Here is a 57,671-nt window from a genome sequence, read left to right on the forward strand (position 1 = left end):
CGCCCGGCCTGGAGCTGACGCGCGCCACCGCTGCCGCGAAAGCGCTTGGCCAGGGATTCATGCGCCTCCAGCCGGTTCTCGGTGAGGCGTTCGCCGCGCTCATAGCCGTAGTAGTAATACTCGCCAGCGTAATCGTAGACCTCGGTGTCGGGCAGGTTGCCCTGATCACTCAGGGTATCGAGGCCGGTGCGCTTGGTCAGTGACGGCTGCTTGTAGTCGAAGGTGCCGACGCTGACGCGGGTGGGTTGCTGGCTGCGCACGCCCCCCCACTGAGTCAGCGCGTCTTCGGTCTCGGTGGCATCCTGGCGGTGGAAGCGGATCGCCTGGGGGCTGACCGGCTGGGTGGTGTCGACGTCGTCTGTGATGACGATGCGGTGGCCGTCGAAATCATCACCATTATCGCTGTCTGTGCTATCGGCAAATTCGGCATACCAAAAAATGCCTTCCTCTTCGCAGAGCCGACTGACAAAGTTGAAATCGCTCTCGCGGTACTGCACGCAGTAGCTGCGGGCGGGATACTCTCGGCGCAGGTCGAAGCGGTAGCGGCCCTTGGCCAGCGCATGGCCGTCGAACACCTGGGTCAGCACCTCGACCACCGAGCGGTCTTGGAAGATCCGGCTGTCGCGGCCGAGCTTTAGCATCGCCAGCCACGGCACCAGCGTGAGCTGGTAATAGGTCACGCCACCGTCTTCGCCCAGCAGCGCGGCCTCGGAAACCAAGCCGTGCAGGCGGCGATAGCTGCCGTCGGCCTGCAGAATCGACAGGTTGGCCGGCTGCGCCATCAACGTCTTGAGTTCGATGTCACCCTGCTGGGAGATGCAGTCGAGTGTGTAGGTGAACGGTTCGCTCACCCGCTCCTCACCCACCAGCCGATGCGGCAGCAACGAAGCCCCGGCGATCTCCAGCGTCAGCAGTCGCTGGGACTGCGACAGCCCGATATCGAAGGTGTCGAGCAAACTATCCAGTATCGTCTCTGCCATCTTGGCCTCTCCGCCATCCCACCACCCGCTGCTTGTACCGCCACGGTGTCGATGGCTAAATTAACGCTCGTTGATGAGTCCGCTTGGCCGGGCTCGACCTCTCACACTTGCCAGGAAGCCCGGATCGATGAAAGGCATCGTTGTACTCGGTGACGCCACCAGCCACGGCGGCAAAGTCATTACCGCGCAGAGCAATTACCTGATCGACGGCAAACCGGTTGCCTGTGTTGGCGACAAGGTCACCTGCCCAAAGGACGGTCACGGCAGCACCAATGCCATCGTCGAAGGTCATCCGACCATGAAAATCAACGGCAAGCCGGTGGCGCTGCATGGCCACAAGACCGCTTGCGGCGCCTCGCTGATCTCGTCACACAACGGCGACAGCGGTCACGAGTGATTGCCTGACTGCGCGGCCAAGGCCGCGCAGGATTGTAAGCGCCAGGCCGTCGAACGGGTTTCGCCTTCCGCACTGAGAACCAACGCGCTTTCCACTGGCGATAGCGGTTCGATCGCCAGCGCCAAGGCCAGCGCCGTCACCGCCTCGCCCGGCCATCCACAGAATTGATCGATGCCGATGCCGTCATCGATCATGTCGATCTCGGGCCAACGCTCGATCAGCGCACTACCGATTTCCACCGCTCTGCCGGGTAGCCCCATCGCATCGATGACGACCCGTGCCGGCAAAGTGCCTGCGCCGACCTCGTCGGCAGAAGCATCCGATGTTTCGGCATCACCGAACCCAGCTGCCGAAGTCGTCGCGACCAAGGGCCAGGCGTCCGATAACAGCTCGAGCAAGGCCTGGCGTTTGGCATGATCGCGACGCATCGCCCGGGCCGGATGATCGTGGGTCACGCCTTTCTCGATGTACCAACCGGTGTCGAAGCCATCGTCTTCGGGCAGTAATCGCTGTACCAGGAGCGCAACGACAGCCTCTCCCACATACAGGCCTGCGCTATTCGAGGAGCGCCCCAGTAGGCGGCGATGCTGCATCGACGCGACGTCTTCGTCGTTGAGCAGCGAATCCGCGCTGATCCACAGCACGTACGGCATCCCACCGCTATCGCCGACGCCCAACACGGTATGCGGGTCGCCATCTTGCGAGGTGTGATGAATCTCCCCCAGCGCCGAAGCGTATTGTGTTTCGACGATGGCGGCCCGCAGGTGCTCGACGACGATGGCAGCCGCCTCCGGCGAGCGCATTGGCGCAGTCAGCACGACATCAAAGGCGGTATCTTCCGGCAGCGACTCGAGCATCATCAGCGCTTCGATCACGAGGGTCTGCACCAGCTCATGGAGCCTCAATGCCTTGGCTTCGAAACGCCCCAGCCGTGGTTCCCTAACCGGCATGACATCAGCGACCCGATGAACCAGCAGCCGAAAACCATCCGGACCATGGAGGGAAGAAGAGAGTGCCGGCGATTGCGCCTCCGGTACGGCGCCAGCGCCGACGAAACCAGACGCGGTCAACGCCACGCCATCGAGGAGTCGGAGCCTATCGGCGTCATAATCGCTCCGCGCCGAACTCGGCGCTTCGGCTGGCTCGATGGGCTGCTGGCGCTGATGAAGCAGATCAAAAATCGAGGCGCGAGACATGGTCAGTAGTCGTCATCCTTGGACTGCGTGCCCAGCGTGTCGCGAATGTTATCGATGACACCGTTATCCTTGATCACATCCTTGAGCCACTCTTCCAGCGGCATGCGGCCCCACTTCACGGCACGCTCGATAAGATACGGCACCGGACTGTGAGGCTCGCGCTCCTTGAAGTAGCGTGCCACACCATTGAGCATTTCGAAGGCTTCGTCGCGGCTCTTGGGTTTGGTCCGCAGCTGACCGCCAGGCTCGACGGCGGGCGCTATAAAACTGGGCTCGACACGTCCCGGCGCTTCGGCTTCTGCCTCAGCGATCGCCGCCGCCTCTTCTTCCACCGCGACATCGGCACCACGCTCACGCAATAGCTTTTCGGTGAGATCGCGGCACTGGACCAATACTTTTTTGAGAGATGAAAAGCTCGGGGCATCGCGGTCGAAACGCTGGTCGCTGATCTCATCCAGCTGCGCCAGCGAGACCAGTGACGCAGCGATAGCAGCGTGTCGCTCCTGTAGAAATGCCGTACTGCTGAGAACGACGGAACGCTGAAAGATCTCGTCGTTGATCTTGCCCTCGCCCAGCGCCCGATCCATCGCATCCGGGTCGTTACGAGCCTGGTTCTCTACCTGACGAGATTCGTCGTAGTCGGCCAGGCTATAGCCGTCGCCGGCGACCAGCGGCAGTGTGCGCACAACGTTGACCAGGGTATCGACCAGCCATCCCAGCCGCGCGGCGCGCTCATCGAGATCATCTTCGTCGATTTCGGGATAGAGCGATTCCCAGTACTCGTCGAGAAGACGTGTTGTCAGGGCCAAGCCAAACCGGATCCCATCGAAGCCTTCTCGATGTACCAGTCCTTCGCAAAGCCAGCCGGCCAGTTGCAGGTCCTTGCTCTGCTCCGCTAACGCCTCGCTGGTCAGATTAACCACCTGGCCCCAGTCAGACTGTTTGAGCTCCGTCTGCCACTCGCCTTGGGGCAGGTAGGTCGGGTCGGCTCGACGTGCCTCCTTGATCTGATCGAACAGTATCGAAAATGTCAGATCCTCCCCGCTACCACCATGGCTACCGCCCTCGATGGGCGCGAGAAGCGCATCGATGGAAAGCTCGCCGAGTTGCTCCATATCTTCGACCTCACACGCATTGAAGGCCGTGGCGGACTACGGCGTCGTCCGACCACCGGCGGCATTGATTCACGCAGAAAAGCAGCAGCCAAACGGGACACGCATCGGTTCCTGCCGGAGCGCTGTGACATGGGCCCGAAAGCCCCTGCGGCCTGCCTGGGTCAATCAACGATGGCCATTCATCGAGCTCCCTACCTGCACGGCAGGACGAATAGCAAAACCGATCAAGAACATGCTCACCGTTCGCCGCCATGACCGGTGAGCATGTCGATAGCCGCTCCGAAGAGCGGCAAAGCAACTTAGGCGTAAACCTTGTTGCGAGTGCGATCCCAACCGCCTGCGACGTTGCCGCCGCCCTGGCCATCGGAACGCTTCTGCTGGGTGTAAGTGATCTTGATCCGCGCGTAGTTGAACTTGACGGTTTCGTACGGCAGATCGTGGCGGTCTTCGCTATCGTTCTGCTCGAAACCGGTAGAAGTAGAAGTCCCTTCCATTTCCGTAGAGGAAACGATGACTTCTTCCAGCTTCACTTCCATGTAACGCACCTTGTCACCACCGGCGCGGTTGACGTGGAGCACGACTTCCTTGATGTGCTGACCTTTACAGCAGGATTCGAACAACTTGGCAGAAGCCTTGTCGACGAACTTCTGAATTCGGAATTCGCTCAGATTGACACGTTCGGCAGAGGCGCCCCCTGAGGAACTGGCCGTTGCGGAAGTTGCTTGGCTAGCACCAAAGTCGAAGCTCTTAAGTTCGATCCAATCCGTGTGCTTGTCATCCAGACTCTCACCGGGAATGCCATCGATTTTGAGGTAAGCATCAAAAGCCATTTTCTCAGTTCTCCTAGTTTCCTACCTACGGGATGACGCCCTCATGAATGGAATCAGCCTGAGCCCGACCCCATGAGCAGCATCTCTTTGCCAACCTGACATCACCATTCATCGGCGATGAAAACGTAGCGGTCAAACAAACAGTTGTTTTTTAAAAGTAAAAAACAGCATCACCCAAATAACAATCGCCCATTACAGCGAAATAACGTCATCCAGAACGTCGGATGTTAGGAAATTGGCTATGCCATATATATCCAATTTCCTACACAACCTGAATTGTTTCAAAATGACATCACCGTGTGCAGTTTTTCACAAACCCTCACTTAGCCCAGATTATATAGGCCCATTTTTACTTTTAAAGTCGATTAACACACTTAACTACATTTTATATATTTTGTTACAATTTGCGATTTATCGTTAACCCATCGCCTATTCATTCCTGCTTCCTGACCTCGATCTCTACCCGCCGATTGGGCGCCAGACAATCGATCAACGCCGCACGCGATTGACCGCGATCACAGGTCACCAGCGGGCGTTCGCTACCAGCTCCTTTCGCCTCGATCAACCCTGCAGGCACGCCCTTACCGATGAGGTACTGACGGATGGTCATGGCACGCTGGAGCGAGAGCTGCTGGTTGGCCCGCTCATTACCAATCGGGTCGGCATGACCGGTGATCAGAATCTGGCCGAGATCCTGGGTATTGAGCAGGCGCTCGGCCAGTTCATCCAGTTCCTTCTGCCCGGCTGCCTGCAGACCCGAGTAGTCGCCGCGCCCGAAGGCGAAGAGCGTATCGGACTCCAGCACGATAGTTTCCGAGCTGGTGAGGGTCTGCTCCAGAAGGCTGTCGATATAATTGCGGCTGCTGGAGACCAGGAAGGCATTGGCAGAGAGTCTCGGGACATCGGCTTCCTGCACCTGGGCGCTGTAGAAATCGATCTGACGACCCGCATAGCGATAGTCGGATTGATTCTCGTCGATCGTGGTATCAGTCTGACGCTGAATAGCGGGATACCAGAAAGCCGGAAGCTGGGCGCGCAGTACGTCGGAATCGATGTCGCCGCGATCGAGATCGGACATCATCAGGTAGGTATCCAGCGTGGAACGCCCGAATTTGGCCAGCGAGTCCGCGCTATTGTCGCGAGGACGCGCGTACGGAGCGACCGTGTCCGGCCCTTCGACGGCATGCAGTTCATCGCTGTTCCGGCGGTAGACATCGATGGTGGTCAGCGTAAACAGCGAACGGGTCAGGTTCTGCTCGACCGGCTCCAACATCACCGGTTGCAGCTGATCGAAATAGCGCTCGCGGATTGCCGGTTCGATTCTGTCTCCCTGATAGAGCCCCCATCCCATCGACCACGGCACGCCATCGCCCTGCCGACGCCGATAGTATTGGCTTCCCCAATCCCGTAGCGCATCCAGGCTCGACCAGCGGGCATACCGTTCGGGATGCTGGTCATCCTGTTCTACGGCATCGGCAAAGGTCCCTGACATGGCGGCAATCTCGCCATGATTTTGCACTGCGGAGGTAATCCAGAGCGCGCAGCAGATGGCGCCGAAAAGGCCTGCCGCCAGCGTCCAGCGCAGCTTGCGACGCCGACCTCGCACGTCGCTCGAGTAGAGACCGGCGAGATGCTGGTCGGCAATGATGACCTGACGAAACAGGTTGGCGATAAAGAACGGATGATTGGTGCGCTCGCCAGTCAATGATTCCGGCTTGGCCAGAGAGAAATGACGACCGATGCGGCCGGCGTGCTCCCCTTCGATGGCGTCGCCTTCCTGAAGTGCGCTGACGAAATAGAAACCTCGGAGCAACGGCGCGCTCTGGTAGGGATTGGCGTTGGTCAATGCTTCGACGAAGCGAGTCAACGGTTCACGCAGGGCAGCCAGTTCGAGCGGGAAACGAAAGGCAGCGACCTCTCGACGCGTATCGACGACATCGCGCTGCACGATCTCGTCATCACCCATCTGTAGCCAATGCTGGCAGAGCTTCTCCAGTGCGGTATCGAACTGTTGGCTCCAGTTCACATCGCCCGGTTGCCGGTGCGCAAAGGTGTGCCCGAGCACATCGCTTTGGCGCTGCGGGTCGAGACGTTCGAAGAAAGTGGTGAAGCCCTCGATCAGGTCGCACTTGGTGAAGACCAGATAGATCGGCAAGCGCGCCTCCAGATGCTCGCGAGCCTCCTGAATCCGCTCACGCAGACGCCGTGCCAGATTGTTGCGCTGAGTGTCACTGGCCTGGACTACATCACTGATATTGACCGCGACGATCAAGCCGTTGAGCGGACAGTCTCGCCGATGCTGCTTGAGCAAAGACAGAAAGCCCTTCCACTTACCGGCCTCCTCTTCGCTGTTCATGTATCGACCCGCCGTATCCAGCAGGATCGCGTCCGAGCTGAAAAACCAGTCGCAGTGACGCGTACCGCCCATTCCGGCGACCCGAGCGTTTTCTCTCTCGGCGAAAGGAAAATTGAGACCGGACTGGTAAACCATGGTGCTCTTGCCAGCCGCCGGCTGGCCGACGATCATGTACCACGGCAGCGCGTAGAGCGCGTCCCTGCCCCGCTTTCCCTTACCCTTGCCGCTTTTTTTCAAGCGTTCGATCGTCGTCAACAGCCGCTCGCGGAGCAGGCTGATCTCTTCACGATCCTGAGGGCTGGCCTCAAGAACTGCTGCATCGGCATCGTCCATCAGCAAATGCTCGAGGTTGCGCTTTTGCCCTACGCCCCGGTAGAGCAGCAGCACATAGAGTGCCGAGGCGAGCAGGAATGCAACGATGCCGGTCAGCAAGCTGGCAAGCGACGAAAAGCCGAGCGCCACCCCGAGCCGCCATATCAGAAAAATGGCCGCGAAGAACAACAACCCCAGAATGTAGGGCTGATACTTGAAGAAAGCGTATTTCAGATAAGCGAATTTCAAACGTTTCATCAGTCCATCTGCTCACTGTTGCCCATTCACGACGCCTGACGGCTGCGCGGAAATTGGGTCATGAAATCGGCCAGGCTCAGTCGGGTATCGGGTAACGACAAGGTCCCGGGATGCGGCTCGCCATCAGCGAACGGCGCCAACACGTCGATACAAAGCCGGCGGTCACCGGGATTCGACAGCACTTCAAAAAACGCCTCGGCGCTGCGCCACACCGGCATCAGCAACAAACAAGGGCGCATGAAATCATCGATCAACAAGCTCATGACCGGAGCACCGCCCTGGCAGGCACCGCCGAGCCACTGCTGCCACAGGTCGGCAACCGGCCTCTTCAAGCCTCGCTCCGCCGGCAGTGGAAGCAGCACCGCGAGCGTGCTGCCGGCCCGCCAACTTTCCAGGGCGTAGTGCAAGCGGTGCAAACTGGCGCTGGCGATGAACTCCGGCCAGCCCCATTCGAGCGACCTGGCGATATCGTCGAAGCTGTAATCCTGTAGGAAGCGCTCGTGTATACGCTGGTACAGCATCAAATCCTGATCGGTCCAACGTCGCAGATCCTCGATCGCCACGGTCGGGTCAATCGGCGCCGAGCCGTGGACGGAATCCGTCAGGATGTCTCGAGCCTGGCCGGCAAAGATTTCGCCCAGCGTATGCAGGTAAGGCAGCACCGACTGCCGCCCTTCCGTTTTCAACATCTGGAAAATGAAGAACGGATAGCGGCGACCGGAGGCATCGCCCGAGCTGATCATCGCGCCCATCACGTCGCTGCCGTTGCGGGCGTGATAATGGAAGAAGCAGACCGGGAGCGCGTCGAATCGATGCATCCAGTCCTCATGATCAAGAAATTGAACCAGCGCACTTTGCAGCCACTGATCGAGCTCCTGAATCACTGCACCGGCAGCGTTAACGCCCACGAAATCGGCTTTCGCGGGGATCTTGCCAAAGCAGCCGATCATGCAGACTTCCTTCTCATCGCCTATCCCGTTGCATCGTTACCGACCCGTTCCTGCATCGCGGGCCTATGGCTTTCTCGCTACCTTCAACGCCCTGTTGCTACCGTCATCGGCCCATCGTCGGAATGCTCAACGACTTGATTCGGCGTAGATCCGATATTTTCACCCCGCCGAAGTTGCGCACATCGAAGCTCACCGTGCCCATATAGGTTCGCCAGCTGAATCGCTGCCGGGCACTGTCGATCGGGGTGATACCCGCGCTTTCGATCATGCGCAGAAACCCCCAGCGATTGGGATAATCGAACACGGTATGCCGGCGCCCATCGCGGTTGATAATGTCCATACGCGCGCCAAATGACTCGCCGCTGCCAGGCCAGGTCAGACGCTCCCAAGACTGGGTGTTGTTGCGGTAGTGCAGACGCTGACCGTCGATGGTCAGAATGATGTCGGTCAGCCCCGCGGTCGGATTCACCTGCAGCTCGAAGCCGTTGCGTAGATCGGAGAGGCTATCGATAACCTGTCCAAGCGCAGTGGCGTCATCGATGCTGTCGAGCATGCGCGGGTCGACCATCGGCGAGCGTTGCCCGCTCCCGGAGCCGGCAAGGTCGCCGATCTCATCCTGACGGAACTGAGATAGCGCTCCCTGATCCGGGTCGATGAAATACTCCAGATCGCGAACAGAGGCCTCGTTGACCGAATCACTGACCGGATAGCGCCCGGCGACCATCTGGTCCCACGGCGTGACGATCTTGTCATCCCAGGCAGCGTTGAGCTGGTTCCTGGCGGGCTCGTTGAGCGCCTGCCAGGTGTCCTCCACAGGGACTCGGAACAACGGCTCGAGCGCCTTGACCAGCGGCGCACGGGAAGTATCCACACGGGACGCAACAAAGTTGCGCAGCCCGTTGATCTCGGTCGGTTGACCCGAAAGCGTCGCCATGATCAAAGACTTGCTGCTGCGGCCGACATCCTGCGCGCTACGGACGTTATCGACGCGCACCTTGAGCTGACGCAGGTCGAGCAGATACTGATTGAGCACAGAATTGTCACTGCCGGTGGCCTCATCCGCAGAGAGCATCCGCGTCACCGGCAGAAAGTGGCGAGTCAGCGCCCCATCGTTGATCTTCGGCAATGTCGCCAGATCCACCGCAGCGCCGCCATCGCCACTGTCGAAGACGCTCATGGCGCGCCCCCAGAAGCTCTTGTCCTGCGCTTTACCACTGGCGTGCCCGTCCCCATCATCGGCCTGCGGATCGTCCCAACCGGTGTTGGCCTTGACCGCTTCCAGCACCTGACGCAGCGGCGAACCCTGCAGATCGCTCAGTTCCGCCAGTCGTACGCTGGCCTGATCGAGGGTGTCGAAATTGGAGACGTGAGTGTTACCGAGGAAGCGTTCCCAAGCGATCGCGTAGTCGCGCTTGTAACGCGCCATCAACTGGCTGACGAAGCGCGCCTTGGATTGCACGGCATCATCGACGTCCTCGTCGTCCAGCACCCAGTCGGATTCGCGCTGCAGATCGCCGGATACCGTTTCGATGATCGCCGGCCGCAGATACTCGTCCCATACCTGTCGGGTGTAGAAAGCGGGTACGGCCCGACTGGTATAGAACAGCCGGCCAGGCATGTCGGGCGCCATTCTGGATAGCGTCAACGGATCGTAGCGCTCCTCGACGTCGAGCTGATAACGCAGGTATTCGCGATCGACCAGACTGCTATCGATCAAGAAGGCATTGAGCCGGTCGCGGCTGTCGGCGACCAGATTTTCATCCCGCTCGAGCGATGGCGCTGCGCCCTGCTGCAGGTAGTGAACGTAGAGCGCGGCGTTATCCACGATGCTGTCACGTGACCGGGAGAGTCCTCGCCGGCGAACCGAATCCTGCCACAACCGCGGCAGCGCGGAGGCGACGAAATCGCCCTGATCCTGATGTGAAGCCGGATCGGTGAGGACGAGATAAAGCTTGAGCGAGGAGTAGCTTCCGATCAGTTGCTCGACATCCTCCTGACTCAGTTGAGTCAGCATTTCTTCGGAGAGCGACGGGCCCTGCTCACCGGACAGCGTCAGTGTCGACTCGTCACCATTGCTGTCGCCGACGACGCTGCCCAGCTCACTGGTCCGGTTGCGCAGGCCTTCTTCGAGCTCGGTCTCGGCATTGCTGCGCGCCGAGTACCAAGCATCACGAGCACTGTCGGTGGTTCTCGAACGCAACTCACTTCGAGCACGGCTACTCAACTCTGACGCACTCGTCGGCACGCTGCCCAACGTCGGGCGCGACGTCGAGCGCTCCTGCAGACGATCCAACGCGCCCTGGCCGATAGCCTGACCGCTGTTTCCCACTGCCTGAGCGCCGTCACCGACGGCGGCAGAGCCACCACTCGGTGAACGCGACGGGGCATCGTCGCCCGCCGCGTCAGTGTCGATCTCCCCGCCCGCCGTCACAAAGCTGCCCAGAGAACGCAACTGACGTGCCAACCGGTTCGCCAGCGGTGCCAGGACGTCTTCCCGCATCAGTGTGGCCCATGCCTGTTTGAGCGGATCATGCAGCGCCTCACCCTGATAGAGCCCCAGGTCCAGCTTGAGCGGCACGCCGTTCTCCCGATGCCGTTCGATGGCCGCCAACTGCTGCTCCAGGTCATCGAGCAGCGCCCGGCGCTCGTGCGGTTTGAGCCTGCCGGTACTGTTGCCCGCCGTGACGCTGTCGAGGTTCTGTTGAATATGGTCGACCCAAAGCTTGTTGTTGTAGGCGGACCAGCCCTGGGCCGCGATCGCCGCGACACCGAGCACGCCAACAGCACCGATCATTAACGTGGGCAGCGCGCGTCGATCGCCGCGCTGAGAGTAGTAAAGACTCAGGTTGCGGTCGGGAAAAACCACGTTGCGGAAGGTGTCGGTGATGAAATAGCTCTTCTCGCCGGTTCGGTTCGTCGGCGCCGAAATCGGGCCCGGTTCGAGAGCGAACTCGGAACGTGTCTGTTCATCCAGCAACGGAGGCAGTGTCGGACCGGTCTGCAACGCACTGGTGAAATACATGCCGCGCAAGACTGGCGCCTGCTCACCTTGCTGCTGAATGTCGAACTGTTCGAGAAAATCGCTGAGCACGCCGGAGAGTTCAGCGAAATAATCCGGGAAGCGCAGCAGCTCGCTGTCGGCGTCACTCCCCTCCTCGATCATGCGCCGATCAACACGTTGACGAAGCGCAGCCACCAGTGTCGGAAACCGCTGCTGAAATGCCCCCGTCACACCGTTACGACGCAACTCATCCAACGAGAACGTCAGGCCCCAGGGCTGCTGCCGTTCGGTGGCATCCAGCGCCTCGAAGGTCCGTGTGAATCCGGGCAGCAGATCGGCCTTGCTGAAGAATAGATAGACCGGCGGATTGATACCCAGGCATTGGCGATATTCAGACACGCGGGCCACCAGCTGCTCGGCCAACGCATGCGCCTCCTGGCGCGACTGTTCGAGCAGTTCAGGCAAACTCACGACCAGCACCAGGCCGTTGATGGCGGGCTTGCGGCGCTGTTTTCGCAGCGTCTTGAGAAAGTCCGCAAACTCGCTAGCGGGCCGATCTTCAACCAGATAACGTCCGGCAGTATCGACCATCACCGCCTCGCGACTGAAGTACCAGTCGCAGTGCTGCGTGCCGCTGATAGATGACAGGTTGCTGCCGCCCGCCATGGTCGCGGAAAGCGAGGAGCGCGTCAGCAGTGACGTCTTGCCGGAGGCGGCCATGCCGATGACCAGATACCACGGCAGTTCGTAAAGAGAGGCCTTGCCGCCGTCGACTGAGCGTGCCGCCCGCTGCATCGCCATCGCATGCTTGAGACGCTCGCTCAGCACCTGGTAGTCACCGGACTCGCTTTCGGCCGCCTCGCGATGGACTTCCAGCTCCACCAGGTTCTCGATATTTCTTTCCGCACGGATACGGTGGTACTGCCGCATCACCACGACCAGCAGCCAGACCGCCGTGACCAGCGCCATGGCGATGAAAACCAGCTCGCGCTCCTGGGTTACCAAGGGAAGCAACACGACGCACAACGCCAACCCCATCAACCACAATAAGATGGAGAGCGGCCAGAAGCCTTTCAGCGAGCGCAGGAATCGAAGAAAACGCATCGTTGGGCTCGCTCGTCAGCGGGTGGAATGGAAAAGCTGCTGGATCTGTTCGATCAGCGAATCGGTCTCGCTACCCAGCCACCAGCGCAGCCCGCCGTAGACGATCAGACAGATCACCACGATGCCGAGCAGATAGACCCACAGCGGAATCTCGTAGCGCAACAGTTGTCCGACCTGGTCCGGCAGTTTCCAGCTCTCGCTGCGCTCGGCGCTCTGCTGGCGATAACGCGCGATATCCTGTCCCAGGGTGTTGGCGATATAGCGCAACTGGTCGCGATTCTCGAGGCTGTATTTGCCTTCGAAGCCAAGCGCCAGACACAGGTGATACACCTCCAGCACATCCAGATTGGCGCGCACATCCGAACGCAGACTGTCTAGCCGATCGTAGAAGCCTTCCCCGGCAAGATGCACACCGAAATAACGGTACTGGAAGGGATGGAGCTCGACGTGCTCGCGGATATTGCCAATGCCGCCTTTGAGCACGCTCTCGTCGAGGAAAGCACACAGCGCGTACTGCGCATCCTTCACGGCTGCGGCGCTGTAGTTCTCTGCCCTGGCCTTCTCCTCGAATTCGCGCAACCACTGATCGACCCGTTCGAGAAAGCGCTCGACACTCTCGGCCTGCTGACCGCGACGTACCATCAGCACCATGGAGATGAAATCGCGGGACAGCGTCTTGAGCGTGCGCGGCTCTGCGATATCGGAGGGATGAGCTAGGGCTTCGGTCATTTCATTACCGCCATCAATTCAATGCTGAGATTCTTGAATCCGCTGGGGACGTAAAAGGCGATCGCTTGCGCGTCCATCATTCGTTCGTATACGGCGCCGTGAGGCTCGAGCGCGAAGTAATGATTATCCAGGCGTACCGGGATTGCGCTGGGCATGCGAGACGCATGGCTCAAGGTGCCGCCGGGCATGGCGGTGTTCACCACCACTTCGATGTCTTCCGGCGAACCGACCTTGAACGCACGCGGTACCAGTTCGAGGATCTGTGCACCCGGCATATCGGCGTGAACACTGATATAGAAATCGGCGTCCTTGAGGCGAGCATCGTTGAGCCGCCCCACATAGTAGGAAGGACGCGTCTGCTCGAGTGGAATCGGGATGTATTGGTTGGGCACGACGATCTCGAGCAGTTCGCGGACGATCCCTTCCAATCTCAGCAACCCCGGCGCCGGATCCCGATGATCGTATTCGGGGATATCTCCCAGTTTGTGGGACATCGAGAACGTCATCAGGCTGGCGGCAAGCTCGGCGAGGAAGCGATAAAGCATCTCGGGATGCAGCCGCGGATTGGCTAACAGGTGCGCCAATTGCGGGTAAGCACGATTGATGGTGTAAAGCAGCCAGAACAGTGTCACGTCACTGGAGCCGAACTCCGCCACCTGATCAGCGCGTTCGCGACGGCGGCCGGAAAGCGCCTCGCTGCGCGCCTGCAGCATGCCGATCAGCCGATTGGCGATATCGAATGGCAAAGAGACGGAATCGATGTGCAGCACCGGAGGCATGAACCGCTCGCCGTCGAGACTGAAGCCCCCGGCGGCATTGCGCTTGAGCAAGGCAATCGGGCAGTGCGTGAAACCATCGAGACTATCCCCCTCCATCAGCAAGGTGGCATTGAATTCGAGTGTTCCCAGCTCGTTTTCCAGCGACCCTTCATTGAGGTCGGGACGCGTCTCGAAGCGCTGAACGAAGCGACGGCCACCGTGGCGAGGTGCATCCTGGTCGAGATAGCTGGGCGACCAGGGCTCCAGCGTACGCAGGGCTGCGTAAATCTTGACCTCTCCATTGCGTGCCAGCTCTTCCAGACTGCGGCCCGGCGGCAACGGATCATGCTGAGGGGCATCGAACAGAGAGCCATCCGGAAACACCAGCTTCAGCCGGGTCAGGCGCAACGTACCCTGTTCCAGCGCCCCTTCGTCGAAGCTGATCTCCTGCACCCCCCACTGAAACGGGTGCTGCGCCTGACGTGTTTCGGCTAGATGGCGCTGGTGAAACTCATCTTGATACTGAAAATGCTGGGGCAGAAGGAACATGCCCTCCGACCACATGATGCGGTTTTGTTTACTCACGTCCCTGTCCCCTACCTCTGAATACTGCTGCCCGCGATGATCGATGGCTGGTGGCCGCCATCTCGTGATGGTCTATGGCCGAATCCACCGCCGGAAGAGTCAATTGCCGAGCAGATCGTGGCCACGTACCACTTCGACGCGATCTCCAACGAGGTGCAGCTTGACCCCCTCGGAAGCACTCAGAAGTCCATCGTTTCTCAGCTCTTCGGCGTCGAAGATCACATGCCAGTCATCGCTGACGGTGTTGCGGAAGAAAGCAGCGACACCGACATACTGCGCACTAGGCTTCAGCGTTGCCGTATCGACTTTCTCCTCGCCCGGCAGCAACGTCACCTCGCGCTGCGCCAACAGACTGTTGCCGAGAATGGACTCCCCGTCGCTCCACAACTGACGCGGCGAAGCGGTGGCAAACGAAGACTGCTCGGTCAACTGGTAAATCCTGACGACGACCGACAACGGCTTGCCGTCGGCATCCGGATTGACTGATTCATCGCTATCGATGGTGACGCGCACTCGTTCCTGATTGCCGAGCAGATCGCCCGCCCAGGTATCCCCCAAGCGATTACCGACGCGATCTGCCACACCGCAACCGGCCAGCAACGCGACCAACAAACCCATTCCCAAAATGCGTACGGACGCCATCATTGCCGTCTCATCACTCTTTTATTTAGTCACAAGGAAACCGCGGAGATGAAATCACCGAAAGAAGAGGCGGGATTAAATTATCTCACGCGACGCACACCCTACCAGATTTAGTGGCTATAATAAGCGACAGATTTAACATTAGCTTACTCAGAAACATTTATTTACAAAAAGCTTGAGAATGACACATGAAAGCACAGCTCGTTAAATGGATTCCGCTGGCGACTTGCCTACTTTTGAGCGCTTGCGCTTCCGGACCCAATACACAGGTCAACTACATCAAGGCGACCGAGCGCTTCGAGGGAACGCTCCCCTGCAGCGGCTGCAACGGCGTCGATACCGACCTGGTACTGCAGCGCGACGCCATCACCGGCGCCCCCGGCGGGTTCTACCTGCATGAGATCAAAATCGATGCGCCGGGTGGTGAACGCGTCAACACAAGCTGGGGGAATTGGCATAAAAATCAAAATATTAATGATTTAAAAAATCAACTTTACGTGCTTAGCCCCGAAGTTGGCGAGACCCGCGTCTATCTCAAGCTGGACAATGGCGATCTACAACCGCTGAACGAACAGGGCATGCCAGCGATCGACGAAGATGGTGAGAGCGTCGCACTGCAATTGCTCACGCCGAACCTGTCGACACCAACGGACGCCGACGAGAACAATTGAACCATCAGCCGTGCTAGAGTAATGGAAACGCATCTTTACAATAAATGTAAGAGATCGCTTACAGCGCGAATGGCAAATCGCTTAACCATATTATAACGACTCTCCGATACAATACTTTTCAGTTTATGTTATGGCTCTGGCAAGCCGAACGTTAATGTGTTGAGTCTTTTGTCGAGCACGGCACAATGAGCTTCGAACCACAATAAGCCTCGAATAACGAGCCGCGAGCTGGCATGGACCAGAATAGACCGACGTTAGTCGAACCAAGCTTCGACGACGTGAAGTCGCACCGGGAATCGATCATGACGCAGTCCTTCGACGTTGATAGCTTCATTCGCTCGCGCAAGCAGACGCGAGTGGTATCGGATTTGCTCAAGGCACAGGCGGCAGACTACCTGACGACCTTGGCACCACTGGTGCGACCCCAACCGTTGTTCGGCGAGTACCTGCAGGGTGCGCCTCGCGGCAGTGGCCGCGAAACCCAGCACCACTTCAAGGAGTTCCGCACGCTGTTCGACAAGCACGCGGCGCTACGCCCCTTCAACCTGATGAACGAGCTGGAAGTGCCGCTCAACATCATCAATTCGACGCCCGAGCTGTTCCCGCTGGAGTACGACCATGCCCTTCCCGGTGGCAATACCGTACGCGTAACCAGCCCGGCACGCTGGGTGGTGGGCTATTCGTCATTCGATCTGAGCCGCTTTCGCCAGGTGATTCGCGATCCCAATCGCAGCGGCTCGGAGCTTCATCGCTTCGTCGTGCACTATCTAATGCTGTTTCACTGCTTCAGCCGAGCCGGCGGTCTGGGCCGCCTATTCCAAGGACTTCGATTCCCGGTCGGATTTCAGCAGCTCGACGATTTCGGTGAACTCCCCTTCTGCGTGATCAGTTCCCCCGTTGCATCGACCTTGCCATCCGACGAGGTCATTCGGCATAGCACCGAGATTTCAGGCAGCCGTAGCTTCGAGGAGCTGATCTCCGAAGACGCAATCAATGCCATGCAGGACGACCTGCGCGAGCAACTGATCAAGGCGGTCAACGCATCGCCATCCGCCTGAACACGTATGAGAACTTAGAAACCACAACGCACTCGCCATCTCGAGAGAGGACATTGTCATGGCCAAGAACGAAAGTACTCAACACAAGCTGTCGCGTGTTCGTGCGCCCCGTGTGCATCTGACCTACGACGTCGAGATCGGCGATAGCATCGAGAAGAAAGAGCTGCCGTTCGTCGTCGGCGTCATGGGCGACTATGCGGGTAACCCGCTCGAGCCACTGCCCCGCCTGAAGGATCGCAAGTTCGTCAACGTCGATCGCGACAACTTCGACAGCGTGATGAAAGGCGTCAAGCCACGTCTTAGCTATCGCGTCGACAACACGCTGGCCAACGACGGTTCTCAGCTGCCGGTGGAGCTCAACTTCAAACGCATGGAAGACTTCGAGCCACAGGAAGTCGTGCGTCAGATCGAGCCGCTGCGCAAGCTGCTCGAAGTGCGCAACAAGCTGGCCGACCTGCGCAACAAGATGGGTGGCAACGACAAGCTCGAAGAGCTGCTGATGGACGTATTGCAGAATACCGACAAGCTTCAGGCGCTGGGCGAAGAGCTGGGACGCGAAGCCGCTGCCAAACCGCAGCAAGACAAGGAATAACAGGAGTCTCCCATGGCCGAGAATCAGACCGACAACACCTCGCAGAGCGAAACGCAGGAAGTCTTCGCCCCAGAGACCTCGCTGCTGGACAGCATCATCTCCGAAAGCCGTGTGGCTCGCTCGGAGACCGAGCGCACTCGCACTCGCGATCTGATCGACGAACTGGTCAACCAGGTCCTCGAAGGCGAAGTCACTCCCAGCAAAGACCTGATCGCGGTGCTCGATTCGCGCATCGCCGAGATCGACTCGCTGCTCTCGGATCAGTTGAACGAGGTCATGCATGCCAGCGAATTCCAGCAGCTGGAAGCCTCGTGGCGCGGCCTCAAGTATCTGACCGACCAGTCAGAGACCAGCACCAACATGAAGATCCACATGCTGAACGCGTCCAAAAAGGACCTGGTCAAGGATCTGAAGTCCGCTTCCGAGTTCGATCAGAGCGCGCTGTTCAAGAAGGTCTACGAGGAAGAGTACGGTACCTTCGGTGGCGCCCCCTTCGGCATGATGATCGGCGACTACGAATTCGGCCGTCATCCGCAGGACATGTATCTACTCGAGCAGGTATCTCACGTCGCCGCCGCCGCGCACGCACCGTTTATCTCCTCCGCATCGCCGGAGCTGTTCGGTTGGGATTCGTTCACCGACATGACCGGGCCGCGCGATCTCTCCAAGATTTTCGATACCGTCGAGTACGCCAAGTGGAAGTCCTTCCGCAACTCGGAAGATGCCCGCTACGTTGGCCTGACCCTGCCCCACGTGCTGGGTCGTCTGCCCTATGGCGAAGAGACCACGCCGGTGGAGGAGTTCAACTTCACCGAGAGCGTCGACGGTCGCGATCACAACAAGTATCTGTGGATGAATGCCGCCTACACCATGGGCGCCCGCGTGACTGACGCGTTCTCCAAATACGGCTGGTGCGTGGCGATCCGCGGCGTCGAAGGTGGCGGGCTGGTCGAAGACCTGCCGACGCACACCTTCCAGACCGACGACGGCGAAGTGGCACTCAAGTGCCCGACTGAAATCTCGATCACCGATCGCCGCGAGAAAGAGCTATCGGATCTAGGCTTCATTCCGCTGGTGCACTGCAAGGGCACCGACTATGCGGCGTTCTTCGGCACCCAGTCTTCGCAGCTGCCGAAGCAATACAACACCGACGTGGCTAACGCCAACGCGCGCCTGTCGTCGCAGTTGCAATACATCTTTGCCACCTCGCGTATCGCTCACTTCATGAAAGCGATCATGCGCGACAAGGTGGGTAGCTTCGCCTCCCGCCAGAACGTCGAGGATTACCTCAACGAGTGGCTGTCACAGTACGTGCTGTTGGACGACAACGCCGGTCAGGAAGCCAAGGCCAAGTATCCGCTGCGCGAAGCGCGCGTCGAAGTCGCGGAAGTGCCCGGCAAGCCCGGTGCCTACAAGGCAGTGACGTTCCTGCGTCCGCATTACCAGCTCGACGAGCTGACTGCATCGCTGCGTCTGGTCTCCGAGTTGCCGCAGTCGACACGCGGCTCCTGATCCAGACGACCTCGTCCCAGGCACCGGCCCGACGGCGGGTGCCTGCGTCGTCGTGACGCCAGCCCTGGCCAAGGCAGCGGATGCCGCCCCCGATGCTTCTGCGGATAGTTATGAAGTGTCAACGAATGTCGAGGTGCGAAATGAGTGAAACGCTGCAAATGGTACCCACGCTGTTCGATCGTCTACTCGACGACGAACCGCAGCACTCGACCGAGGCTCAGCCCGGCCATCGCTGCTCCCTGGCGGTCTACAAGGCCTCCGTGGTGAGAGATCTCGAGCTGCTGGTCAATACCCGCCGCGAACTGGTCGCCGGCGAACTGGACGGCTGGCCGACGTTGCAGGGAACACTGCTCGACTATGGCCTACCGGACTTCGTCAGCCGTGGCATTCGCAGCACGGAAGATCGTCGGCTGATACAGCGTCAGCTGGAGCGCACCATCGAACAGGGCGACAAGCGATTCAGCAGCGTGCGCGTGCAACTGCTCAACCAGGATAGTCATGACCGCATACTCCAGTTTCGCATCGAAGCGGTGCTATCGCTGAGTGAAGCCAGCCAGCGCGTGGCCTTCGATGCCGTACTGCAAGTCAATACCCGCCAATACAAGGTGCAGAACCTGATCTAATGCTCGACGACCTGCTGCCCTACTACGAGAAGGAACTCTCGCACCTGCGCTTTTTGGGCCAGGAGTTCGCTCAGCGCTATCCCAAGATTGCCTCGCGGCTATTGCTCGAGGGGGATTACTGTGAGGATCCGCACGCCGAGCGCATGATCGAGTCGTTCGCCTTTCTCAGTGCTCGCGTGCACAAGAAACTCGACGACGATTTCCCCGAGATCGTCGAGGCGTTTCTCGACGTGCTCTATCCGCACTATCTGCGCCCGACACCGGCGCTCTCCATTGTTCAGTTCGACCCCGGCGCGCAGACCTCCTTGACCGGGGCCTATTACCTGCCGCGCCATACCGCGCTGCATTCGCGCCCGGTGGAGGACTCCTTCTGTCGCTTTCGTACCTGCTACCCGGTGGAGGTCTGGCCGGTAGCGTTGAGCGGCGCCGAGCTGACACGACTCGAGCGCTCCTCGTTCAACACCCACGGCAACGACAACGTCGCCAAACTGACACTGTCATTGGAAAGCCTCGGCAATACCGATTTCGGCAAGCTGGGGATGGACCGCCTGCGCTTGTTTCTCGATGGTGAAGGCAGTTTGATGCACCCGTTGTACGAGCTGCTGTTCAACAATGTAGCAAGGATTTCGGTGAGCTTCGTCGACGCCGGCCAGCGAAGAGAAATCGGGCTGGCACCGGACGCCATCACGCCGGTCGGCTTCGGTCATGACGAAGGGTTGATCGACTACTCCGAGCGCTCGTTTTTGGGTTACCGGCTGCTGCACGAGTACTTCACCTTTCCTGAAAAATTTCTATTCTTCGACCTGAACGGCCTGGCCCGGCCGCTCGCCGACAAACCCGTAACGCAGATTCAGATTCATTTTCTGTTCCGCGACTACGACCAGCACGAACGGCTGGCGCGACTGGCGCAGACCGTCGGTCGTCATAACTTCCGGCTCGGCTGCACCCCGGTGGTCAACTTGTTCCCGCAACAGGCCGAGCCGATCAAGCTGAGCCACACCCGGCACGAGTACCCGGTAGTACCCGACGTACGTCACTCTCGTTCGACCGAGATCGTCTCGATCGACGAGGTGACTCGGGTCATCCGTACCGCGACCCAGGACGAAGTCGCGCCCTGCCTGCCCTTCTTCGAACCCCGGGATAGCGAGAAGCAGGCACGCCAGAGTTACTGGATAGCACGGCGGGTGGCGTCCGAGAATGCCCGCGACCCCGGCACAGAGATGCGCCTGCGCGTAGTCGACCGCGAGCTCGAAATGCTGGATGGCAGCAGCGACACGCTCAGTCTCAAGCTCACCTGCAGCAACCGCGACCTGCCTCAGCTGATGACCTTCGGCCATCCACAGGGCGACTTTACGCTTGAGCGCGAGCAGGTCGTGCAACAGATCCGCTGCCTGCGCAAGCCAACCGCGCCGGTTCGGCCGCCGATGGGCAAGGGCCTGATCTGGCGACTGGTGTCACACCTCTCGCTCAACCATCTCTCGCTGGTTTCGGACGGCCGCGAAGCGCTGATGGAGCTGCTGACGCTTTATAACTATCGCCAGGCCTCGGCAATCCGAAAGCAGATCAACGGCATCACCTCGATCGCCAGCGAACCGGTGATGACCCGCATCGGTCATCCGCGCCCGGCATTCGTGCGCGGTACCGGGATCACGCTGGAACTCGACGAAAGCCAGTTCACCGGTAGCGGCATCTATCTGTTCGGTATGGTTCTGGATCACTTCTTCGGCCAGTACTGCAGTCTCAACAGTTTCACTCAACTCACCCTGCGCTCTCGTCAGCGCGAACAGCGAGTCGCCCAATGGCAGCCGAGAACCGGTACTCAGCCCCTGGTCTGATCGACCAGGCGCGAGCGGAGCCCTGGCGATTCGGGTTCTTCCAGCTCGTACGACTGCTGCGGCTGCACTATAGCCGCACCGGGCGCATCGATCCGGAGAATCGACCGCACCAGGACCCGCTGCGCTTTCGCTCGCTGCTGTCGCTCAATTTTCCGCCCAGCGAGATCAGCGATCTCAACTTCGAGAGCGACAAGGCACGCTCTGCCAGCGGCGATCCGCTGAGCGAGATTCAGGTGACCTTCATGGGGTTGGTGGGGCCTTCCGGCGTGCTGCCACGCCCCTACACCGAGCTGCTGATCAACCGTCATATCGAGAAACGTGACGACGCCGCTCACGCCTTCATGGACTTTTTTTCCCACCGCATGACGGCGCTGTTCTACGAAGCATGGCAGAAGTATCGGTTTCATATCGAATACGAGCGCAAGGGCAGCGCCGATTTCGAAGACTGGCTGCTGCATCTGGTCGGCTTTACTCCGACCACTCTGGAGAAGACGCTGGACCAGCCGGAAGACCCGGCATCGTTGCGACGCGATCTGTTCAGCTGGTTTTCCGGGCTGTGGTCACAGCGGCCGCGCAACCCCGGCAATCTGCAGTCGATTCTGGAATACACCTTTCAGCTGCCTTGTCGCGTGATTCCTTTCACCGGCCGCTGGGTGCGGCTGGCACCGGAGCAATACACCCGACTTGGCCAGGCCAACGCCCGGCTGGGCCAGAGCGCGGTCGCCGGCACGCGAGTGCGCGATTACCAATCGGCGTTTCGAATCGCCTTCGGCCCACTCAGCCTGGAAGCATACCGCTCGTTGGTGCCGGACACCGCAGCCCATCAGAAGCTGGTGAAACTCGTACGTTTTTACGCCGGTATCGAACTCGATTTCGAGATCGAGCTGATCCTCGACAAACACAGCATTCCCGCGCCGCAGCTGGGCGCGGGTGGCAGTCTCAAACTGGGGCGGCTGGGCTGGCTGAAACCTACCGACCGACCGGCCGATTCCCACGGCCATGCACTCTTCGACATCCCTTTTGATGGAGCCACGGCGTGAGTCTCAAATCTCTCTTCGACAAACTCAACGATCCCTGCCGCGAAGCCACCGAAGGCGCCGCGGCACTGTGCCTGGCCGAGCGCCAGTACGATGTCGACATCGAGCATCTGCTGCTCAAGCTGCTCGACAGCGACGACAACGACCTGCTGCGTATCGCCCGCCATTACGACGTGTCGCTCGACCGCCTGGCCTCGCAACTCGAAGAGACTGTCTCGACCTTCAAGACCGGCAATACCCGCACACCTGCGCTCTCGCCTCGAATCACCAAATTGATCGAGCGCGCCTGGGTCATCGCCTCGATCGATCAGGGCGAAGCGCAGATTCGAGGTGGCCATCTGCTGCTGGCGCTGCTTAAAGACGAGGAACTGCGACGCGTGGTCATCGACGGCGCCCGCGAACTCGAGCACATCAACGTCGACGATCTTCAGGCCCACATCAATGACCTGATCGGCGGCAGCAGTGAGGATCAACATGTTCGAGCGCTGGAAGAAGGCGCCGGCGGCGAAGGCCAGACCGCACAGCAACCGGCCAACGGCCAGGCGGGCGGCGAGCGCCGGGGCAAGTCGAAGACACCCGCTCTGGATCAATACACCATCGATCTGACCGGCAACGCCCGTGCCGGGCGCATCGATCCGGTGCTCGGTCGTGAAGAAGAAGTCCGCCAGATGGTGGATATTCTGACCCGCCGACGTCAGAACAACCCGATCCTCACCGGCGAGGCCGGCGTCGGCAAGACCGCGGTGGTCGAGGGCCTGGCCCTGCGAATCGTCAACGGCGACGTGCCGCCGCCGCTTCAGAACGTCGAACTGCGAACGCTGGACCTGGGGCTGCTGCAGGCCGGTGCCGGGGTCAAGGGCGAGTTCGAAAGCCGGCTCAAGAACGTGATCGAAGAAACCAAGCGTAGCCTCCATCCGATCATTCTATTCATCGATGAAGCGCACACGTTGATCGGCAGTGGCGGCCAGGCTGGCCAGGGCGACGCCGCCAACCTGCTCAAGCCCGCACTGGCCCGCGGCGAACTGCGTACCATCGCCGCCACCACGTGGGCGGAATACAAGAAATACTTCGAGAAGGACGCGGCGCTGGCACGGCGCTTCCAGGTGGTCAAGGTCGAAGAGCCGGCCGAGCCGGTCGCGATCAATATGCTGCGCGGCTTGAACGAGCGCATGCAGGACCACCATAAGGTCACCATTCTCGACGACGCCATCGTCCAGGCCGTGCGTCTGTCGCACCGCTATATCACCGGGCGACAGCTACCGGACAAGGCGGTCAGCGTACTTGATACTGCCTGCGCGCGAGTCGCACTTGCCCAGTCGTCACAACCGGCAGCGCTGGAAGACGCCCACCGCCGCATTGACAACTTTCAAAGCGAGATCGCGGTGCTCGAGCGCGAGCAGCGCGAGGGCAGCGATCATGCCGAGACGCTGGCCTCGCTCAACGAGCAGCTCGGGACCACCCAGGCCGAGATCGACGACCTGAGCGCCCGTTGGGAGCGCGAACAGGAAATCGTCACCCGGCTCAAGTCTCTGGAGGCAGAACGAGAAACGGTCGAGACCGGCAGACAGGATGGCGACGCTGACGCACTGAGCTGGCAGATCGGCGAGGTTCGCCGCGAGCTGGCTGACGTTCAGGGTGAGCACTCGCTGGTCCATGGCCATGTCGATGGCAACGTGATCGCGGAAGTGATCTCCAACTGGACCGGCATTCCGCTGGGCAAGATGATGCGTGACGAGATCGCCACGGTGCAGCGGCTGCCCGAGCTGCTGGGCGAGCGCGTACTCGGTCAGGATCACGCCCTGGCGGAGATCGGTAAGCGCATCGCCATCTCTCGGGCACGCATGGAAGATCCCAACAAGCCGATCGGCGTCTTCCTCCTGCTGGGGCCAAGCGGTGTCGGCAAGACCGAAACCGCGCTCTCGCTGGCCGACACGCTTTACGGCGGCGAGCGCAATGTCATCACCATCAACATGTCCGAATATCAGGAAGCGCACACCGTCTCCAGCCTCAAGGGCTCGCCCCCCGGCTACGTCGGCTACGGCGAAGGCGGCGTGCTGACCGAAGCGGTGCGCCGCAAGCCTTACAGCGTGGTGCTGCTGGATGAAGTCGAGAAAGCCCACCCGGACGTGCTGGAGCTATTCTTCCAGGTCTTCGACAAGGGCGTACTGGACGACGGTGAAGGCCGCGAGATCAACTTCCGCAACACCGTGATCCTGCTCACTTCCAACGTGGGCACTGACGACATCATGCAGCAGTGCCTGGGCGTCGATACGCTGCCCGCCCCGGATGCCATTGTCGAGAGCCTGCGCGATCAGCTCAATACGGTCTTCAAACCAGCCTTCCTGGGTCGCTTGAACATCATTCCCTACTATCCGGTGCAGAAGGAAATTTTGCACAACATCGTTCGGCTTAAGCTCGATCGAATCAAGCACCGCTTCGAGTACAACCATCGCGCCGAGTTCGAGTACGACCCGGCGATCGTCGAGGCGGTTGCCAACCGCTGCACCGACAGCGACAGCGGCGCGCGCAATATCGACAACATCCTTTCCGGCAGCCTGATGCCGACCATCGCCGCCCAGGTACTAGACAAGATGGCCAACGGTGAAGCGATCGAGAAGCTCGCCGTCAGCCTCGATGACCAGGGTGACTTTGCCTACGCGTTGAGTTGAGTCAGTAGCGCAGTGAGATAAGAGCATCCCCGGTGGCCGAGCGTGCTATCGGGGACGTTGACCATTTGGCACGCCCTCCCGGTTATCCACCAAAGTCGTATTCAGCGAAACCGAAGCCCCCCGCCACAAAAGACAGATTTCCTCTGACGCCGAGTCCGGCCATGCTGGCTAAACCCTCCGCGACTGGTGGATCGCCTCATGTCAGATTATGTGCCCGATAGCATTCCCGACGACACGCTCAAGCAGTGGATCGGCAACCGCGAACAGAGCACGGATCACCTCGATACCGCGCTGGTGGCGCGGGTCGCGGCGACTTTCAGCAAATCCTGCCCAAAACCGGGTGAGCCCCTGCCCCCCTTGTGGCATTGGGCGTTTTTCCAGAATCCGCTCCCTGGCGCACAGCTCGGCGGCGACGGCCACCCGACTCGCGGCGGCTTCCTGCCGCCGGCAGATGACCGCAATCGCATGTGGGCCGGTGGACGTGTCGAGTTTCTGACACCGCTTAGAGTGGGCATCGAAGCAGAACGCGTCTCCATGGTTGTCGATATTCAGGAAAAGCATGGCCGTACCGGCTCTCTGCTGTTCGTAACGGTGCAGCACGATTATCACCAGGCTGGCGAGCTCGCCATTCGCGAAGCCCAAGACATCGTCTACCGCCAACCCGCGCCGTCCAAGCTGTCGCTCGATGATCCGATGCCGGAAGCCGACTGGTCGCAGACCTTCGAGCCGGATCCGGTGTTGCTGTTCCGCTATTCGGCTGTGACCTTCAATGGCCACAGGATTCATTACGACTGGCCGTACGTCACCGAAACCGAGGGTTATCCGGGGTTGGTGGTGCATGGGCCGCTGATCGCGACGCTGCAACTGCAGGCGTTCTGCGAGGCCAATCCCCGTGCCCAACCCACGCGCATGGAGTACCGCGGCCTGCGTCCGCTGATCGCCAACAAGGCGTTTCAGACGACTGGACAGGTCACCGATACCGGCAAGGCCGAGTTGACGGCCGGCAACGCCGACGGACCGGCCCATCGCGCCACGGTTGAATTCAATAACACTGAAGATCAGGAGTCTCGATCATGAGTCTCGACCCTATCGGCCAAGCCCCTTTCGACCAAGAGGCGCTGGAAGCCATCCGCGACGGCGTTCGTAGCCTATGCCAGCAATATGACGGTGAATATTGGCGCGATATCGACAAGGCGCAGGGCTTCCCCGAAAAGTTCGTCACCGAACTGACCGAAGCCGGGTGGCTCGGTGCGATGATCCCCGAGGAATTCGGTGGCTCGGGGCTGGGACTGATCGAGGCCAGCGTGATTCTCGAGGAGGTCAACCGCTGCGGCGGCAATGCCGGCTTCGTCCATGGTCAGATGTACAACATGGCAACGCTGCTCAAGCATGGCAGCAAGACGCAGAAAGCCGCCATCCTGCCCAGGCTCGCCAGTGGCGAACTCCGACTGCAATCGATGGGTGTCACCGAGCCTACCACCGGCACCGACACCACCAAGATCAAGACCACGGCGGTAAAACGCGGCGACAAGTATGTGATCAACGGCCAGAAGGTGTGGATCTCGCGAATCCAGCATTCTGACTTGATGATCCTGCTGGCGCGCACCACGCCGTTGGCCGAGGTCAAGCGCAAGTCCGAGGGCATGTCGATCTTCCTGGTCGATCTGCATCAGGCGATTGGTAACGGTATGACGGTTCAGCCCATCGCCAACATGGTTGGCCACGAAACCAACGAGCTGTTCTTCGACAACCTCGAACTGCCGGCGGATAGCCTGATCGGCGAGGAAGGTAAAGGCTTCCGATATATTCTCGACGGTCTCAATGCCGAGCGCACCTTGATCGCGGCCGAATGCATCGGCGACGGTCGCTGGTTCATCGACAAGGCCAGCCGCTACGCCAACGAGCGCATCGTCTTCGACCGACCGATCGGCAAGAACCAGGGTGTGCAGTTCCCGATCGCCGAAGCGCATATCGAGGTAGAAGCCGCCGATCTGATGCGCTGGCGTGCCTGTCAGGAGTTCGATGCCGGCGTCCCGGCCGGCGCCAGCGCCAACATGGCCAAGTACCTGGCAGCCAAGGCCTCCTGGGAAGCCGCCAATGTCTGCCTGCAGACCCACGGCGGGTTCGGCTTCGCCACCGAGTACGACGTCGAACGCAAGTTCCGCGAGACGCGCCTATACCAAGTCGCTCCGATCTCCACCAACCTGATTCTCTCCTACGTGGCCGAGCACTTGCTCGACCTGCCACGCTCGTTCTGAGGTTACCCATGAAGATCTCACAGCTGGATCATCTGGTGCTGACGGTCGCCGATATCGATGCGACCTGCGATTTCTACGGTCGTGCACTGGGGATGGAACGGATCGTCTTCGGCAACGGGCGCAGGGCGCTCGTCTTTGGCCAGCAGAAGATCAACCTGCACCGCCACGGCCAGGAATTCGAACCCAAGGCGCACCGCCCCGCGCCGGGTTCGGCGGATCTCTGCTTCCTCAGCGACACACCACTGGAGCAGGTGATCACCCACCTTGAGACCGAAGAGATCACGATCATCGAAGGTCCGGTGGATCGGACCGGCGCCACCGGCCCGATCCGATCCGTCTACGTTCGCGACCCTGACGGCAATCTGATCGAGATCGCCAATCGACTCGAGGAGCGTTTGCCATGAATGAACTGGTCCATGATCAAACCCGTGATCGAACACGTGAACTGGCAAGTTTTCTGGCCGAACTCCGTTATGCCGATATCCCGCAACACGTCGTTGAGCGCTGCCAGGCGCTCTATCTCGATTGGCTGGGCTCCGCGCTGGCCGGCAAGGATCATGCGCCGATCCCGCTATTCGATCATTACAGCAAGCTGATGGGTCCCCATGATGGTGGCTGCCAGCAACTGACCGACCGTCGCATGACCTCGCCCCACTTCGCGGCTTTCGTCAACGCGGCCGCCTCGCATGTGGTCGAGCAGGATGATCTGCACAACAGTTCCGTGCTTCACCCGGCAACCGTGGTCTTTCCTGCCGCACTGGCAACCGCCCAGGACCTGGGCAGCAGCGGTGAGGCGCTGATCACTGCCGCCGTAGCCGGTTACGAGGCGGGGATTCGGATCGGCGAATTCCTCGGCCGCTCGCACTATCGCATCTTCCACACCACCGGCACCGCCGGCACGCTGGCCGCTGCCGTGGCCGCTGGCAAGCTGATGGAACTCGACACCGACGGTTTCGTGAATCTGCTCGGCAACGCCGGCACCCAGGCTGCGGGGCTGTGGGAATTTCTGCGCGACGCCGCCGACTCCAAACAGCTGCATACCGCCAAGGCGGCCTCCGACGGTCTTCTCGCCGCCTACATGACTCAGAGCGGCCTGACCGGCGCGCATCACATTTTGGATGGCCCCCAGGGAATGGCTGCGGGGATGTCCACGGACGCCGACCCGAGCCAATTGACGGACCGGCTCGGCGGACGCTGGGCGTTGGCCGAAACTTCATTCAAGTTTCACGCCTCCTGCCGCCATACGCATCCGGCAGCGGACGCCTTGCTGGCATTGATGCAGCGGGAGACGCTGACTCACGACGACGTCGAGACCGTCACGGCGAAAGTCCACCAAGCGGCAATCGACGTGCTCGGGCCGGTGGTCGATCCGCGCACCATTCACCAGGCCAAGTTTTCGATGGGAAGCGTACTGGGGTTAATCGCGGTTCATGGAGATGCCAGCCTGGCCAGCTTTCGGGATCACGCCCTGCAGGACGAGGCGGTGGCCAGTTTCCGCCAGCGTGTGTCGATGATGCTGGACCCGGAGGTGGATGAAGCCTATCCGCAGCGCTGGCTGGGGCGTGTCGAGGTCACCACTCGCGACGGCCGCCGAATGAGTGCCGCCATCGATGAACCCAAGGGCGATCCGGGCAACACCCTGAGCCGGGATGAGCTGGAGGCGAAATTCCGCCGTCTCGTGACGTTCTCGGGTGCGGCCAGTAACGACGAAGTCATCAAGCTGATCGCCCATGCCTGGAATCTGCCCGCCGTGGCACGCCTAGAGCCGCTGCTGTGAGCGGGCGACCCGCTAGCACCGAATATCCGCTTTCTGAACAGGATCCGTCATGACTGCTCAACCTCCTCGCCCCCTGGATGGCATTACCGTCGTCAGCCTGGAACACGCTATCGCCGCGCCCTTCTGCACGCGGCAACTCGCCGATCAGGGCGCCCGGGTGATCAAGATCGAACGCCCCGGCGTCGGCGACTTTGCCCGCGGCTATGACGAGCGTGTCCACGGCCTCTCCTCGCATTTCGTCTGGACCAATCGATCGAAGGAAAGCCTGACGCTCAATTTGAAACATGAGGCTGCCGAGCCCATCCTCGATGAGCTGCTCGGGGAAGCCGATGTGCTGGTGCAGAATCTGGCCCCCGGCGCCGCGGCCCGAATGGGGCTCGGCTTCGACACGCTGCACGAGCGGTTCCCCCGATTGATCGTTTGCGATATTTCCGGCTACGGTGAAGGCGGGCCCTTTGAGACCAAGAAGGCCTACGACCTGCTGATCCAGAGCGAAGCGGGGTTTCTCTCCGTCACCGGCGGCCCCGAACCTGACGCCATGGCCAAGGCGGGCTGTTCGGTCGCCGATATCGCCGCCGGCATGTACGCCTACAGCAACATCCTGTCCGCGTTGCTGCTTCGAGGGCGGACCGGCGAGGGCTCGCACATCGACGTCTCGATGTTGGAGAGCCTGGTCGAATGGATGGGTTATCCGATGTACTACGCTTTCGACGGCGCGACACCACCACCTCGCGCTGGTGCGTCCCACTCGACGATCTACCCTTACGGCCCCTTCCCTACCGGCGACGGCGGTACGGTCATGCTCGGTTTGCAGAACGAACGGGAATGGCAGCTGTTCTGCGAGAAGGTCATGGAACAGCCAACGCTGGCTGCGGACGAACGCTTCGATGCCAACTTCAAGCGCTCGGAAAATCGCGAATCCCTGCGCGCGCTGATTGACGAGGTCTTTGCCGACCTCACGGCGGAGCAGGTTATCGCCCGACTCGATCACGCTCAGATTGCCAATGCCCACGTCAATGATATGGCAGGCGTTTGGAAGCATCCGCAGTTGGCGGCGCGAGATCGCTGGCGCGACGTGATGACACCCGGCGGGCAAGTACCGGCCGCGCTGCCGCCCGGACGCAACATGGCGTACGAACCGCGCATGGATGCGGTCCCTGCGCTTGGCGAACATAGCGAGACCATCCTCAAGCAGTTGGGCTACGCCGATGAGGACGTGAACACGCTGCGTCAGGCCGGTACGATTTGACGGGGCCCTCCCGAATCCTGGCTGATAGTCTGACGCCTGCCGTCCAACGCCCACCCATTCATTCGCTCACGACTTATTTGTCCACGTAAGGAATCGGCTCATGAGCTCGACCACACCACCTCGTTCCGCCCTGTTCGTACCGGCCAATCGCCCCGAGCGCATTCCCAAGGCGCTCGCCAGCGGTGCCGACATCGTGATCGTCGATCTGGAAGATGCCGTTGCCCCCGAAGCCAAGTCGGAGGCGCGGCGCGCACTGGGCGAGTTTCTCGAAGGCGCCCCGCACGGCGCGATCTGGGTGCGAATCAACGCTGCCGATACCGCGGATTTCGCAGAGGACCTGGCCCTCTGCCGTGATCAGTCAGGTATTGCCGGCCTCGTGGTACCCAAGGCAGAAAGTGTGGACACCCTAGCCCAAGCTGGCACTTTGGGACTGGCGCTGATCCCGCTGATCGAAAGTGCCAAGGGGCTGCAGGCCTTACCCGAGCTCGCCCGGTGCCCGGGCGTTCTGCAGTTGAGCTTCGGCGCGCTGGATCTCGGTCTGGATCTGGGTATCGAGCCAAATAGCGAAGGCGGCGATTGGATGTTGAATCAGGCCCGCTATCAGCTGCTGCTGCAGTCACGTCTGGCTGGCCTCGCGCCTCCCATCGATACGGTCCACCCTGAATTTCGCGAGATGACGATCGTGGAGCGAGCCGCCAGGCGTGCGGCCGAAATGGGCTTCTGCGGCATGCTCTGCATTCATCCGCGTCAGGTCGACGTGGTCAATGACACCTTCCTGCCCACCAGAGATCAACTCGCCTGGGCGACGCGCGTGATCGAGGCCGCCGAGCGAGACGCTGGCGCCGGGCAGGTCGATGGCCAGATGATCGATGCGCCGGTCATGGCACGGGCACGGCGACTACTGGCCAGCGCCAGACGAGATTGAAGAGAGACGTTGTCGGTGGCCGACTATTTGCTTGCCATTGGCGCTCGACTCCTTCGAACCGAGCATCCCCGGTGGAACAGGATTGAAAGTTAACTTTTGTGACGTTGCGCTTTCTGGTCGACGCAACCTGCTGGAATGCTCCCGATCCATCGCCAGTGAACGATATCGCAATTATGAGGACGAAAGCACCGGAAGATTCGTCCACCCGAAGCCTAAAAGATACTTTTAGGCTTTGAATTTATTAGTTTTTATATTTTCAATATGCAGGTTACCCGGATCTTATTCACCGACGTTAGCTAGACTTTTTAAACTTTTTAAACCAAAAATAAACCACTCTTTTCCTGATTCAACCCTTCGAGTCCCACCTAAGGTTGAATATACGAGTTCACGTTATTTTTCGCATACTCCGCATGGCATCGCAGGTAAGGCGTTTTCAAAGACGCCAAGACGACAGAACAACTCAGGAGTGAAATGCCATGTCTCTCATCAATCCAAAAACCCTAGTTGGCGCTATCGGGGTTGCCATCCTGATGGGTGGCGTCGCGAACGCTCAGGCGCAGGACCCCATTGTCATCAAGTTCTCCCATGTGGTGGCCAATGACACACCCAAGGGGCAAGGCGCTCAGTTACTGCAAAAGCTGGTGAAAGAACGTCTTGGCGACAAGGTCAAGATCGAGGTCTATCCCAACTCCTCTCTTTATGACGACACCAAAGGGTTGAACGCATTGCTGACTGGCGACGTTCAACTACTGGCGCCATCGATGGCCAAGCTTGGCGAGTACAGCCCCAGCGTGCAGCTCATGGATCTGCCATTCCTGTTCGACGACATGGAGGCAGTTACCCGTTTCGAGCAAGGCGATGGCGGCAAACAGATTCTGGAATCGATGCAGGACAACAACATTCTGGGCCTCGCCTACTGGCACAACGGCATGCGCCAGCTGACTTCCAACGAGCCGTTGATCGAACCGAAAGACGCCCGTGGCATGAAACTTCGCGTCGAGCCTTCCGACGTGCTCGCAGCTCAGATCAACGAACTGCATGCCATTCCTCGCAAGATGGCTTTCGGTGAGGTCTATCAAGGCATGCAGACGGGTGTCATCGACGGTCAGGGCGGCAATACCTGGTCCAACATCTACACCCAGAAGTGGAACGAAGTGCAGAGCGACATGACCGAGTCCAATAACGGCGTGCTCGACTACATGTTGATTACCAATGCCAAGTTCTGGAACGGCCTGCCCGACGACGTGCGTACCACCCTTGACGACATCCTGGCGGAAGTCACGGAGTCAGTGAATTCCAAGGCAGACGAACTCAACGAGCAAGCCAAGAAGGATATCATCGCCGCGGGCGGCACCGAGGTTCACGAACTCACGCCGGAGCAGGTCAAGGCCTGGCGTGACGCCATGAGCCCGGTACTCGACGAGTACCGCGATGAAATCGGTAGCGATCTGGTCGATGCCGCTCAGCAGTCCAACAACGCGAACTGAGTGACGATCCATGCTGCTACGCATCTGGAACTCACTGGAGGAGGGCCTTGTGGCCCTCCTGTTGACAGCGATGACCCTGTTGACCTTCTTCTACGTGGTCGTCACCAATCTCTATGACGTTTTCTACGATCTCGGCGACGCTTATCCGGCGCTCGAGGAGCCCGCCTTCGCCGTCGGCGACTGGCTATTGGGTCTGGGTCAGCAGATGACCTGGAGTCTGGCGATGACGACGACGATCTTCGCCTGGCTGATTTTCCTGGGGATCGCTTACGGCGTGCGCATTGGCGCGCACATCGGCGTCGACCTGCTGGTCAGACTACTGCCGGAAAAGCTGCAGCGAGTCTGCGGCGTACTCAGTTGTCTGATTTTCATGGCCTATGCCGGCCTGCTGATGGTTTCGAGCGCGCAGTGGGTAAGCTCCCTGATGACCAGCAATATCGGTGTCGAAGACCTGGGCACATTCGGCCTTAGGGAGTGGCACGTGACGCTAATTCTGCCGATCGGATTTGCACTGATCATCGCACGACTGCTGGAAGTGCTGATTCGCATTCTGCGAGGTCAGCAGTTAGGTCTGGAGCAGAGCAATGAAGTCAGCGATGCGCTGTCGCTGCTGGACGATACCGAAACTGCCCGCACCGAGACGAACACCGACTCCCGGAGAACACGGTCGTGACGATTGCCTTCCTGTTCATATCGCTTTTCGTACTCATGTTCATCGGTGTGCCCATCGCGGTCTCGTTGGGCCTGTCGAGCGCGCTGACTATCCTGCTGTTCAGCCAGGACTCATTGCAGTCGCTGGCCATCAAGCTATTCGCCACCTCCGATCATTACACGCTACTGGCGATTCCGTTCTTTCTGCTATCCGGCGCGTTCATGACCAGCGGCGGCGTGGCGAAGCGACTGATCGACTTCGCCAACGCCACCGTTGGGCATTTCCGTGGCGGGCTGCCGATCGCTTCCGTACTCGCTTGCGTTCTATTTGCCGCGTTATCCGGCTCTTCACCGGCTACGGTCGCTGCCGTCGGGTCGATCGTGATCGCCGGAATGGTGCGCTCAGGCTACACCCGCAGCTTTGCCACCGGCATCGTGTGCAACGCGGGCACGCTGGGCATTCTGATTCCGCCGTCGATCGTGATGGTCGTCTATGCTGCTGCGACGTCTACCTCCGTCGGCAAGCTGTTCATGGCTGGCGTCGTGCCTGGTGTGCTGTTGGGGGTATTACTGATGGTGGCGATTTACATCATCGCCCGCATCAAGAACATGCCTGCCCAGCCCCGCGTCACACCGCGGGAATGGTTTCGCGCTGCCCGTAAATCGATGTGGGGGTTGCTACTGATCGTAGTGATCCTCGGCGGCATCTACTCGGGGATCTTTACCCCCACCGAAGCGGCGGCAGTCGCAGCGGTGTATGCGGCGTTCGTCTCACTGGTGGTCTATCGCGATATCGGACTCAAGGAGTGCCCTCGGGTCATTCTGGACGCCGCACGCCTCAGCGTCGTGCTGATGTTCATCATCGCCAACGCGATGTTGTTCGCCCATGTGCTGACTACCGAGCAGATCCCCCAGTCGATTACGGCGTGGGTCGTGGAACAGGGTTTCTCGCCGATTACGTTCCTGCTGGTACTCAACCTGGTGCTGCTGGTGGCGGGTAGTTTCATGGAACCTTCGGCGATCATTCTGATCCTGGCGCCGATCCTGTTCCCGATTGCCATGCAACTGGGCATCGATCCGATCCATCTCGGTGTCATCATGGTGGTCAACATGGAAATCGGCATGCTGACGCCGCCAACGGGACTCAACTTGTTCGTGGCTTCGGCTGTCACCGGCCAGCCGCTGACAGCGGTCATCCGGGCCTCGGCGCCCTGGTTGATTCTGCTATTGGCGTTCCTGCTACTGATCACCTACGTCCCCTTCATCTCGCTCGGCTTGCCGAACTGGCTGGGCATGCCCTAAGGAGAAGACGCGACGCGCGATGTCAATTCGGAGGGCGCCATCAGGCGCCCTCTTCATTTGTTGCGTTTGCTCCGTCTACCGCGGTTCGCTCTCATCGCCTCTCGGCTAGCCGAAATGTCAGATATCTACTTCAGCCACCAGGACAGAATCAGCATGAACAGCAACACGGTCGCGATCGCCTGCCACACGTTCGCCGGCTCACGCCACGGCGGACGCGGACTGTCTTCTTCATGCTTGGGTGCCGGCCGCAGATGATAGGCAAACTCGGAGAGGCGCCGGAATCTCAGGGCCCGTAGTGGATCGAGCGAACGTCTGAAAGCATCGTCGAGATCGCTGCTGATTGCCGAGTTGCTGAGCTGCGCGCGGCGATAGGTCATCTGCTCCAGATCAGTATGACTGCGCAGATGATTCGGCAGCAGGGTGTAGGGCAGATGACCGGTGAGCATCCAGTAGACCGTCGAGGCCAACGAATATTGATCACTGCGTCGGCCGACTTCGGTATCCAGCGCGTACTCCGGCGCGCTGTGCTCGGTTAGCCCAATCTGTCGTGCCAACTCACGGGCCTCGCCCTGACCATCGCCCTCGCGCTTGTGGCAAGCACCGAAGTCCGTCAGCAGCAGGCTGCCATGCCGATCGATCAGGATATTGTCGGGGTGAATATGCTGATGCAGCACATCATGACGGTGAAGCGCCTGTACCGCCTTGACCAGTTGACGCGCGATCTCGAGGCGCTGTTCCAGGCTCGCCTGCGGGTGTTTCCCCAGCCACTCGGTCAGTGTCTCACCATCGACATAGCTCATCAGATAATAGAGATAACGGCGTGTTCGCGCCGGCTCCATCACCTTGACCACGAACGGCGAGTTGACGCGTTCGACCACCCACTGCTGCAACCCGAAATGTTCGAGATAGACGTTGCGCATCGACAGTTCCGGGCTGGGTGCCTTCATCACCATATCGCGGCCGCTGCGAATATCGCGCACGTGGTAAAGCCGAGCCTTGGCGGTACGCGACAGCACCTCCATGACCTCGAGGCCATCGAGTCGCTCGCCTCGAGAAAGCTCCGGCGGCACCGGCAGATGATGAAAGACCCGAAGCTGCTCGTCACTCTCGTCTTCCGATAAGCGGTCAACCCGTACCAGCTGAAAACAGAACTGATTGGCGTTGTAGCCTCGCTCGATAGCGCGCTGATTGGCGGCCTCGGCGAGCCGCTCGCAGGCGGCGTCCAGATCGCTGACATCGGCGCGAATCAGCTGCACGTACTCGGACGGTACCAGCGTGCCGCGAACGGCCTGCGTCATGAACAGAAACAGATCGCCCTGCTTGAGCGCGAAGCTGGAGTAATCGATATCGACGTGGCCATCCATCCCCAATGCCCGCGAGGGGTATCGATAACCACCCAGATCGGTGACATGGTCCCGCGTCAGCTGCTCGAACTCCGCGCCACGAATGCGGTAGACCAGAGTATCGCCCATATGGAAGAGGTGCGCCTCGTGCTGATGAAAGATCATCGCCGACAGCGAACAGATATAGCTGCCCCCTTCGATGTAACCGCTCTGGCTATGGCACCAGCTGTTCAGGGCCCGCAGTACCCGCGTCGCCGAAGTCTTGATGTCCCAATGACCGGGTGTCGAATAGTAGTCGGCCAGAAAGCCGCGCACGCTGAGATCGCCAGCTTGCTTGGCGATTGAATTGCGCCAGGTGGAATCACTGATTAGCGCGCACCCCCCCTTGGAGGTCAGTTGCTCGCCCTGGGGAATCTGTACCGACATCGAACTGCGATGGCGATGCAGATCCGGCGCGACGAAGGCCTGACCATAGGTCAGTGACAGCGAGCTTCTCGACAACGGTTTTCTCCATTGGATCGACGAACGACGAGTCATCAGGCAAGCTCGGATACGCAACCACAAGCGGCGGCGGCACCAACGCGCCGTCGGGACACGGTTCGTCGCCCGGGTTGGTAATCGGACTAGCCTATTCGTATAATTCTCGGGATTTTCGCCCGCTGGCGTTCAACCTGCAAACCGCAAGGACTCAACGATGAGTTTCGACAAGATTCCCGCCGGAAAGGATCTCCCTAACGACGTGTACGTGGCGATCGAAATTCCTGCCAACCACGCGCCGATCAAGTATGAAATCGACAAGGAGATGGACGCCCTGGTGGTCGACCGCTTCATGGCCACTCCGATGTTCTATCCGGCCAACTACGGTTTCATCCCCAATACCCTGGCCGACGACGGCGATCCGCTCGATGCCTTGGTCGTCACTCCCTACCCGGTGCAGCCGGGTTGCGTGATTCGCGCGCGGCCGGTCGGCGTACTCAACATGTCGGACGAAGCCGGCGAAGATGCCAAGCTGGTCTGCGTTCCCCACGAGAAACTGTCCGCACTTTATGATGACGTGCACGAGGTTACCGACCTTCCCGAGCTGTTACGTCAACAGATCGCGCACTTCTTCGAGAACTACAAGGATCTCGAAAAAGGCAAGTGGGTCAAGATCGACTCCTGGGATGGCGCAGACGCAGCCCGCCGGGCGATCGAGAAAGCCGTTGCCGCTTACGAGAACGAATGACACCGAGGCGTAGGGCCGAGGTGTAGGGAACAACTCGCTGCGTCATGTAAAAACGCCGCCTCGGTGACAAACCGGGGCGGCGTTTTGAGTTCTGGCCTCGCTCTGACGTTCGAAGCGAACGCTCAGAGCTGATTACGAATCTTTTCGACGAGCTGCGATGCCCGCACCGTGTAATTCGCCAGCATCAACGAGTGGTTGGCGAACAGCCCGAAGCCGGAACCGTTCAGGATGACTGGGCTCCAGACTCTCGCCTGCGAGCTTTCCAGCTCCGCGATCAATTGATCGAAATCGGCCCCAGCACCGCTGCTGTCGATCACGTCGGCATAGTCGATCCTGGCCGCCCGCATCAGCTGCGCCAACGCCCAGGTAGTGCCCCGAGCTTCAAAGAAAACGTTATCGATGCGCAGCCAAGGGGTGCTGTCATTCTGCTCATCGCCGTTGGGCGACTGACCGACATTGGCGGCCAGGCGCTGGGTCTGGGTTTGCAGGCGCTTTTCCACTTGAGCCAGCCACTCGCGCAAGGCAGTGGCATCGGGCGCTGCCGGCGACTGAGTCTCGCCAGCAACCTCCTGATCCGAGGTGCCCTGATCCGAAGCGCCCTGATCCGAAGCGCCCTGATCCGAAGTGCCCTGATCCGACGGGCTTTGATTCGATGCGTACTGACCAGTGGCATTTTCCAGCGCCGTGAAGGCTTCGCCCAGATTGTTGCGGGCGGCTTTCAGCGCTGTCTCGGATGCCGGCCAGCGCCAGCTGTCGAGGTCGCCGGACAGATCGTCATTGGCCTGTGACAATGGTGCACTGCCGACACTCAGTGCTCTGCCCAGGGACGCTACCGCATCACGCACCTGCTGAGTCACGCCACTCTCCCAGCTGGGCATGTTATCGAGCCACAACCCCGGAGGCATGACATCATTTCGCAGATATCCACCCGGCTTGTCGAGTAGCGTATCCAGAATCGTTAAATTGCTGGCAAGCAAAGCCTCACCCGGCGTGACGGCCGGCTGTGATTGCGCTTCGTTGCCGTCGCCAGTGTCCACACTCTGCGGAAAGCCGCGTTGCTGCTCCACCGCCTGCCTGGGATCGGTGGGCGACGGAGTCAAGCTCCACCAGATACCCAGCACGATGCAGGCCAGCAGATAGATGACAATCAGTGCCACCAGGGGCTTCCATATCCAGCCATACTGAGGCGTTTCGAGGACCTCGGTGCGCGATAACGGCACCTTCTTGCGAAACAGAGCCATGAACGATCCTTGTCATTGCTGAGGTTGTGAGCGCCGGTGGCAGAAACCGGCCGGAGAACCTGAGTCGAAGGAAGCAGGGTTGGGAAAAGAATGACTCTATCCTATCACGCTCGCCGCCACACGCAGCCCGTCTTTCGCCGCACCGTCTATCGCTTCCTCGCCTTTTGCCGGATAGTCGCGCGTCTCTGGATAGCGGCGTGTCTCTATCCATTATTGGTTCTCTGTATAATGTTGTGCTGGAGTTCCCTCCACGGCACTTTTTTCCGGTTACACGATCACACTCTGGGGTGCGGCGGTATCCGAACCGCTGCTATCACGGGTCAGGTATCCATCAATTGCGGATTCACCCTCTCATCGTCGTCGGGATATGCCTGTTTTGAAGTCGCGATTCTATTCGTTGGTTGTGACGCTTGGTTGCTGCCTGATGGCAGTGCTCGGCCCGGCTCAGGCCGATGACGTCTTTTCCGCTTCGAGCGGAACACGTTTTCCAAGCGAAAATGCCGCCGAGTTTCTACCGGTCGACCAAGCCTTTCATGCCTATGCGTGGCATGACGACGAGCGCATCTATGTCGGCATCCGCAATCAACCCGGCTACTATCTCTATCGTCATCGCCTGGCCCTGGAGAGCGATCAAACGAAGACCACGTTCGGTGCTCTCGAGATCCCCCCCGGCAAGTTCAAGCACGATCAGTACTTGGGCGATGTCCACGTTTTTTACGATGAGGTCGAAATCAGCGCACCGCTGACCGAACAGGCGCGGCGGGATTCGCAGCAGCCGGTTCCGATCACGCTGTCTTTCCAGGGTTGCGCCGACGCCGGGCTTTGTTATCCACCCGAGCAATGGATGCTGACCGCCAAAGCAGGGCCACCTCCAGCCGCCTATCTCGATGCCAGCAATGAAGCCAAGGCTTCGCCGATCGGCTCGTCCAAAACTGGCAATACCAACGATCCTTTCTCGACACCGGATGCAAGCCAGGCGCTCTCTGACCCGGTTCCCGATGCCGGCCGGATGGCGCCGAGCGTTTCGATGACCACCGCCGTCGATGACGCCGCGACACTCTCTTCGGCAAGCCAGGACGGCCAGTTCCAGTCATCGCTTCGCGCCGGCATCGATCTGAGCACCCTGGGGCTATTCTTTCTCGCGGGGCTGGGGCTGACATTCACGCCCTGCGTCCTGCCCATGCTGCCGATCCTGACCTCGATCATCGTCGGACAGAAGGCCCGACGCGGGCGGGCACTGACACTGTCGCTGAGCTACGCCACGGGCATGGCGGTGACTTTCATGCTGCTTGGCACGCTGATGGGCCTGTTTGGCGCCTCGCTCAATCTTCAGGCGCGATTGCAGTCGGTCTGGGTACTGATCCCACTCGCACTGCTGTTTGCACTGTTCGCCGCAGCGATGTTCGGTCTTTTCGATCTACGCCTGCCCAGTGGGGTCAACCAGCGGGCGGATGCCTGGCAAGCTCGTCTGCAGCGCTGTGGTCCGCTGGGGTTGGCTGCGGCCGGTGCGCTATCGGTACTGGTGGTTTCCCCCTGCGTATCCGCGCCGCTTGCCGGTGCGCTGGTATTCATTTCGACGACCGGCGACGCCCTGGGCGGCGCAATGGCGCTGCTCGCGCTGGGGCTGGGCATGGGAATGCCACTGGTCCTGGCAGGGACTTTCGGGACACAGTGGTTGCCTCGCACCGGCGCCTGGATGAGCGGGATCAAGGCGCTGTTCGGCGTGATGCTGCTGGGCGTGGCAATCTGGCTGGTCGAACGCCTGCTGCCGGGACCGGTAGCGTTATTGCTGTGGGGGGCGCTGGCGCTGGGCTGCGCGCTAGCGCTAGGGGCACTCGATTGGCGGACCGCCAGCGGGTGGCCCAGAATTCGCCAGGCGGCAGGCTGGATACTGCTGGTGTGGGGCGTGGCGATGGTATGGGGTGCGGCACAGGGCGGCAATGACCCGCTGAGGCCGCTACCGAACACCGTACCGGCCCATGCGCCGGGAGTGGCACCAACCTTCGAGTCCGTCAGCGATCTCGGCCAGCTCCGGGCCGCACTGGCAGCGGCAAACCGGGCCGGGCGTCCTGCCATGGTCGATGTCAGTGCCGACTGGTGCATCTCCTGCAAGATCATGGAGCGAGAAGTCTTTCCCCGCCCTGCCGTCGCCGAGCGTCTGAGCGGATTCACGCTGATTCGCGCCGACGTCACTCAGAACACTGCCGCTAGCCGGGAAATTCTCGAGCACTACAGCCTGTTCGGGCCGCCGGGACTGCTGTTTTTTGCCGATGGCGATGAGCTTCAACGAGCTCGTATTCAAGGCGAAGTCGATGCGCAAGCCCTGGCCCCACATCTGGATGCGGTAAAGCAACTGATACGTGACGAATCCACGCTATCGACAACAATGGGTTCGTAACTTGCGCCAGGCGTTACCGAACAACGTTCGACGGTCAGGGTGGACACTCCCAGCATTTTTCGGCAAACTTCGACATCATGAAAACGGTGCGCCGAAGACGCCATCTTGCAGCAAAGTGACGCGATCTCGACATTCCACGAAAGGGTTAACAGCGCAAGGATGGTCATGGCTAGACTCCTGGTTCTCAACGGTCCCAACCTGAATCTGCTCGGCACTCGCGAGCCGGAAGTGTATGGCACGACCACGTTGGAGGACATCCGGATCCGCCTGACGGAGCGCGCCCTGAGCGCCGGCCATCAGCTGGACTGGCTACAGTCCAATGCCGAGCACGAGCTGGTCGAACGGGTACATCGGGCTCGGCAGGAAAACATCGACTTCATTCTGCTCAACCCGGCCGCCTTCACGCATACCAGCGTGGCGCTTCGAGATGCGCTGACCGGGGTCGACATTCCGTTCATCGAACTGCATCTGTCCAACGTGCACGCACGCGAACCGTTCCGCGCGCACTCGTATTTTACCGACGTCGCCCGTGGCGTTATTGCAGGATTCGGCGCCGACAGCTACGTGCTGGCGCTGGATGCCGCTTTCAGGCAGCTGGATTCACGCTGATCCACATTCTTTTGCCGGCGAGCGCACAGCACTGTTACCCATAGTTCTGAAACTCGATAGTTCTGAAACTCGATAGTTCTGGTACTCGCAACATTGACACTTATTCAGCTCGACACTCATCACATTGCGCTAATGCCTTCAACGTTCGCATCCCGATAGTGCCGCTTTCACATTCAACCAAGCCGAGACATCGCCATGGATATACGCAAGGTCAAGAAACTCATCGAACTCCTGGAAGAGTCCAACATCAGCGAAATCGAGATCCAGGAAGGTGAAGAATCCGTGCGCATCAGCCGTCACCCGGCTGGATTCGGTGCCGCCCAGCAGCCGATGATGATGCCGCAATCCATGTCGCAGGCCGCTCCGAACTACGCCGCGCAGCAGACTCAAGCACCCGATCCCGCCGAGCCGGCCCCCGTGCAGCCTGCCGGTCACGCGGTGACCTCGCCGATGGTCGGCACCTTCTATCGTTCGCCGGCGCCGGGGTCAAAAGCCTTCGTCGAAGTCGGTCAGAGCATCAAGAAAGGCGATACCGTGTGTATCGTCGAAGCGATGAAGATGATGAACCAGATCGAAGCCGACAAGGATGGCGTGATCGAAGCGATTCTGGTCGAGGATGGCGAGCCGGTCGAGTTCGACCAGCCGATGATCATCATCAACTAAGACCACACGAGCGAAACCATCATGTTGGACAAGGTACTCATCGCCAACCGTGGCGAGATCGCACTTCGCATTCTGCGCGCCTGCAAGGAGCTCGGGATCAAGACCGTGGCGGTTCATTCCAAGGCCGACCGGGAACTGATGCACGTGCGCCTGGCCGACGAGGCCGTCTGTATCGGCCCTGCGGCTTCGGCCAAATCCTATCTGAACATCCCTGCGCTGATCAGCGCCGCGGAGGTGACGGACTCCAGCGCCATCCATCCCGGCTACGGCTTTCTCTCCGAGAACGCCAATTTCGCCGAGCAGGTCGAGCGCTCCGGTTTCACTTTCGTCGGGCCGCGGGCGGAAACCATTCGCCTGATGGGCGACAAGGTCAGCGCGATCAATGCCATGAAGGCAGCTGGCGTACCCACGGTGCCCGGATCCGACGGGCCGCTGCCGGATGACGATGCCGAGATTCGCCGCATCGCCGGCCGTATTGGCTATCCGGTGATCATCAAGGCCGCTGCCGGTGGCGGTGGCCGCGGCATGCGAGTGGTGCGCAACGACGACGAAGTCGCCAAGGCGGCCAGCGTGACTCGCGCCGAGGCTGCGGCAGCCTTTGGCGACGGTACCGTCTACATGGAGAAGTTCCTCGAGAACCCGCGCCATGTGGAGATCCAGGTGCTCGCCGATGGTCAGGGCAATGCGATCCATCTTTACGATCGCGACTGCTCGCTCCAGCGCCGTCACCAGAAAGTGCTCGAGGAAGCACCGGCACCGCATATCGATCCCGAAGCCCGTGCCAAGGTGCTCAAGTCGTGCACCGACGCCTGCATCGAGATCAACTACCGTGGTGCCGGCACGTTCGAATTCCTCTACGAGGACGGCGAGTTTTTCTTCATCGAGATGAACACCCGCGTGCAGGTCGAGCACCCCGTGACCGAAATGGTCACCGGTGTCGATATCGTCAAGGAGCAGTTGCGTATCGCCTGCGGTCAGCCGCTGTCGATTCGTCAACAGGACGTCGAGCTGCGCGGCCATGCGTTCGAGTGTCGTATCAACGCCGAGGACGCCCGCACGTTCATGCCCTCCCCCGGCAAGATAAACCTCTACCATGCGCCGGGCGGACTCGGCGTACGCATGGACTCGCATATCTACACCGGTTACAGCGTACCGCCGCACTACGACTCCTTGATCGGCAAGCTGATCACCTGGGGCGCGGATCGTGAAATCGCGCTGGTGCGAATGCGCAATGCACTCGACGAACTGCTGGTCGAAGGCATCAAGACCAACATCGATCTGCAGAAGGACCTGGTGCGTGATAGCGCTTTCCAGAAGGGCGGCGTCAATATCCACTATCTCGAGAAGAAGCTCGGTCTGAGCTGATTCTCAGACATCGAGCCAGTCGAGACGGGGCGGTCTATTCTGCGCGTTCAGTGCTGCAATAGACCGCCCCTTCTTCATTGAACTTTTACCCACTGATACGAGAGAGCCGCCAATGGCCTGGCTACAACTCAAGGCATCCATCCCGCCCGAACAGGCCGAATGGCTGGAAGAGCTGCTGCTGGCCGAGGGCGCCAGCGCCATCACCCTGCAGGACGCTCACGACGAGCCGGTCTTCGAACCCGACCGCGGCACCACGCCGCTATGGACGGAAACCGTCCTCACGGGCCTCTATGACGACCTCAACGACGTCGACGCGATGATCGAGCGGGTCCAACGTGCCTGGGCCGAACAAGTTGCCGACGAACCGGCGCCGCAGATCGAGTACGAACTGATCGCCGATCGCGATTGGGAGCGAGAATGGATGGATGGGTTCGAACCGCTGCGAATGGGTGAACGACTATGGATTGTCCCCAGTTGGCATGAAGCACCCGATCCCGGCGCGGTCAATCTGCTGCTGGATCCGGGCCTGGCGTTCGGTACCGGCACCCATCCGACTACCGCACTCTGCCTAGGCTGGCTCGATGCCCAGGATCTGGCGCAGCGTCAGATTCTGGACTACGGCTGTGGCTCCGGCATCCTTGCCATTGCCGCGCTCAAGCTCGGTGCCGACACCGCCGTTGGTGTCGATATCGATCCGCAAGCGCTGCAAGCGAGCCGTGACAACGCCGAACGCAATCAGATCGACGAGGCAAGCCTGATCCTCGACTACCCGGAAAAGATCGGCCAGGGCCAGTTCGACGTCGTTGTCGCAAACATTTTGGCCGGCCCCTTGATCGACATGGCCTCAGCGATCGCCGGGCGGGTTCGAGCCGATGGCCAGTTGGCGCTGTCGGGCATTTTGAGCGCTCAGGCGGAATCGGTAATGGACGCTTATCGGGGCCAGGGCATTCTCATGGACGAACCGCAGGAAAAAGAGGGCTGGGTTATTCTGACCGGACACCGCCCGAGCTCAGAAGTGTAAAGCCGATCTCGGCCATGTCGGCCTGTTGGCGTCGGGATTCATGTCGCGACGCCGGAGCCTGAAAGCGCTTCATCCGGCTAACCCCCGCTTTACGGCTTAGGTCGTGAGTCGACAAACAGCGCTTCAACAAAGCCGGAGTGATCGGTATCATGGCCTCCCCGTTTCGCCTGAGCCCCTGTAACGATGCGTGATTCCGTGTCATCGCAGACCGATCGCCCGTTACCCCGCATCGGCCGCCACACGCTAGCCAATCGCGTGATTCTGGCCCCTATGGCCGGGGTGACCGACCGCCCTTTTCGTCAGCTATGTCGGGAACTGGGCGCCGGGCTGGTGGTATCGGAGATGGTCACCGCCGACAGCCGCCTCTGGCATACCCGCAAGTCTCGCCAACGCATGATTCATCGTGGCGAACCGGGGCCCCGAGCGGTCCAGATCGCGGGCGGAGATCCGCAGATGCTTGCCGAGGCGGCACGGCTCAACGCCGAAGCCGGCGCTGAGATCATCGATATCAACATGGGCTGTCCGGCAAAAAAAGTCTGCAATAAGGCTGCAGGGTCGGCGCTGCTGCGCGACGAGCGTCTGGTGGCGGACATCCTCGAGGCCGTGGTCGCTGCCGTCGAGATCCCGGTCACACTGAAGATTCGTACCGGCTGGTGCACCGAGAGTCGCAACGCCGAGCGTGTAGCGAGGCTTGCCGAGAACGCTGGCATAACCGCTCTCGCCGTCCATGGCCGGACCCGTGAACAGCGCTACACCGGGGCCGCCGAATACGACACCATTGCCGCAATCAAGCAGCAAGTGTCGATACCGGTCTTTGCCAACGGCGATATCACGACGCCTCAGCGTGCCGCCGAGGTACTGGACTATACTGGCGCCGATGCCGTGATGATCGGACGTGGCGCCCAGGGCAATCCCTGGCTGTTTCGCGAGATCGAGCACTACCTCAGAACCGGGCGTGAGCATGCCCCGCCCGCGGCCGAGGAAATAGTCGTCACCATGCGCCGACATCTTCACGCCCTGCACGAGCATTACGGCGACTATCTCGGCGTTCGGGTCGCGCGTAAGCACGTTGGCTGGTATTTGGCTGCGCACGATCCCAGCCGTGAACGCCGTGCCCGCTTCAATCGTCTGGAGCAGGCCAGTCAACAGTTCGAGTTTCTCCATGAACTCTTTCGCGGTGATGCTGCCGCGATCGATAACGGAATCCACGCAGCATGAATAGCCGGCAGCCTTTAGCCCTCGAGGGAGAATCGCCCACCGAGGTCGAGCCACTTCAAATGCCCGATGCGTTGTCTCACACCACGCTTAGAGAATGCGTCGAACGGGTCATGGATCGCTACTTCTCACACCTGGAGGGGGAGTCGGTCTCGAATCTCTACACCATGGTGCTGGCGGAAGTCGAAGCGCCGCTTCTCGATGTCGTGATGCGTAACGTCGACGGCAACCAGACCCGCGCCGCCGAGCTGCTGGGACTGAATCGCGGCACCCTGCGCAAGAAGCTCAAACAGTACGATCTGATCTAACGATACGATCTGGCCTGGAACCTCCTGCGCTTCGCGCTAGCGAAGTCCGCCTGAACGTAATTTGTCTCGCCGTAAACAGAGTGGACTGGCATGTCTCAAAACCCTGCTTCTACCGCCCCTCAGGCCGTGCGTCGTGCCTTGCTCAGCGTGTCCGACAAGACCGGCGTCGTCGACTTCGCCCGTGAACTGACCTCACGTGGCGTCGAACTGCTCTCGACTGGCGGCACCTATCGCCTGCTTCAGGAAAACGGAGTTGCCGTAACCGAGGTTTCCGCGCACACCGGCTTCCCGGAAATCATGGATGGACGTGTCAAGACGCTGCATCCCAAGATTCATGGCGGCATTCTCGGCCGCCGCGGGCAGGACGACGCGGTCATGGCGGAGCACGGTATCGATCCGATCGACATGGTGGTGGTCAACCTCTACCCCTTCGAGCAGACGGTGGCCAGGCCCGACTGCACGCTCGAAGACGCGGTCGAAAACATCGATATCGGCGGCCCGACGATGGTCCGCTCCTGCGCCAAGAATCACGAGCACACCACGATCGTGGTGTGCGCCGGTGACTACTCGCGCGTCCTGATGGACATGGCCAGCCACGACGGTGGCGTCAGTCACAAGACCCGCTTCGACCTGGCGATCAAGGCGTTCGAACACACCGCCGCCTACGACGCCGCCATCGCCAACTACTTCGGCCAACGTGTCGGCAATGGCGAACCCGACTTTCCGCGCACCCTGTCGCTGCAGTTCACCAAAAAACAGGGCATGCGCTACGGCGAAAACCCGCACCAGAAAGCCGCGTTCTATGTCGAGTCAAATACGGTCGAGTCAAATACGGTTGAGTCAAGTACGGCCGAGCCCGGCAAGCAGGAAGCGAGCATTGCCACGGCCGAGCAGTTCCAGGGCAAGGCTCTCTCCTTCAACAACGTGGCCGACACCGATGCCGCGCTGGAGTGCGTCAAATCCTTCACCAAGCCGGCCTGCGTCATCGTCAAGCATGCCAACCCCTGCGGTGTCGCGGTGGTGCCGGAGGCCGACGGCGGCATCCGTCAAGCCTATGATCTCGCCTTCGCTACCGATAGCGAATCCGCCTTTGGCGGTATCATCGCCTTCAATCGAGAGTTGGACGGCGAGACAGCCAGCGCCATCGTCGCGCGTCAGTTCGTCGAGGTCATCATCGCCCCGCGGATCTCTGCAGAAGCACGCGAAGCGGTCGCCAGCAAGACCAACGTGCGCCTGCTGGAATGCGGGGAACTACCCGTGAAGACCGCGGACGGCTGGGACTACAAGCGAGTCAACGGCGGCCTGCTGGTGCAGAGCCGCGATACCGGCATGATCGACCCCGACGATCTCGAGGTCGTCACCCAGCGCGCGCCGACCGAACAGGAGCTGCATGATCTCGTCTTCGCCTGGAAGGTCGCCAAGTTCGTCAAGTCCAACGCCATCGTCTATGCCAAAAATCGTCAAACCGTCGGCGTCGGCGCGGGCCAGATGAGCCGGATCAATTCCGCGCGCATCGCCGCGATCAAGGCCGAGCAGGCAGGCCTGGAAGTCATCGGTTCAGTGATGGCCTCCGATGCCTTCTTCCCCTTCCGCGACGGGCTCGACAACGCCGCAGCAGCAGGTATCACTGCCGTCATTCAGCCCGGCGGATCGGTGCGCGACGAGGAAGTGATCGCGGCGGCCAACGAGGCGGGAATTGCCATGGTCTTCACGAAAATGCGTCATTTCCGTCACTGAGCCGCGAAAAGCAGGATAGCGAGCCCTAGACTGAAAACCCCAGTAACCGAAACGCCAGAGACGAAAATGCCAGCGACACAGCCGCTGGCATTTTTGGTTCAACGCTCAAGGCTTCTATCTCGAAACCCTCGATCGATGACTAACTCGACCGATAACTAGCTCGATTCCTTGCCCAGATCGATGCAGAGGTACTTGGTCTCCATGTATTCGTCGAGGCCATACTTGGAGCCCTCGCGACCCAGGCCTGAAGCCTTGACGCCGCCGAACGGCGCGCTGGCGTTGGAGATCAAGCCGGTGTTGATGCCGACCATGCCGTATTCGAGCGCCTCAGCGACTCGCCAGACCCGTCCCAGATCCTTCGAATAGAAGTAGGACGCCAGTCCGAACTGGGTGTCGTTGGCCATGCGCACGGCCTCCTCTTCGGTCTCGAAGGGGAAAACCGCCGCCAATGGCCCGAAGGTTTCCTCGGTGGCGACCTTCATGTCCGGTGTGACATGGCTAACCAGCGTCGGCGAGAAAAACCGCCCGCCCAGCGAATGCTCGTGACCGCCCAGCAACAGCTGTGCGCCCTTGTCGGTCGCATCCTTGATATGGTCGGCAACCTTTGCCACGGCGTCATCATCGATCAGCGGGCCGATATTGACGCCCTCCTCGAAGCCGTCGCCGACCTTGAGTTCGCTGTTCATCGCCGCCGCCAGCTTTTCGCTGAAGGCATTGACGACGCTGGACTGCACCAGGAAGCGATTGGTACAGACGCAGGTCTGGCCGGCATTGCGGAATTTAGAAGCGATCGCACCCTCGACCGCTGCATCGAGATCGGCATCCTCGAACACCAGAAACGGGGCGTTGCCACCCAGTTCGAGCGAAATCTTCTGGATATGCTGGGCAGCATTGGCCATCAAAGAGCTGCCGACTTCGGTCGAACCGGTGAAGGTCACCTTGCGCACGACCGACGAGTCGGTCATCGCCTTGGCGATCTCGCTGGCCTTGCCCGGCACCACGTTGAACACGCCACGCGGGACGCCAGCCTGTTCCGCCAGTGCGGCCAACGCCGTGGCCGAGAACGGGGTCTGGCTGGCCGGCTTGATCACGATGGTGCACCCTGCCGCCAACGCAGCGGCGGCCTTGCGAGTAATCATCGATGACGGAAAATTCCAAGGCGTGATGGCGCCGACAACGCCGACCGGCTGCTTGGTGACCACGATACGCTGCTGAGTACTCGCGGCGGGAATGGTATCGCCGTAGATTCGCCGCGCTTCCTCGGCAAACCAGCGCATGAAGCTCGCGGCGTAGACAATCTCGCCCGCGGCCTCTTTCACCGGCTTGCCCTGCTCGGCGGTCATGATCGCGGCCAGTTCATCCTTGTTCTCGAGCATCAGCTCGTACCACTTCATCAGGATGTCCGCCCGCTCCAGAGCGGTATGGTTGCGCCAGCCCGGCAGGGCGGCCTCGGCGGCTTCGATGGCACGTTCGGTCTCGGCGCGCCCCAGCCGCGGCATAAGTCCGAGAATCTCGCCATTAGCGGGATTGTCGACCTCGATCTGCTCGCCACTGTCGGCGGCGACCCAGTTACCATCGATATAGGCAAATGGCCTGAACAAGGCGCTATCTTTGACGGACTGTACTTTGACGGATTGCATGAATCACTCCTTCCTTGATGTGCTTGCCGGCGGCGGGTTGTTGCCTCTCGCCCATCCGGCCATTGCCCCATGCCGAAAAATCGAGGGTGACGCCGATCTGCGGCAACGATTCCAGGCTGACGAATCTACAGAACAGGATGGCGGGTTAACGCCGCCTTCGCCAGTCGTCGATCGCGCCCGCCGTCGTCATGTCGCATCCTGCGGAGGGTCGAACCGCGCCGGCGGCAACAGACGCTCTCGGCACGGCCGGCTTACCACTGCGACCATAGCGTCACCCCCACGGCGATCACGATAGCCGCGCCGCTCAATCCGTAGCCGTTGAAGCGCTGTGGGTTACGATGCACCTGATGCAATCCCGCCCACGCCAGCACGAGGGCCAGGACTTCGACTATCGGTGCGTAGCGACCCGCGCTCAATCCGGCGGCCGATACCACGAAGGCAGCCAGCGCCCAGTGCGAAAGCTGCTTGCGACGCGTCTTGCCGTGAACGTCACGAGTGCTGCTGGCGCGTCGCTGCGTTTCCGGCCGATTGAAAACCTGAATGGCTTGACCGTTGCGAAGCGCGAAGCGAACCGCTACGCCGGCGTTCGGCAAGCCTCGGCCGCGCCACTGGGAGAAGTCGAACGGATAGCGTTGGCCGTCGTCGCCCTCGATCTCGCCGGTCTGGGTATCATCGTCGAATTGGTACAGCCGACCGTCCATGCGTCTATCCTGGCGGGATGGGTTTACGCGTTGAGATGGCCGACCTGCGATGAGGTCAGCCGATACGCCTATCAGCGGCCATTGACCAGCATCAGAAACTCCTGACGCGTGGTCTGATTCTTGCGGAAGCTTCCCAGCATCACCGAGGTCGTCATGCTGGAGTTCTGCTTCTCGACGCCGCGCATCATCATGCACATATGTTGTGCCTCGATCACGACACCCACGCCGCGGGCCTCGGTCACCTGCATCACGGCCTCGGCGATCTCGCGGGTGAGATTTTCCTGAATCTGCAGGCGGCGTGCATACATGTCGACGATTCGCGCAAACTTGGACAGTCCCAGCACCTTGCCCTGTGGCAGGTACGCAATGTGGCACTTGCCGATAAAAGGCAGCACGTGATGTTCACACATCGAGTACATCTCGATGTCCTTGACCAGGACCATCTCGTCGGTGTCAGAAGCAAACACCGCACCATTGATCAGCTGTTCCAGGGACTGGTGGTAGCCCTGGGTCAGGAACTGCATCGCCTTGGCGGCGCGCATCGGGGTATCGCGCAGGCCTTCGCGCTCGGGATCTTCTCCCAGCTGTTCGAGAATGCCGTGAAAGTGGCCTGCCAGTTGCTCTGTCATGTTGCTGCCTTGTCTTTCGGTATCAATCTATCGGTATCATCGACCGAATACGCTCGCCACGGCGATCGTATTCGGCCCCCTAACGGTCATCGGCTGATTCTAGCGAAACTCCCTCAACACCACTATCTCGACGCCGCCCTGTCGCAACCTAGGGCGACAACGACGCGCGTGGCAATCGCCTCAGGCCAGCCAGCGCGGCGAGTCGAGTGCGATCCGCTGCTGCTCGAGATGACGAATGTGCTGGTCCCAGTAACCATTTTCGGCAACGTACGGAAACGCTCGTGGAAAGGCCGGGTCCTCCCAGCGCGCGGTCACCCAAGCGCTATGCCTAATCAGCCGCAAGGTCCGTAGCGCCTCGATCCACTCGAGCTGGCGGCGATCGAACTCGCGAGTCATCTCGTAACCTTCGATGACTTCGGAAAGCTGCATCTGCCACTCCTCGGGAAACTGCGCGGTCAGCAGCATCCACAGATCCTGTATCGCAGGGGCCATGACGCAGTCGTCGAAATCGACCAGCGAGAACTGTTCGTCGCGCCCCAGCATGTTGCCGAGATGACAGTCACCGTGGACTCGCTGCAGCGCGCTTTCCGGCCAGGCATGATCGGCCAGCAGCGGTAACAGGGCGTCGAGAGTCCGGTTGTAGATCTTGCGCTGTCTCGCATCGAGCCAGCGCGCCTCGAGCACGCGCGTGCGGCTCTCCTCGATCATCGGGGCCAAATCGAATCGAAGCCGATGACGGAAAGGCTTGCGTGCGCCGACCTCATGCACGCGTCCGATCAGTTCACCCAGCGCAAACAGATGCGCGGGATTTTCGAGTTCCGGCGCCTGACCGACGACATGGGCGAACAGCGTAAAGCGGAAACCCTCGAAATGATGCAGCGTGTTGCCTTCGGAATCTTGCCAGGGTGCGCCAACGGAAATCGACTCTGCCGCGAGATCCAGAAGAAATTCATGTTCTTCGAGGATCTGCTCGTCGATCCAGCGCTCGGGGCGATAGAATTTCACCACCCAGCGCCGGCGATCGTCATCGGTCAGCGAGTAGACGCGATTTTCGTAGCTATTGAGCGTGAAAGGCTCACCGGGCAACCACAGCCCCAGAGATTCGACGGCATCGACCACCCGCTGCGGTGTCAAGGTCTCGAACGGATGCAGGGAAACGGCGCTCATACGGACCTCGGCTGACGGCGAAATGCTTGCGCGCATGCTATCAGATTCGGGTCGACGGCGTCCGCGCGAACGCTACTGCGGTCACGTGCTCGGCCCCGGCCTTGCGGCAAGCGATGGCCAGCGATTCCAGCGTAGCGCCAGTTGTCATCACGTCGTCGACGATCATCACGGTCGCCGGCAATGGCTCCGCCAAGAGGAAGGCCCGCCTCACATTCCGCCGTCGGGAGATTCGATCCAGGCCACGTTGAGAGGGCGTTTCGCGCAAGCGCTCGGCGCTGATCACCGGGAGTTTCCAATTCGCAGCCAGACGTCGCGTCAGCCAAGCGGTATGATCGAATCCTTGCTCCCGAGTCCGTTCCTGGTGGCCAGGCACGCCGATCAGCGCGTCACCGAGTCCAGCCCCTTGAGCGAGCGATGCCAGCATCAGTTGAATCAGCACTTCGCCTGCTCGCGCGTCCGCCGAAAACTTGTACCGCTGGATCAGACGTATCATTCGACCCTCGTAGCGCAGCGGTACCCGGGCAGCCGATTGTGCCGGCGGGCGCCGCAGGCATCGTCCGCATCTTAGAGACGCCAACGATCCCAGCGTAGCGGCTGGCAGCGGCTCCGCGCACAGACGACACGCGCTGTGATTCCACGGCATCTCGACATAACAGTCGACACACCACGGTAGCCCATCGGCGACGGCCACTCGGCAAAAGGCGCAATAGCCTGGCAACGCCCTTTTCAGTCGGGCATTGATCCAGGCCAGCAACTCGCGTGCCAACGGCTGCAGGATTTTCGAGTCTCGCCACATCAGGTTTTCTCCCCCCCCGTTCAGTCTTGATGTCGACTGCAACGATGGAAAACTGAAGTGAGAGTGACCAATGGCTGGCATACGGCGAGCAACGATTGACATCGATGGAAGCGTCAGTAAAATGAGCGCGCCTGTCGAAATGCGGATGTGGTGGAATTGGTAGACACGCTAGATTTAGGTTCTAGTGCCGTAAGGTGTGGGAGTTCGAGTCTCCCCATCCGCACCAAAGCAGCTTTCTTATCCCCCCTGATCTATCCCCAGCGGCAAAAAGCCAGCCGCTACATGACCGACTTTTCGCTGTTCTTTTAACCGATCTCGCTTTTCGCCTCATCGATCCTGGCGCACCTATGAATTTTTGCGTCGCCTGCCCGCGTGCGAACTGAACGCTGGTTCACACATGGACATGGCCGGTATTTCGCATGACGCTCAGCCGTCGAGATGACGAATCCACTGTCGCACACGCCAGCGTTGAAGTCGGTTGGCGTAGCGTTTGGTATCCAGCGATACCGGCACCAGTGTGCAAGCCTCGTCGTTGTTCATGTGGAGACGAAAACGGCGCGCGGCACCGATCGGGTGATCTTCACTGCCGTAGATGGCCACCACCCGGATATCGAGAAAATGAAAGACGGTATCGTCAGTCGGCCGACCCTGCTCGAGTGTCACGTCGTGGACGCTGCACAGACGTCGTAGAATGGCTTCGAAAGACCCTACGTGGCTATAACTACCAGGGAGCATGGGGCCCTGGCTGGAACGCATTCCCTCGCTGTCGTTTCTATTCTCCGCCTGCGACGACTTCTCGGAATTAGGCCCATCCTGTTGATGGTCGGCTTCGAAATCGATCATGTCGTTGATCAGCGAACCTTTGCTGGTATGCAAGGTGACGATGATGTGTTCCAGAAAGATCGGTTCGGAACTCATGTTGCTGATCAGACAGAGCGCGGACAGGTCGTTGCCATGACCACGATTGATGATGATGCGCGGACGCCGAGTGCGGGCGAAGTTTCGATAAAGAATCTGGGCGTAAAAAAACCAGACGAAGAGCGTCAATATGCTCGTGATCGCACTGATGGTCTGACTATGTGCTGACAACCATTCCATGGTCGTGATTAACCTCTACCTGCTTGACGAAAAACGCCAATGTAAGCGACAACGCTTGCCAGCGATATAACGTAGTTTACATGCCGGGATCGATGGAATGGCAGACCGGCTCAGGGCCGCCATGAAGCCTGAATTCATGACCCTGAAACACGAAAGGCGGGCCTGGCGGCCCGCCTTTGATTTACCCGTTCTAGCCTGGACTCCTGTCCTGTCATCACGTCATCCTGACGAACACAGCTAACGGTAATGCTTGAACCTGACCAGCATCTTCCTGATGCCGACAGGCAGGCGGTCATCCTTGACCGCGGTCCTGACTCATCTCCATGTTCCTTCACCCGTCCGTGGGTGCAGTGAGCCAGCTAACGGAGTTAAAGTTATACAAGAGTTGTTTCTCCGTCAAGCTTTTAATCAAGTTCGATTGCCGGACACGCTCGATAGACTACCCTGACGATCAAATTCGTCGGCATCAAACAGGGTTGTCACGAGGGGGTAGGACCGACTGATCATTAGTCGAGGGAATGATCGATCCCTTGCGTGATCGATCATTTTTCCAATGGAAAAGGAGAATCGACGGAAGGACGTCGATTTCCGAGACACCTGCCCACACCCGCGCCATGAAATCCAATGTCTGAGGCGACAGAGGCGACATAACACATCAGCCAGTCACGCGCCGACTCTTTTCAAGCCCTGAGTCTTGCGACTCGTTCCTTGGCCCATGCCACTAACCAGCGCTACACGCAAGTCCCTTGGTCACGTCCCTGCAGCAGCCTTCACGAAAAGAATCGTACAAATGTTAGATCAAACCATTACAGACGGCAAAGCCGCGTACAAAATGGTCTTGCCGTCGCAACGGAGTACTTGGGCTGAAGAGGCATCAGGGGCCATTACGATATTGGTCGGGTTTGCGCGCAAGCGAGTCGCAAGCGCGCCACCGCAATTTACGGCACATGGCTCTGATCACCGCCGTCATATAGCACCACATAATAGAGGCGATAGCGCAGGGCCGTCTCCGAGGGCTCGCTGTGGTGGGGAACTAGCTGTGTTAGGGCTAGATACGGCGAAGGGCCAGTTGTGGCAAAGGGCTAAGTTGTGGCCAAGGACCATGACTCAGCGGCTTTGCCCGATAGAGCCAAACAAACGAGTATATAAATTATTTTTCTTATTACCAAAAGTAAAACTACGCTATCCTACGGTCCTCGGATGGGACATGATGCCATCTCTCATCATCCTTACTCATCTCAACTCACAGGGTCGCAATCTCATGTCTAAACGTCTGCTGAGAGTCGCTTCACTCCGCCGAACCACTTTCGCCGTGGCGCTGGGATTGGCAACATCACTGAGCGCGTTCACGGCGCAGGCCGATACCCTTCGCGTAGGGATGTCAGGCGGCTATTATCCGTTTACCTATGTCGAGCAGGATGAGCTCAAGGGCTTCGAGGTCGATCTCATGAACGCGATCGGCGAAATCACCGGTGACGACGTCGAGTTCGTCACCGCCAGTTTCTCCGGGTTGGCCGGCATGCTGGATTCCGACCGAATCGACACCATTGCCAACCAGATCACCATTACCCCGGAACGACAGAAAAAATATCTCTTCAGCACTCCCTACGTTTACGACGGTGCCCAGGTCGTGGTTCGCAAGGGCAACGACGCGATCCATGGCGTTGAAGATCTCAAGGGCAAGACGGTAGCGGTCAACCTAGGTTCCAACTACGAGCAGCTGCTCGACGAACTGCCTTACGCGGACGAAATCAATATCAAGACCTATGACTCCAACATCGAGCAGGATGTCGCCCTGGGCCGCGCCGACGCTTTCGTGATGGATCGGGTCAGCGCCTCTCAGGTGATCAAGGACAAGCCGCTGCCGCTCCAGTTGGCGGGCCAGCCCTTCTCCAAGATCGAAAATGCTTATCCCTTCCGCGATGACGAGGCGGGTCAAGCTCTCATGGAGCGAGTCAATGACGCCCTTGCCGAGTTGCGCGATAGCGGTAAATTGAGCGATCTTTCCGAAAAATGGTTCGGGAACGATATCACCCAACCGTGATGGACGCCTCGCATCGACGGCCCATGACGCTGACCGGCGTCATGGGCCTTTCAGTTCTCTGAGGCCACCAGACGCGGAGCGCCCAGCACCGAGCTAAAACGTTATGCACGCACTCGATTTCGACTACATGCTGGGCCTGGTGCCCATTCTTCTCAGTTATCTGCCGCTGACACTCGAGATGGCAGCCGCCGGCATGGCCTGTGCACTGGTGCTGGCCTGTCTATTGGCGGTCATTCGGGTCACTCGTATTCCCGGCCTCAACGCTTTCGCGTTGCTGTTCATCTCGTTCTTTCGCGGTACTCCGCTGCTCGTGCAGCTTTTCCTGTTCTATTACGGGTTGCCCCAGGTATTGTCTTTTCTGGTCGCGATCAACGGCATCAGCGCGACCATTCTCGGGCTAACACTGCATTTCTCGGCCTATATGGCGGAATCGATTCGCGCGGCCATCGTCGGGATCGACCGTAGCCAGACCGAAGCGGCGCTCTCCATCGGCATGACTCGAGCTCAGTTAATGCGCCGCATCGTGCTGCCGCAGGCGACGCGAGTGGCAACACCGACACTGATGAATTACTTCATCGACATGATCAAATCGACCTCACTGGCCTTTACGCTGGGGGTCACCGAGCTGATGGGTGCCACTCAGAAAGAGGCGGCCAGCAGCTTTCTCTATTTCGAAGCATTCCTGGTCGTGGCCGTGATTTACTGGATCGTGGTCGAAGCGCTCTCCTGGGTGCAAAAATGGCTGGAAAAACGACTCAACCGGGCCTATCAGCGATGATCGAACTCAAGGGCATTCGTAAGCAATTCGGTGATCATGTCGTCTTCGACGATATCGATCTCACTCTCGAACGCGGCGAGATCATCGTGATCGTGGGTCCTTCCGGCACCGGAAAGTCCACCTTGCTACGCTGCATCAACTTCCTCGAAACGCCCGACGCCGGCCACCTGACCGTCGGCGATCTCAACCTGGACACGACTCACGCTACCCGCGAACAGATCCTCGCGCTCAGGCGACGTACCGCGTTCGTGTTCCAGAACTACGCTCTGTTCGCCAACAAGACCGCGCTCCAGAACGTTGCCGAAGGGATGATCGTGGTCGATCGCGTCCCCAAGGCCAAGGCATACGCCAGGGCGCGCGAGATTCTCGAGCGTATCGGCCTGGCCGACAAGGCCGACGCCTACCCCGCCTCGCTTTCCGGCGGCCAGCAGCAACGCGTGGGTATCGGTCGGGCAATGGCCGCCAATGCCGACGTCATTCTGTTCGACGAACCGACCTCTTCGCTGGATCCGCAATGGGTAGAAGAAGTGCTCGGTCTGATGAAACAGCTAGCGGCCGAGCATCAGACCATGATCGTCGTGACCCATGAAATGCAGTTTGCCCGCGAGGTCGCCGACCGCGTGGTGTTCATGGATCAGGGTCGGATCATCGAGCAGGCGCCGCCCGCGGAACTGTTCAGCCAACCCAAGGATGAACGCACGCAGCAGTTCCTGCGCAAGATCCTGGCAGCGAACGTCGGCTGATCGACGCCCGCCGCGCTGGGGTCAGCGCCTTGAGGACGATCTTGAAAAAGTGCTCTTAGAGGCTTTTGAAAACCCCGGCGCGCTGATCGCG

At 60.1% G+C, this 57,671-nt stretch carries 49 protein-coding genes, 1 tRNA gene and 1 pseudogene (1 of these 51 running past the window's edge); 31 read left to right on the forward strand and 20 right to left on the reverse strand.

What is annotated here, in order from left to right; translation table 11 throughout:
• Positions 1 to 980 (reverse strand): type VI secretion system Vgr family protein (locus DOM27_RS16990; RefSeq protein ID WP_157956789.1); only part of this gene is annotated, 980 nt, incomplete at its 3' end.
• Positions 981 to 1,107: 127 nt separating this feature from the next.
• On the opposite strand from DOM27_RS16990, the gene DOM27_RS16995 reads away from it, so the two are divergent.
• Positions 1,108 to 1,377 (forward strand): PAAR domain-containing protein, encoded by a 270-nt coding sequence (locus DOM27_RS16995; protein ID WP_075562149.1) that lies wholly within the window; start codon positions 1,108 to 1,110, stop codon positions 1,375 to 1,377.
• Here DOM27_RS16995 and DOM27_RS17000 read toward each other — a convergent pair.
• The 9 genes from DOM27_RS17000 to tssJ form a co-directional block, all read right to left on the reverse strand.
• Positions 1,368 to 2,573: a hypothetical protein gene (locus DOM27_RS17000; protein WP_110657965.1), complete on the reverse strand. Its 1,206-nt coding sequence runs from the start codon at positions 2,571 to 2,573 to the stop codon at positions 1,368 to 1,370. The genes DOM27_RS16995 and DOM27_RS17000 overlap by 10 nt on opposite strands.
• Positions 2,574 to 2,575: 2 nt before the next feature.
• Positions 2,576 to 3,688 (reverse strand): type VI secretion system protein TssA, encoded by a 1,113-nt coding sequence (tssA, locus tag DOM27_RS17005; RefSeq protein ID WP_110657967.1) that lies wholly within the window; start codon positions 3,686 to 3,688, stop codon positions 2,576 to 2,578.
• 299 nt (positions 3,689 to 3,987) lie between these two features.
• The gene (locus DOM27_RS17010; RefSeq protein WP_075562146.1) at positions 3,988 to 4,518 is read right to left on the reverse strand and encodes an Hcp family type VI secretion system effector; all 531 of its coding nucleotides are present in this window, start codon (positions 4,516 to 4,518) and stop codon (positions 3,988 to 3,990) included.
• 433 nt (positions 4,519 to 4,951) lie between these two features.
• Positions 4,952 to 7,444 (reverse strand): type VI secretion system membrane subunit TssM, encoded by a 2,493-nt coding sequence (gene tssM / locus DOM27_RS17015; protein WP_110657969.1) that lies wholly within the window; start codon positions 7,442 to 7,444, stop codon positions 4,952 to 4,954.
• Positions 7,445 to 7,470: 26 nt separating this feature from the next.
• Positions 7,471 to 8,394: a type VI secretion system-associated protein TagF gene (gene tagF / locus DOM27_RS17020; protein ID WP_110657971.1), complete on the reverse strand. Its 924-nt coding sequence runs from the start codon at positions 8,392 to 8,394 to the stop codon at positions 7,471 to 7,473.
• 103 nt (positions 8,395 to 8,497) lie between these two features.
• On the reverse strand, positions 8,498 to 12,499 hold the full coding sequence (locus DOM27_RS17025; RefSeq protein WP_110657973.1) for a type VI secretion protein IcmF/TssM N-terminal domain-containing protein: 4,002 nt from the start codon (positions 12,497 to 12,499) through the stop codon (positions 8,498 to 8,500).
• A 15-nt stretch (positions 12,500 to 12,514) separates the two neighbouring features.
• Entirely contained in the window at positions 12,515 to 13,228 is a 714-nt protein-coding gene (icmH, locus tag DOM27_RS17030) for a type IVB secretion system protein IcmH/DotU (RefSeq protein ID WP_110657975.1), read from the reverse strand.
• Positions 13,225 to 14,571: a type VI secretion system baseplate subunit TssK gene (tssK, locus tag DOM27_RS17035; RefSeq protein ID WP_110657977.1), complete on the reverse strand. Its 1,347-nt coding sequence runs from the start codon at positions 14,569 to 14,571 to the stop codon at positions 13,225 to 13,227. Before tssK ends, icmH begins: the two co-directional genes overlap by 4 nt.
• A 99-nt stretch (positions 14,572 to 14,670) precedes the next feature.
• Complete coding sequence (tssJ, locus tag DOM27_RS17040) at positions 14,671 to 15,216, reverse strand: type VI secretion system lipoprotein TssJ (RefSeq protein WP_110657979.1); 546 nt, start codon at positions 15,214 to 15,216, stop codon at positions 14,671 to 14,673.
• Positions 15,217 to 15,401: 185 nt separating this feature from the next.
• Between tssJ and DOM27_RS17045 the strand changes: the two genes are divergently transcribed.
• From DOM27_RS17045 to DOM27_RS17125, 17 genes are all read left to right on the forward strand, one after another.
• The gene (locus tag DOM27_RS17045) at positions 15,402 to 15,884 is read left to right on the forward strand and encodes a copper resistance protein NlpE N-terminal domain-containing protein (RefSeq protein ID WP_110657981.1); all 483 of its coding nucleotides are present in this window, start codon (positions 15,402 to 15,404) and stop codon (positions 15,882 to 15,884) included.
• A 302-nt stretch (positions 15,885 to 16,186) separates the two neighbouring features.
• On the forward strand, positions 16,187 to 16,942 hold the full coding sequence (locus tag DOM27_RS17050) for a hypothetical protein (protein ID WP_110658237.1): 756 nt from the start codon (positions 16,187 to 16,189) through the stop codon (positions 16,940 to 16,942).
• Positions 16,943 to 17,000: 58 nt separating this feature from the next.
• Positions 17,001 to 17,534: a type VI secretion system contractile sheath small subunit gene (gene tssB, locus DOM27_RS17055; RefSeq protein ID WP_110657983.1), complete on the forward strand. Its 534-nt coding sequence runs from the start codon at positions 17,001 to 17,003 to the stop codon at positions 17,532 to 17,534.
• A 12-nt stretch (positions 17,535 to 17,546) separates the two neighbouring features.
• Positions 17,547 to 19,046 (forward strand): type VI secretion system contractile sheath large subunit, encoded by a 1,500-nt coding sequence (gene tssC, locus DOM27_RS17060; RefSeq protein ID WP_110657985.1) that lies wholly within the window; start codon positions 17,547 to 17,549, stop codon positions 19,044 to 19,046.
• A gap of 140 nt (positions 19,047 to 19,186) precedes the next feature.
• Positions 19,187 to 19,669: a type VI secretion system baseplate subunit TssE gene (gene tssE / locus DOM27_RS17065; RefSeq protein ID WP_110657987.1), complete on the forward strand. Its 483-nt coding sequence runs from the start codon at positions 19,187 to 19,189 to the stop codon at positions 19,667 to 19,669.
• Positions 19,669 to 21,504 (forward strand): type VI secretion system baseplate subunit TssF, encoded by a 1,836-nt coding sequence (gene tssF / locus DOM27_RS17070; RefSeq protein ID WP_110657989.1) that lies wholly within the window; start codon positions 19,669 to 19,671, stop codon positions 21,502 to 21,504. The genes tssE and tssF overlap by 1 nt, the downstream gene beginning before the upstream one ends.
• A complete protein-coding gene (gene tssG / locus DOM27_RS17075) occupies positions 21,468 to 22,544 on the forward strand; it encodes a type VI secretion system baseplate subunit TssG (protein WP_110657991.1) in 1,077 nt (358 codons plus the stop codon). The genes tssF and tssG overlap by 37 nt, the downstream gene beginning before the upstream one ends.
• Positions 22,541 to 25,210 (forward strand): type VI secretion system ATPase TssH, encoded by a 2,670-nt coding sequence (gene tssH, locus DOM27_RS17080; RefSeq protein WP_110657993.1) that lies wholly within the window; start codon positions 22,541 to 22,543, stop codon positions 25,208 to 25,210. The genes tssG and tssH overlap by 4 nt, the downstream gene beginning before the upstream one ends.
• Positions 25,211 to 25,408: 198 nt before the next feature.
• Positions 25,409 to 26,287 carry an HTD2 family dehydratase gene (locus DOM27_RS17085; RefSeq protein ID WP_110657995.1) on the forward strand — a complete coding sequence of 293 codons (879 nt, stop codon included), beginning with the start codon at positions 25,409 to 25,411 and terminating at the stop codon, positions 26,285 to 26,287.
• A complete protein-coding gene (locus DOM27_RS17090) occupies positions 26,284 to 27,468 on the forward strand; it encodes an acyl-CoA dehydrogenase family protein (RefSeq protein WP_110657997.1) in 1,185 nt (394 codons plus the stop codon). Before DOM27_RS17085 ends, DOM27_RS17090 begins: the two co-directional genes overlap by 4 nt.
• 8 nt (positions 27,469 to 27,476) lie before the next feature.
• Positions 27,477 to 27,872: a VOC family protein gene (locus tag DOM27_RS17095; protein ID WP_110657999.1), complete on the forward strand. Its 396-nt coding sequence runs from the start codon at positions 27,477 to 27,479 to the stop codon at positions 27,870 to 27,872.
• Positions 27,869 to 29,245, forward strand: coding sequence for an MmgE/PrpD family protein (locus tag DOM27_RS17100; RefSeq protein ID WP_110658001.1), 1,377 nt, complete (start codon positions 27,869 to 27,871; stop codon positions 29,243 to 29,245). Before DOM27_RS17095 ends, DOM27_RS17100 begins: the two co-directional genes overlap by 4 nt.
• Before the next feature lie 49 nt (positions 29,246 to 29,294).
• A complete protein-coding gene (locus tag DOM27_RS17105; protein ID WP_110658003.1) occupies positions 29,295 to 30,494 on the forward strand; it encodes a CaiB/BaiF CoA transferase family protein in 1,200 nt (399 codons plus the stop codon).
• Between the two features lie 100 nt (positions 30,495 to 30,594).
• Complete coding sequence (locus DOM27_RS17110; protein ID WP_110658005.1) at positions 30,595 to 31,419, forward strand: HpcH/HpaI aldolase/citrate lyase family protein; 825 nt, start codon at positions 30,595 to 30,597, stop codon at positions 31,417 to 31,419.
• A gap of 476 nt (positions 31,420 to 31,895) precedes the next feature.
• Positions 31,896 to 32,906, forward strand: a complete 1,011-nt coding sequence (locus DOM27_RS17115) for a DctP family TRAP transporter solute-binding subunit (protein ID WP_110658007.1) — start codon at positions 31,896 to 31,898, stop codon at positions 32,904 to 32,906.
• A gap of 10 nt (positions 32,907 to 32,916) precedes the next feature.
• Positions 32,917 to 33,579, forward strand: a complete 663-nt coding sequence (locus DOM27_RS17120) for a TRAP transporter small permease (protein ID WP_110658009.1) — start codon at positions 32,917 to 32,919, stop codon at positions 33,577 to 33,579.
• The gene (locus tag DOM27_RS17125; RefSeq protein ID WP_110658011.1) at positions 33,576 to 34,859 is read left to right on the forward strand and encodes a TRAP transporter large permease; all 1,284 of its coding nucleotides are present in this window, start codon (positions 33,576 to 33,578) and stop codon (positions 34,857 to 34,859) included. Before DOM27_RS17120 ends, DOM27_RS17125 begins: the two co-directional genes overlap by 4 nt.
• 125 nt (positions 34,860 to 34,984) lie before the next feature.
• Here DOM27_RS17125 and DOM27_RS17130 read toward each other — a convergent pair whose 3' ends face one another.
• Positions 34,985 to 36,703, reverse strand: a complete 1,719-nt coding sequence (locus tag DOM27_RS17130; RefSeq protein ID WP_110658013.1) for a bifunctional protein-serine/threonine kinase/phosphatase — start codon at positions 36,701 to 36,703, stop codon at positions 34,985 to 34,987.
• A 193-nt stretch (positions 36,704 to 36,896) separates the two neighbouring features.
• On the opposite strand from DOM27_RS17130, the gene ppa reads away from it, so the two are divergent.
• The gene (ppa, locus tag DOM27_RS17135; RefSeq protein WP_110658015.1) at positions 36,897 to 37,427 is read left to right on the forward strand and encodes an inorganic diphosphatase; all 531 of its coding nucleotides are present in this window, start codon (positions 36,897 to 36,899) and stop codon (positions 37,425 to 37,427) included.
• 122 nt (positions 37,428 to 37,549) lie between these two features.
• Here the strand turns inward: ppa and DOM27_RS17140 are convergent, their stop codons facing one another.
• A complete protein-coding gene (locus DOM27_RS17140) occupies positions 37,550 to 38,668 on the reverse strand; it encodes a DUF2333 family protein (protein WP_110658017.1) in 1,119 nt (372 codons plus the stop codon).
• A 424-nt stretch (positions 38,669 to 39,092) separates the two neighbouring features.
• Between DOM27_RS17140 and dsbD the strand changes: the two genes are divergently transcribed.
• The 8 genes from dsbD (at position 39,093) to purH (ending at position 47,984) form a co-directional block, all read left to right on the forward strand.
• The gene (dsbD, locus tag DOM27_RS17145) at positions 39,093 to 41,066 is read left to right on the forward strand and encodes a protein-disulfide reductase DsbD (RefSeq protein ID WP_110658239.1); all 1,974 of its coding nucleotides are present in this window, start codon (positions 39,093 to 39,095) and stop codon (positions 41,064 to 41,066) included.
• 165 nt (positions 41,067 to 41,231) lie between these two features.
• Entirely contained in the window at positions 41,232 to 41,675 is a 444-nt protein-coding gene (aroQ, locus tag DOM27_RS17150) for a type II 3-dehydroquinate dehydratase (RefSeq protein WP_110658019.1), read from the forward strand.
• Between the two features lie 195 nt (positions 41,676 to 41,870).
• Positions 41,871 to 42,338, forward strand: a complete 468-nt coding sequence (gene accB / locus DOM27_RS17155; RefSeq protein WP_110658021.1) for an acetyl-CoA carboxylase biotin carboxyl carrier protein — start codon at positions 41,871 to 41,873, stop codon at positions 42,336 to 42,338.
• 21 nt (positions 42,339 to 42,359) lie between these two features.
• On the forward strand, positions 42,360 to 43,703 hold the full coding sequence (gene accC / locus DOM27_RS17160; RefSeq protein WP_110658022.1) for an acetyl-CoA carboxylase biotin carboxylase subunit: 1,344 nt from the start codon (positions 42,360 to 42,362) through the stop codon (positions 43,701 to 43,703).
• Between the two features lie 112 nt (positions 43,704 to 43,815).
• Positions 43,816 to 44,724 carry a 50S ribosomal protein L11 methyltransferase gene (prmA, locus tag DOM27_RS17165; protein WP_110658024.1) on the forward strand — a complete coding sequence of 303 codons (909 nt, stop codon included), beginning with the start codon at positions 43,816 to 43,818 and terminating at the stop codon, positions 44,722 to 44,724.
• 183 nt (positions 44,725 to 44,907) lie between these two features.
• Positions 44,908 to 45,942 (forward strand): tRNA dihydrouridine synthase DusB, encoded by a 1,035-nt coding sequence (gene dusB, locus DOM27_RS17170; protein WP_110658026.1) that lies wholly within the window; start codon positions 44,908 to 44,910, stop codon positions 45,940 to 45,942.
• Positions 45,939 to 46,247, forward strand: a complete 309-nt coding sequence (fis, locus tag DOM27_RS17175) for a DNA-binding transcriptional regulator Fis (protein ID WP_425353299.1) — start codon at positions 45,939 to 45,941, stop codon at positions 46,245 to 46,247. The genes dusB and fis overlap by 4 nt, the downstream gene beginning before the upstream one ends.
• Positions 46,248 to 46,337: 90 nt before the next feature.
• Entirely contained in the window at positions 46,338 to 47,984 is a 1,647-nt protein-coding gene (gene purH / locus DOM27_RS17180) for a bifunctional phosphoribosylaminoimidazolecarboxamide formyltransferase/IMP cyclohydrolase (protein ID WP_110658028.1), read from the forward strand.
• 155 nt (positions 47,985 to 48,139) lie between these two features.
• Here the strand turns inward: purH and DOM27_RS17185 are convergent, their stop codons facing one another.
• From DOM27_RS17185 to DOM27_RS18245, 6 genes and pseudogenes are all read right to left on the reverse strand, one after another.
• The gene (locus DOM27_RS17185; protein ID WP_110658030.1) at positions 48,140 to 49,624 is read right to left on the reverse strand and encodes an NAD-dependent succinate-semialdehyde dehydrogenase; all 1,485 of its coding nucleotides are present in this window, start codon (positions 49,622 to 49,624) and stop codon (positions 48,140 to 48,142) included.
• 251 nt (positions 49,625 to 49,875) lie between these two features.
• Positions 49,876 to 50,325: a DUF4190 domain-containing protein gene (locus DOM27_RS17190; protein WP_110658032.1), complete on the reverse strand. Its 450-nt coding sequence runs from the start codon at positions 50,323 to 50,325 to the stop codon at positions 49,876 to 49,878.
• A gap of 71 nt (positions 50,326 to 50,396) precedes the next feature.
• Positions 50,397 to 50,954, reverse strand: a complete 558-nt coding sequence (folE, locus tag DOM27_RS17195) for a GTP cyclohydrolase I FolE (protein WP_110658034.1) — start codon at positions 50,952 to 50,954, stop codon at positions 50,397 to 50,399.
• A 180-nt stretch (positions 50,955 to 51,134) separates the two neighbouring features.
• A complete protein-coding gene (locus DOM27_RS17200; protein WP_110658036.1) occupies positions 51,135 to 52,121 on the reverse strand; it encodes a serine/threonine protein kinase in 987 nt (328 codons plus the stop codon).
• Between the two features lie 40 nt (positions 52,122 to 52,161).
• A complete protein-coding gene (locus tag DOM27_RS17205) occupies positions 52,162 to 52,614 on the reverse strand; it encodes a ComF family protein (RefSeq protein ID WP_245392785.1) in 453 nt (150 codons plus the stop codon).
• A gap of 114 nt (positions 52,615 to 52,728) precedes the next feature.
• Positions 52,729 to 53,019: pseudogene (locus tag DOM27_RS18245) on the reverse strand (hypothetical protein); the annotation flags it as partial.
• A gap of 39 nt (positions 53,020 to 53,058) precedes the next feature.
• On the opposite strand from DOM27_RS18245, the gene DOM27_RS17210 reads away from it, so the two are divergent.
• Positions 53,059 to 53,143, forward strand: a tRNA-Leu gene (locus DOM27_RS17210).
• Between the two features lie 200 nt (positions 53,144 to 53,343).
• Here the strand turns inward: DOM27_RS17210 and DOM27_RS17215 are convergent.
• The gene (locus DOM27_RS17215; RefSeq protein ID WP_110658037.1) at positions 53,344 to 54,015 is read right to left on the reverse strand and encodes a hypothetical protein; all 672 of its coding nucleotides are present in this window, start codon (positions 54,013 to 54,015) and stop codon (positions 53,344 to 53,346) included.
• A 1,261-nt stretch (positions 54,016 to 55,276) separates the two neighbouring features.
• On the opposite strand from DOM27_RS17215, the gene DOM27_RS17220 reads away from it, so the two are divergent.
• From DOM27_RS17220 to DOM27_RS17230, 3 genes are all read left to right on the forward strand, one after another.
• A complete protein-coding gene (locus DOM27_RS17220; RefSeq protein ID WP_110658245.1) occupies positions 55,277 to 56,059 on the forward strand; it encodes an amino acid ABC transporter substrate-binding protein in 783 nt (260 codons plus the stop codon).
• A gap of 103 nt (positions 56,060 to 56,162) precedes the next feature.
• A complete protein-coding gene (locus DOM27_RS17225) occupies positions 56,163 to 56,837 on the forward strand; it encodes an amino acid ABC transporter permease (RefSeq protein ID WP_110658039.1) in 675 nt (224 codons plus the stop codon).
• Positions 56,834 to 57,580: an amino acid ABC transporter ATP-binding protein gene (locus tag DOM27_RS17230; protein WP_110658041.1), complete on the forward strand. Its 747-nt coding sequence runs from the start codon at positions 56,834 to 56,836 to the stop codon at positions 57,578 to 57,580. The genes DOM27_RS17225 and DOM27_RS17230 overlap by 4 nt, the downstream gene beginning before the upstream one ends.
• Positions 57,581 to 57,601: 21 nt before the next feature.
• Here DOM27_RS17230 and DOM27_RS17235 read toward each other — a convergent pair whose 3' ends face one another.
• Positions 57,602 to 57,671, reverse strand: partial view of a sodium:solute symporter family protein gene (locus tag DOM27_RS17235; protein WP_110658043.1) — the end only. 1,442 nt of this gene lie beyond the right edge of the window; only the last 70 of its 1,512 coding nucleotides appear in the window; the start codon falls outside the window, past its right edge; its stop codon occupies positions 57,602 to 57,604.

Source organism: Salinicola halimionae, from assembly GCF_003206065.1.
Taxonomy (GTDB): Bacteria; Pseudomonadota; Gammaproteobacteria; order Pseudomonadales; family Halomonadaceae; genus Salinicola; species Salinicola halimionae.

What these genes read in the sequence shown, in the direction of transcription:
- DOM27_RS17085 (WP_110657995.1), top strand. Translation starts at nt 25,409, where the DNA reads ATGTCAGATTATGTGCCCGATAGCATTCCCGACGACACGCTCAAGCAG.
- DOM27_RS17115 (WP_110658007.1), top strand. Translation starts at nt 31,896, where the DNA reads ATGTCTCTCATCAATCCAAAAACCCTAGTTGGCGCTATCGGGGTTGCC.
- tssA (WP_110657967.1), bottom strand. Translation starts at nt 3,688, where the DNA reads ATGGAGCAACTCGGCGAGCTTTCCATCGATGCGCTTCTCGCGCCCATC.
- DOM27_RS17010 (WP_075562146.1), bottom strand. Translation starts at nt 4,518, where the DNA reads ATGGCTTTTGATGCTTACCTCAAAATCGATGGCATTCCCGGTGAGAGT.
- folE (WP_110658034.1), bottom strand. Translation starts at nt 50,954, where the DNA reads ATGACAGAGCAACTGGCAGGCCACTTTCACGGCATTCTCGAACAGCTG.
- accB (WP_110658021.1), top strand. Translation starts at nt 41,871, where the DNA reads ATGGATATACGCAAGGTCAAGAAACTCATCGAACTCCTGGAAGAGTCC.
- DOM27_RS17110 (WP_110658005.1), top strand. Translation starts at nt 30,595, where the DNA reads ATGAGCTCGACCACACCACCTCGTTCCGCCCTGTTCGTACCGGCCAAT.
- accC (WP_110658022.1), top strand. Translation starts at nt 42,360, where the DNA reads ATGTTGGACAAGGTACTCATCGCCAACCGTGGCGAGATCGCACTTCGC.
- DOM27_RS16995 (WP_075562149.1), top strand. Translation starts at nt 1,108, where the DNA reads ATGAAAGGCATCGTTGTACTCGGTGACGCCACCAGCCACGGCGGCAAA.
- dusB (WP_110658026.1), top strand. Translation starts at nt 44,908, where the DNA reads ATGCGTGATTCCGTGTCATCGCAGACCGATCGCCCGTTACCCCGCATC.
- DOM27_RS17230 (WP_110658041.1), top strand. Translation starts at nt 56,834, where the DNA reads ATGATCGAACTCAAGGGCATTCGTAAGCAATTCGGTGATCATGTCGTC.
- DOM27_RS17025 (WP_110657973.1), bottom strand. Translation starts at nt 12,499, where the DNA reads ATGCGTTTTCTTCGATTCCTGCGCTCGCTGAAAGGCTTCTGGCCGCTC.
- DOM27_RS17105 (WP_110658003.1), top strand. Translation starts at nt 29,295, where the DNA reads ATGACTGCTCAACCTCCTCGCCCCCTGGATGGCATTACCGTCGTCAGC.
- aroQ (WP_110658019.1), top strand. Translation starts at nt 41,232, where the DNA reads ATGGCTAGACTCCTGGTTCTCAACGGTCCCAACCTGAATCTGCTCGGC.
- purH (WP_110658028.1), top strand. Translation starts at nt 46,338, where the DNA reads ATGTCTCAAAACCCTGCTTCTACCGCCCCTCAGGCCGTGCGTCGTGCC.
- DOM27_RS17220 (WP_110658245.1), top strand. Translation starts at nt 55,277, where the DNA reads ATGTCTAAACGTCTGCTGAGAGTCGCTTCACTCCGCCGAACCACTTTC.
- DOM27_RS17140 (WP_110658017.1), bottom strand. Translation starts at nt 38,668, where the DNA reads ATGGCTCTGTTTCGCAAGAAGGTGCCGTTATCGCGCACCGAGGTCCTC.
- DOM27_RS17045 (WP_110657981.1), top strand. Translation starts at nt 15,402, where the DNA reads ATGAAAGCACAGCTCGTTAAATGGATTCCGCTGGCGACTTGCCTACTT.
- tssE (WP_110657987.1), top strand. Translation starts at nt 19,187, where the DNA reads ATGAGTGAAACGCTGCAAATGGTACCCACGCTGTTCGATCGTCTACTC.
- tssB (WP_110657983.1), top strand. Translation starts at nt 17,001, where the DNA reads ATGGCCAAGAACGAAAGTACTCAACACAAGCTGTCGCGTGTTCGTGCG.
- dsbD (WP_110658239.1), top strand. Translation starts at nt 39,093, where the DNA reads ATGGCAGTGCTCGGCCCGGCTCAGGCCGATGACGTCTTTTCCGCTTCG.
- tssM (WP_110657969.1), bottom strand. Translation starts at nt 7,444, where the DNA reads ATGAAACGTTTGAAATTCGCTTATCTGAAATACGCTTTCTTCAAGTAT.
- tagF (WP_110657971.1), bottom strand. Translation starts at nt 8,394, where the DNA reads ATGATCGGCTGCTTTGGCAAGATCCCCGCGAAAGCCGATTTCGTGGGC.
- DOM27_RS17095 (WP_110657999.1), top strand. Translation starts at nt 27,477, where the DNA reads ATGAAGATCTCACAGCTGGATCATCTGGTGCTGACGGTCGCCGATATC.
- fis (WP_425353299.1), top strand. Translation starts at nt 45,939, where the DNA reads ATGAATAGCCGGCAGCCTTTAGCCCTCGAGGGAGAATCGCCCACCGAG.
- tssF (WP_110657989.1), top strand. Translation starts at nt 19,669, where the DNA reads ATGCTCGACGACCTGCTGCCCTACTACGAGAAGGAACTCTCGCACCTG.
- icmH (WP_110657975.1), bottom strand. Translation starts at nt 13,228, where the DNA reads ATGACCGAAGCCCTAGCTCATCCCTCCGATATCGCAGAGCCGCGCACG.
- DOM27_RS17100 (WP_110658001.1), top strand. Translation starts at nt 27,869, where the DNA reads ATGAATGAACTGGTCCATGATCAAACCCGTGATCGAACACGTGAACTG.
- DOM27_RS17050 (WP_110658237.1), top strand. Translation starts at nt 16,187, where the DNA reads ATGACGCAGTCCTTCGACGTTGATAGCTTCATTCGCTCGCGCAAGCAG.
- DOM27_RS17090 (WP_110657997.1), top strand. Translation starts at nt 26,284, where the DNA reads ATGAGTCTCGACCCTATCGGCCAAGCCCCTTTCGACCAAGAGGCGCTG.
- DOM27_RS17190 (WP_110658032.1), bottom strand. Translation starts at nt 50,325, where the DNA reads ATGGACGGTCGGCTGTACCAATTCGACGATGATACCCAGACCGGCGAG.
- DOM27_RS17000 (WP_110657965.1), bottom strand. Translation starts at nt 2,573, where the DNA reads ATGTCTCGCGCCTCGATTTTTGATCTGCTTCATCAGCGCCAGCAGCCC.
- DOM27_RS17215 (WP_110658037.1), bottom strand. Translation starts at nt 54,015, where the DNA reads ATGGAATGGTTGTCAGCACATAGTCAGACCATCAGTGCGATCACGAGC.
- tssG (WP_110657991.1), top strand. Translation starts at nt 21,468, where the DNA reads ATGGCAGCCGAGAACCGGTACTCAGCCCCTGGTCTGATCGACCAGGCG.
- tssC (WP_110657985.1), top strand. Translation starts at nt 17,547, where the DNA reads ATGGCCGAGAATCAGACCGACAACACCTCGCAGAGCGAAACGCAGGAA.
- prmA (WP_110658024.1), top strand. Translation starts at nt 43,816, where the DNA reads ATGGCCTGGCTACAACTCAAGGCATCCATCCCGCCCGAACAGGCCGAA.
- DOM27_RS17185 (WP_110658030.1), bottom strand. Translation starts at nt 49,624, where the DNA reads ATGCAATCCGTCAAAGTACAGTCCGTCAAAGATAGCGCCTTGTTCAGG.
- DOM27_RS17205 (WP_245392785.1), bottom strand. Translation starts at nt 52,614, where the DNA reads ATGATACGTCTGATCCAGCGGTACAAGTTTTCGGCGGACGCGCGAGCA.
- ppa (WP_110658015.1), top strand. Translation starts at nt 36,897, where the DNA reads ATGAGTTTCGACAAGATTCCCGCCGGAAAGGATCTCCCTAACGACGTG.
- tssJ (WP_110657979.1), bottom strand. Translation starts at nt 15,216, where the DNA reads ATGATGGCGTCCGTACGCATTTTGGGAATGGGTTTGTTGGTCGCGTTG.
- DOM27_RS17200 (WP_110658036.1), bottom strand. Translation starts at nt 52,121, where the DNA reads ATGAGCGCCGTTTCCCTGCATCCGTTCGAGACCTTGACACCGCAGCGG.
- DOM27_RS17225 (WP_110658039.1), top strand. Translation starts at nt 56,163, where the DNA reads ATGCACGCACTCGATTTCGACTACATGCTGGGCCTGGTGCCCATTCTT.
- DOM27_RS17120 (WP_110658009.1), top strand. Translation starts at nt 32,917, where the DNA reads ATGCTGCTACGCATCTGGAACTCACTGGAGGAGGGCCTTGTGGCCCTC.